This is a genomic window from Streptococcus sp. 1F3, from assembly GCF_054968985.1.
Map to the genome: position 1 here is coordinate 1 of NZ_JBUEQR010000052.1, position 57,671 is coordinate 57,671.

Genomic DNA, 57,671 nt, shown 5'->3' on the forward strand with positions numbered 1-57,671 from the left:
CTAGTTGATATTGTGAAAGGAAGTAAGGTTGTATCACGAATCAATAAAACGGTAGATGTTGTCAAGGGTTCTAGGGCAGTATCTAAGGCGAATAAAGCAATTGATTCTAGTAAAGCCTATCTCAAATCTGGATTTAACAAGCTCCTAGATACCCCTCTTTCATTCTCTCCGCAACTGGCAACAGCAGGTGGTTCTGCCATGAATAGGGGAGGAAGTACCCTACGAGAAATGGGGCAGAATGCCAAGAAAGGATTTGACAACTTTGTTCAAGCCTTTGCCAAGAATGGAGATGAAGTTGCACAAGGAACGGGGAAAGGAAGTAGTAGAACCTCGAAATCAGTTGGCAATATGAATGAATTTCTTGATTCAGATTTTGGTAGGGAAATAGGTGATAGTTTGCAGAAAACTAAAAAGAGGTATGATGGTCAGACTGTTTATAAAGTGACAGAAAATATTGGTGACTTGAAAAAAGGAGATCAGTTATACTTAGATGGATTACATAAAGACCATTTGGAAGTGTTTACTAAAAATGGAAAAATAAGAAATGTTTTAAATTTAGATGGTTCTGTGAATATTTCAAAAACTGAACAAGCATTGAAACAGGTTAGGAGGTTAAAATGAGCTTTGAGGAAATGTTACATCAAATAGATAAACTAATTATTATGTTAAATGAGAAAGAAGAGTTCTCTAAGGAGTGTATTCAAGATGTTGAAGCTTCGACTAAAGTCTTTATACCTAAACACATTGATTGGCTATCACAAGCCATATCTGATATGAATAATGTATTGGAGGGGGAGAATGATTCTGTTAATAGGGAAATTTTATCTAAAGTGATAGTAAGTATTCATAATTTAGCACTTGATTTTGAGGAACTGGAAGAACAACTATTAGATATTTCCGAGCAATTTGATAAGAATCGGAAATAATCTGTGGAATGATGCTAAGAAACTTTATCACAAGCTTGAGAGATTTATAGGGAATACGATTAATTCTGCTATTCATCTTGGAAAAACTGAATTAGTAACAACTAATAGAGAAGGAGGTAGTGTAATTGTACTTCCGTGGTGCTGTTGGCGATTGAGCTAGTTATCGAGGACTATGAAAACGCTCGAAATTATTTCTTCGTTTTCCGTCCTCTCTTTCCTAGCTCCCCGCCCACCTATGGAGCTATACTCCATAGGTGTTTTCCACATCACCACTATGCTTTTAAAAGTTGTCATATAAAAGCAAGATAAGGAATAAAACTGTTCTACTTACTTTATTCGTAAAAGTAAAATAAAAATACAGAAAGATAAATAAATTTTTTATTATATAGAACATATTTCGTAATATACTGATTATCTCGGTCAAGTAGAGACCATGACAGTATCCGACAAGGCAGGCAAGGAATTATCGAAACTCACCTACACCTATGACCTAGCAGGAAACAAGCTGACCAGCACAGAAGAAGTAGAGGGCAAGGAAGAAGAGACCCGCTTCACCTATGATGATAACAATCGCCTGATTAAGCTAGAGACCAAGGACGGAACGACCACCTATACCTATGATAAGAACGGCAACCGCATCTCATCAAAGAAGAATGATGACAAGCTAGACTACATCTACGACACCGAAAACCGCCTCCTTGCGGTCAAGGACAAGGAGGGGCTTCTGATGGCAGCCCTCTATGACGGGGATGACAATCGGGTCTTTACTGCTAGCCGTAAGAAAGGTAAACATACCTATCAGCTCTTCAAGCGTGAGGACAAGAAGAAATCGCCCTATACAGCACCAGCTGGTGAGGAGCCGAGCCTCTTCTGGTATGGCTTTAGCCAGAATGTCTTACAGGCATTGTCTACCCTACCGCAGACGGTGGGGACTATCTGGCATGAGCTCTTTGACGATGTGTCGACTGCCTACCACCAGAAAGTAGCGAAAGACCGGGCGACCAAGGAGGGGCTAGTGGTCAATCCACCAGATCTTGGAGATCTGCCGGGTGAGGGTCAAGTGACCTATGCGAGCGAGGTCAAAGAGGTTCTCATTCCTTACACCACACGAGAGGATCGCTTTAACTACTACGAAGAGCGTAACTAAGTTAATGACGTCAATCGCAAGCATACCGAGGTACTCCAGACCTATGACCGAGACTTAAAACCATACCTATGGACAGGGCAGAAGCTCTTATCTCAACCATGAGACGAGTGACCAGTATCACTACCTGACCAATCAGGCAGGAACCGTCACAGGCTTGACCAAGGACGGAGTAGCAGTTGCGTCCAGCCAGTACCAACTCTACGGAGCAAGCAAGTCTAGCACGGACGAGACCCCCCCTTTGCCTACAATGGGGCGCGATAGCCAAAGACTAGTTAGAGATAGTGAGGGTAGTATTTATTATACATGGAATCATTACGATAGTTTTATAAAGGTGGAGTAATATGAGTATTTTAAAGACAATGAGTATGCTTGAAAGAACGGAAATTATTCATAGTGTTCCGAATGAAGTTTGTATAATCACTCTAGATGGTAAATTACTACAAGAAAAGATTCATGCGATAAATTATATATGTAAATCTTTTCAAATTACGAGGAAAGTAACAAATTGGGCAGGTTTAAGGGATGCTCTTAGTGATTCTTATTGGATAAATAATGATGTTACCTATGTGTTTTTGACTAATCAGCAATTGATTTTTCATGATAATTTGAACCTAAGACAAATTTTACTGACAATCTTCTCGGATACTATTGAGTGGTGGAATGGCGATGTTGTAAAATATGTCGTTGGAGGGAAGAAGAAGTCTTTCAGTGTTTATTTAGTTGATTGAAAAAATTGCTCTCTATTTACTTTATTTGTAAGAGAGTATGATATCTATCCTACTGTTAAAGGGAAAACCCGTGGAGCAGAAAGAATTATTATCGGAGATGATGGTTCTGTCTGGTATACAGATAATCATATAAATCATTTATCAGAGTGAGGCAGGGAATACTATGAGTGAGCTACAAGACCTAATATCTATCTTTCGAAAGCAGAATATTTGCATAGAAGATGGGTTAACACAAAATGAAATTAAGGAGTTGGAAGAGCTATATCAGGTTAAGTTTTCAAAAGATTGGATAGATTTTTATAGTCAAATACTTCCTATAGGAGAAGGATTTTATAACTGGCGGGACAAAGGTGTTGAAAATGTTCAATTTATAAAAGAAATTTTTTTAAAACCTTATGAGGATATAGTGGCTTGTTATGAGGAGATTGAATGGAATGATATTTTGGGGGTAGAGCCACGAAGTTCGCAAGATAAGCGAATGAAAATTAGAACCCTTTTGGAAAAGGCACCTCGTTTAATCCCTATTTATGGGCACCGATACTTACCGATTATGGAAATTGCTGCACCTATCTTATCTATCCATGATATCGATATCATTTGCTATGGTGAGAACTTGTTTGATTATTTTTTCGTAGAATTTGGTTTAAAAAAATATAAAGCGATAAGTTTTGAACGAGTGGCATATGTTCCATTTTGGATGGACGAATTGTATTAAAAATTAATATTTTGACAGGATTTGCCAAAAGTTAAAATGACGCCAAGCTACTCAAGGGATGAACAATGCTTGGGAACAAGTCAAGGCGACAGGACAATCCGTCACCCGAGAAGCTCAGAATATTGAACGCAATTGGACAAAATCCTTAGAGGAAACCATTCGCCATGTCTGCGACCCGAAAGCCACTAAGGCAAAAGATACAGGGGTATCTCCTAAACCTGTCAGCTTTGGAGGGGGAGGAGTTGCCAGCTGGGATAGCACGAGTGGCACAAGTTCTCGTTATCAGTCGAATGCCTCTACCCATAAAGAATACGATGTGAATTCAAAAATTGCTGGCTTAGATCGTGATGCGGAGAGATTCGTCTATGGGAGTGATGGGAGTGTATATTATAGTGATAGACATTACCAAGGATTTGTAAAGGTGGAATAAGATGAACATATTTTGTCAAATAACAGAACAGGAAAAAAAAGTATTGATGCAACGGCTTCCTGTGAAATATATTTTTCTCATCGATGGAAGAAGGCTACAAACTAAATTAGATGCATTTAATATTCTGAGGTCACTTTTTGATATTCCTGATTTAATTTACGAAAATTGGGATGCCCTACGAGATCGCTTACAACGGGACTATTGTATTTGCTATGAAAAAGTATACCTATTTATTGAAAATACGGATGAATTATTGTTGTGTGATGAAGTAAGTAGACAGATTTTATTAGATATTCTAAAAGATACTGTTGAGTGGTGGGATGGCGATGTTGAAAAATATGTCGTTGGAGGGAGGAAGAAGTCTTTCAATGTTTATTTAGTTGATTGAAAAATTTTTCGTATCCCTTACATCACAGCCTAGGAGGTAGATTTGAAAACCCTGAAGATACTAATAGGAATTTTATCTATTCCTGTGATTGTTGTAGTAGGTTGGTATATGGTTACGTATACTAGCTTAAAGAACCCGATAGATGAGATGATTTATTCGGAAGTCACTCGCTTTAAAATCATTGACTTACCTCGTTATAGCCAAGTGGTAAATAGCGATACATCTTATGATTTACGAGATGATGGTAGTTTTACTTTTTTAGGCTATGCGTTGAATAATTTACAGCCGAATGAACATGTTAGCATCTACGTAGATAATCTAAAACAATTTGTGCTCTCCTATCAACTGTCGTTAAAGGATAATCAAATCCTATTTATTGAGAATGTTTATGAGGAAAGGAGAAAAATAAAACAGTATATATATATCTTGACTGAAGATGGAGAGAACAAGATAGATATGTCAAAAGAGTTTTTTCACATTCTTTCAGCAAATGGATTTGATAAAATATGGCTTAAAAATAAATCGGAGTTAGTCTTCCATGAGATATTATTACAACCTTGGTTTGAAAAAGGAAGTCGGCGCTATTCTTTTGAACATTTGGGTAATTTGAAGATAGAAGAATCAGATTTACTGAAATAGTTACAGATAGTTTTATTCCTTTCTGAGAAATAAGTTTTTTTATTATGTAGAACATATTCCGTAAGATGCTGATTTTAGAACCAAATCACTATCTAGAAGTTCCAGATTTTGGAACTTTTTTTCTCTGTCTACTTATTGGGTGGTTTGATATCGAAGATACATAAATGTTATCCTTTTATGTTAATTTCTCTGAGGTGGGAGAGGAGGCTAGATTATTTTGATACTCAATAAACATCAAAAGTAGACTAGCTTTCATAATTAAGAATTGTGAAAGCTTGGAAATGAGAGTAGCACCGCTCATTTCCTTATAATATAATCGAAGCCGAAGGTAGAACTGGCGTTCACCAAGGCAAGGTGACGAAGTATCCTTTTGATTTTTAAAGAGTATAAGTTTAACAAAAGAATTACTACCCCTTTATATAGAATTGATAATTTATTGTTAGACTGAAAGTGGGCAAATTCACAAATGGTTTATTTGAGGGATAGCGTTCAAATAAACCAAGCCTGCTACCATTAAATCGTTTATGAAAAAGAGGGGATAAAATGTTAAAAAGAACGTTTTTCATTACACTTGCCACCTTGGCATTAGCTGGCTGTAGCAATCAAGGATCTGTAGAAAAAAGTGTAGAGGATTTAAATCATCTTTCCCTTGAAGAGCTCGTAGTAAAAGCCAAAGAAGAAGGGGAAGTAAATTCATTAGGAATGCCGGATAGTTGGGCGAATTGGAAAGAAACATGGGCAGATATAAAGGAGCAGTATCAGATAGAACATAGTGATACAGATATGTCTTCGGCAGAGGAGTTAGCCAAATTTGAAAATGAGAAGAAAAATGCTTCTGGGGATATCGGAGATGTAGGGATAGCCTTTGGTTCCTTGGCTGTTGAGAGAGATTTGGTTCTAGGCTATAAAACCTCGTATTTTGATGATATTCCTGAATGGGCAAGGGATAAAGATGGCAAGTGGGTGATTGGCTATACTGGGACCATGGCATTCATGAGCGATAGGAAAACGGTCAAGGAGGCTCCGAAATCTTGGAAAGATATCAAGAATGGTGATTTTAAGGTCACCATCGGTGATGTTGAAAAAGCCAATCAGGCTCAGTTTGCTGTTTTAGCAGCAAGTTATGCCTTTGGTGGAGATGAAAAGAACCTACAGCCGGGGATTGACTTTTTTAAAAAATTGGCAGAGGAAGGACGTTTAGTCACCACCTCTCCAGATCTTGCTACCATTGAAAAGGGAGAGCATGAGGTCGTACTGATATGGGATTTTAATGCCTTAAATTATCGGGATCAAATTGATAGGAGTAGATTTGATGTCACGATACCAGAGGATAGATCAGTCATCAGTGGATATGCAACGATTATCAATAAACATGCTAAGAATCCGCACGCTGCAGCTTTAACTCGTGAGTTTATTCTATCTGATGAGGGACAGGATAACTTGGCAAAAGGCTATGCAAGACCGATTCGAGCGAATGCAAAGATTTCAGAAGAAGCAAAAGATAAACTCTTGCCGGATGTGATGTATAAAAATGCAACTCCTGTAAAAGATGCTGAGGCTTGGAATGAAACCTTAAAAGAATTACCCCAAAAATGGCAGGAAGAAATTTCTCCATTGATACAATAAGAGTGTTTGGATGGCGTATAGCACTTGGCGGTTTGTCAGGAGGGAGATTGTGAAAGAAAAGTCACTATTTATTGTCACAATTAGTATCTTATTTCTTTTTATAGCTACATTTTTAGTGTATCCGTTTTTCATCATGTTGCTGAATAGCTTTCAAACCAATGCACAAGATACCTTTAGCTTAGGAAATTATATGGAAATTTTTTCAAAATCAATCTATGTAACTTCCTTTTTAAATTCGATTATCATTTCAGTGGTATCTAGTTTGTTTGCACTTATTTTAGCTGCTGTTTCAGTCAATGTTATCAAATTAAAGTCAAAAAAGTTTCAGAAAAATCTATTAGTGATGGCAAATCTAACCAGCAACTTTGCAGGGATTCCTCTCGCTTTTGCTTTTATTATTTTACTCGGAAATACAGGTGTTCTTATCTTATTAGATGAGTTACTTGGTTGGCACTTATTTGAGCATTTCAATTTATATAGTCGGGATGGCTTGTCACTGATTTATATCTATTTTCAACTGCCCTTAGGCATTATGCTATTGTATCCTGCATTTGATCATTTAGATCAGCATTGGAAAGCAGCGGCAGCGATTTTAGGGGCTAGTGACTTTCAGTATTGGAGGTACATAGGTTTACCCATTATGTTCCCTAGCTTAGTTGGTGTGTTTACCATTATGTTTGCAAATGCAATGGGAGCCTATGCTTCAGTATATGCTTTAACAGGTAGCACCTATAATATCTTATCTGTCCGTATTGGGACAACCGTATCTGGAGATGTTATTGCGAGACCTGAAATTGCTTCAACCTTATCGATTGTTCTGGCCTTCATTTTATTCATCAATATGTTGACAGGTGAGTGGTTAACGACTAAAGTGAGGAGAAATGCGAAATGAAAAAATCCATCAAATCTCTTAGTTTACTCCTATCTTGTCTGTACTTGATCATTCCCTTGCTTGCGACTATCGTCTATTCCCTCTCTAGCAATTGGAGCCATAGTATCTTACCAGAAAGTCTGACCCTTAAATGGTATGGTACGTTATTTTTTAATGTTGATTTTCTTCAATCCATGCTCCATTCGATTCTGTTAGTTGGAGGCGTTGTAAGCATCGCAGTTTTTATCATGGTTCCTGCCATCTACGGCATTGTCCTTTTTTATCCAAAATTAGAGAGAGTGATAAAATGGTCCATCATCGGAAGTTATGCAATGCCTGGGGTTATTTTAAGTGTAGGATTGCTCAAAGCCTATTCAAATAGCCCTATTCCGATGCTTTTTGTTGTGGTCGGTGCCTATTTCACAAGCGTCTTGCCGTTTATGTATCAAGGTATTCGAAATAGTCTGAGAAATATAAACGTTATCCAATTAAACGAAGCAGCTGAAGTACTGGGAGCTAGTAAAATGATAGCATTTAAAAGCATCATTCTCCCGAGTATTATGCAGGGCGTCAAGGTTTCTGCCTTATTAAGCTTTTCTGTTCTATTTGGTGAGTTTGTTGTAATCAATATGCTACTAGGATCGAAATTTAAAACAGTACAAATCTTTTTGATGGAAAATATAAAGAAGAATGGTCATTTTTCAAGCGCCATTGTGGGCTGTTATTTCATTTTACTTGCAGTTGTTGCCTTAGCTGTTTTGAAAATGAAGTCTGGGCCTAAAGAGGAATAGTTGAATGAGTTATATACAGGTAAATCAATTAGTCAAAAAATTTAAGGATAAGGAAGTTTTAAAGTCCTTGAATTTAAAGGTTCAAGAAAGAAGCATAACGACCTTACTGGGACCAAGTGGTTGCGGTAAAAGTACCTTACTTCGTAGCATTGTCGGTCTTCATACGATTGACGGCGGTACGATTCTGATCGATGGCAAAAGGGTGGATCAATTACCGCCAAAGGAACGAAAAATCGGAATGGTATTTCAAAATTATGCCCTCTTTCCCAATATGACGGTTCAAGATAATATTCGTTTTGGACTAGATATGAAAAAAGTGGATAAAAACATAGCGAATGAATCCGTAAAAGAAATCATTCAGCTGGTTGGACTTGAGGGCAAAGAAACAGCCTACCCAAGGGAACTTTCGGGAGGTCAGCAGCAACGGGTAGCCCTAGCGCGGGCCTTGGTGACAAAGCCGAAAGTTCTTCTATTAGATGAACCACTGAGTGCCTTAGATGCCCAAATCAGAAAGAATATTCAAAAATTGCTAAGGCGCTTGCAGTATGAACTAGGCATCACCATGATTTTGGTCACCCATGACCAAGAAGAGGCAATGGCTTTAAGCGATTATATCTATATTTTAAAAGACGGCTGTATTGCTCAAGAAGGGGAGCCTAATGACATCTATAAACATCCTAAATCAGAGTTTATCGCAAAGTTCATTGGTAGCTATAATTTGCTTAATAGTGAGGCTTTTTATGAAATTTTTAAATCTCCGTTAAAGGATGCCTCCTTTGTAGCGATTCGACCGGAGATTTTCAGCCCTGAACCGCTGGAAAATGCCTTTCAAATTGAGGGGGAGATTAGGAATCGTTCCATGTTAGGGTCAATTGTGAGGTATGATATCCAAATAGGCAATCAAATGATTTATTTAGATCGCCTAAATCGCTCGTATCAGCAACTTGATGCAGAAAATAAGATTATTCTCTATGTCAAAGAAGAAGACATGGTGAAAATCTAGTCATGATGCAAACGGCGAAGTTCCTTACAAACCAAGGAATTTAAGAATAAAGGAGAATAGATGTTTAAAATTCTTCAATTAACCGACTTACATTTCGGGGAAATCGATAAAGAGTCTCATCAGAAAGATGAGGCAACAAAAATGCTGATCACTCGACTGGTTCAGGAGCATTCTCCCCATTTCATAGCAATTACAGGTGATGTTATTTGGAGTTTGGCTCCTAAAAGTATTTGTACATTTAGGGAGGTTCTGTCTTTTATAGATGCCTTTCAGATTCCATTTGCAGTAACATTTGGCAATCATGATGCAGAGGCTGATTTTGATCGAAATGTACTAAACGGTATCCTATTGGAGCAGCCTCATTTTAGCCAGCCTACATCATTCTTTAATAGCAATGGTCGTTTGAATTACTATCTTGAGTTTCAAGAAGGTGGGATTGCTCATCGATTATACTTTATGGACTCGGGAGATTATGATGTCCACCAGTTTGGTGACTATGATTTTATACAGCATGATCAAATAGAGTGGCTTGTTGAACATGAAAAGGGATTTGAAGGGGTCAGTCAGTTGTTTATCCATATTCCCATTCAGGAGTATAGCCAGGCAAAGCAATTAGGATGGGCAATCGGAAATCAAGATGAAGAAGTCAATCATTCGGGATTGAATACGGGTCTCTTTAGCCACATCTACCTTCATACAAACATCAAGGCAATCTATTGTGGCCACGACCATGACAATGACTTTTCAGCTGATTATTTTGGAATCAAACTCCACTATGGGCGTGTGACAGGCTTTAATACCTATGGTTCATTAGAAAGAGGCGCACGTCTGATTCTAATGGACAAAGAAAGGATTGAATCATTCATAGTGGAATAGACAGTAGGGTAGCTTCGTTTTAAAATAGCGTGGACGAATAAAGTAATACCTAGCAAAAACTATAAAAACAGACGCTTGGCATTTCCCTCTAAAATCCTATAGAAAACACTCCTGGTTCTAGTTTGTACTAGCGTTAACAGGAGTGTTTTTTACGATGAGGATTTGCAAGGTTTTAAAAGATAGGAAAAGGATGATTGTATTTTATTTTCCTATTTTTTATCTACCCTTTTCGCTTTATCTCTCCATGAGGAAAGTAGCTTCCTTCAGGCATATCATTAATGATAACATGGATCGCTTCTTTGGGGGCTTTAGTCGTGCGAGAGACGACTTCGGTCACTTCACGCGCAAGTCGGATTTTTTGTTCTTCGGTACGCCCTTCAAATAAATCAATTCGTACAAACGGCATAAGATTCTCCTTTTTCTTTGTTAGGACTAGTATAGCACATTGATCGCAAATAAAATAGCCGAACGGAAGCGTTTTTTTCCTTTTCTCTAGTACCGCATTTTCTGAATTTATGGTAGAATGGAATGAAATCAGTTTGATAGATTGGAAAGAAAAAGTGGCTCAATTTTATTTTAAATATGGCTCCATGAATTCTGGCAAGACCATTGAAATTTTAAAGGTGGCACACAATTATGAGGAGCAGGGCAAGAATGTCGTCATCATGACCTCTGCCCTTGATACACGTGCAGGTGTAGGAATTGTTGCAAGTCGTATTGGCATGCAGCGAGAAGCAGTTGCTATTACAGAAGAGATGAATGTCTACGATTATATTGCGAATTTAGCGTCAGAACCCTACTGTGTTCTGATTGATGAAGCCCAGTTTTTAACCAAGCAGCATGTCTATGATTTTGCCCGTGTGGTGGATGAACTGCATGTGCCAGTCATGGCGTTTGGTCTAAAAAATGATTTTCGCAATGAGCTATTTGAAGGCTCTAAGCACTTACTGCTACTAGCTGATAAATTGGACGAAATTAAGACCATCTGTCAATATTGCTCAAAAAAGGCTACCATGGTCTTGCGGATGGTGAATGGCGAACCGGTGTATGAGGGGGAGCAGATTCAAATCGGGGGAAATGAGACCTATGTCCCTGTGTGCCGTAGACACTATTTTAGACCAGAAAGATAGGAGGGATTCACTACCGTTACTGGTAGAGAATGTTTAGCTGATTTTATGACTGATAATGAGCATCATACTTTTCCTATCACTTGAAAGAATAAGTGACAATCTTGTTTGGTTTAGAAAAAGGTATGTTAGAAAGGAATGGAACACGCCCTAAAAGTTGCGGAAAAAAGATAGACTGCTGTACGTGTGGCACTCGCCATTAGTCTCCTATTTTTCTCTTGTTTTCTTTACGGGCTTTGTATCTTATTATGAATATTTATGATCAATTACAGGCGGTAGAAGACCGCTATGAAGAGCTTGGAGAATTGCTAAGCGACCCAGATGTGGTCAGCGATACCAAGCGTTTTATGGACCTATCAAAGGAAGAAGCAGCTACCCGTGACACGGTGACAGCTTATCGAGAGTATAAAAAAGTCCTTCAAACGATTGTAGACGCAGAAGAAATGATTAAGGACGCCTCTGGTGATGCGGACTTGGAAGAAATGGCAAAGGAAGAGCTTAAGGAAGCCAAGGCTGATAAGGAAAGGTATGAAGAAAAATTGAAGATTTTGCTTCTACCAAAGGATCCAAATGATGACAAAAATATCATCTTAGAGATTCGTGGAGCAGCTGGTGGAGATGAGGCGGCCCTCTTTGCAGGAGATTTGCTGACCATGTATCAGAAATTTGCAGAAAGTCAGGGCTGGCGTTTTGAAGTCATGGAAGCGTCTTACAATGGTGTTGGTGGTATCAAAGAGGTCGTTGCCATGGTATCTGGTCAATCCGTTTATTCTAAATTGAAGTATGAATCAGGTGCTCATCGGGTGCAACGTGTGCCTGTGACGGAGAGCCAAGGGCGGGTCCATACCTCAACGGCAACGGTTTTGATTATGCCAGAAATCGAGGAAGTCGAATATGATATTGACCCTAAAGACTTGCGGGTTGATATTTATCATGCTTCTGGTGCAGGTGGTCAGAACGTCAATAAGGTTGCAACTGCTGTACGGATTGTCCATCTGCCAACCAATATCAAGGTTGAGATGCAAGAAGAGCGAACCCAGCAAAAGAATCGGGACAAGGCAATGAAGGTTATTCGAGCGCGTGTAGCGGATCACTTTGCACAAATTGCTCAAGATGAGCAAGATGCAGAGCGTAAATCAACCATTGGTACAGGAGATCGCTCAGAACGGATTCGGACCTATAATTTCCCTCAAAACCGCGTAACGGACCACCGCATTGGCCTAACCTTACAAAAGCTAGATACGATTCTCTCTGGAAAAATGGATGAAGTCATCGATGCCTTGGTGCTCTATGATCAAACACAGAAATTAGAAGAGTTAAATAAATAATGAACTACGCGCAATTGTTTTCACACTACGAAAGCAGATTGGAGGAGCTGGGAGAAGAGCCTGAAAGCCTAACCTATGTCTTTCGGGAATTGAAAAACGTCAGTCTGACAGAATTTGTGTTGCTGTTAACCCAAGAAGTGGCAGCAGAAGATCAAGCCTTGTTAGCAGCTATCTTCCAACAGTTATCCCATCATTATCCAGCCCAATATATTGTCGGCAAGGTCACATTTCATGGTCTCGACTTGAAGGTAGACCCGCGTGTACTGATTCCCCGTCCGGAGACAGAGGAGTTGGTTCAGTTGATCGAAGCTGAAAATCCTACAGAGAATCTTTCGGTCCTAGACCTTGGTACAGGAAGTGGTGCGATTGCAATCAGCCTTGCCCATAGCAAGCCAAGTTGGCGCGTGACGGCTTCAGATATTTCAGCAGATGCCCTTGCGCTTGCAAAGGAAAATGCGCAAGACCAGCAGGTTCAGGTGCACTTTATCCAATCAGATGTCTGGCAGGAAGTCACAGGAAGATATGACATCATTGTTTCCAATCCTCCTTATATTGCTCGAGAAGATGAAGCTGAGGTCGGTTTAAATGTCCTTTACTCTGAACCTCATATCGCCTTATTTGCAGCAGAAAACGGGCTTGCCCTGTATCGCCAAATTGCGGCAGGAGCAGCAGAATTTCTAGCTGAAAAAGGAAAAATCTATCTTGAAATTGGCTATAAGCAAGGTGAAAGAGTTCGTGAACTCTTTCAAAATACTCCAGCCTTTTCAGAGAAGCGTATCCGTGTCTTAAAAGATCAATTTGGACAAGATAGAATGGTGGTGATTGATCATGGATAGGATTGTAGAGCGGTTAAAAAATGGTGGGGGAGTGGTTCTACCGACGGAGACTGTTTACGGTTTATTTGGACGAGCCTTAGATGAAAAAGCTGTCCAATATATCTATGAACTCAAGCAACGCCCGCTCGATAAGGCAATGAATCTGAATGTCGCAACTTTAGAGGATATGCTCGCCTTTTCAAAGGAGCAACCAGCTTGGCTAGACAAGCTCTTTCAGACCTTCTTGCCAGGTCCCTTAACCATTATTTTACAAGCAAATGAACAAGTCCCGCACTGGGTTAATTCTGGCATGAAAACCGTTGGCTTTCGTGTCCCTAGTCACCCGGTGACGCTCGACTTAATCCAAACATTTGGCCCTCTAATTGGACCATCTGCTAATCTCTCTGGGAGGACAAGTGGTGTCTTGTTTGACCAGATTATGCAGGACTTCCAAGGAGAGGTAATCGGGGTAAAAGACGATGACTTCCTAACCGGACGAGATTCAACGATTTTGGACTTGTCAGGGGAAAAAGCACGTATTTTACGCCAAGGCGCTATTACTCGCGAGGATCTTCTCGCCCGACTACCAGAACTCAAGTTTGAAGGAGAATATACATGATTTTTGATAAAGAAGATTACAAGGCTTATGATAAAGAAGTTTGGGATGCTATTTTCGCAGAAGAAAAGCGTCAGCAACACAATATTGAGTTGATTGCTTCAGAAAATGTCGTTTCAAAAGCGGTAATGGCAGCTCAAGGTTCGATTTTGACCAATAAATACGCAGAAGGCTATCCAAGTCGCCGTTATTATGGAGGAACCGAGTGTGTAGATGTCGTGGAAAGCCTAGCGATTGAACGGGCTAAAGAAATCTTTGGAGCTAAATTTGCCAATGTCCAACCGCATTCTGGTAGCCAAGCCAACTGTGCGGCTTACATGGCTTTGATTAAGCCGGGAGACACGGTCATGGGAATGGATTTAGCAGCTGGAGGACACCTCACCCATGGAGCAGCAGTCAGCTTTTCTGGTCAGACTTACAACTTTGTTGCTTATAATGTCGATAAGGAAACGGGCTTGCTAGACTATGATGCCCTTTTAGCTCAAGCCAAAGAAGTAGAGCCTAAGCTGATTGTTGCAGGAGCTTCTGCCTATTCACGGATCATTGATTTTGCAAAATTCCGGGAAATTGCGGACAGTGTCGGTGCTAAGTTGATGGTGGATATGGCGCATATCGCTGGACTTGTTGCCGCAGGCTTGCACCCCAATCCAGTCCCATACGCTCACATCACGACAACAACAACCCACAAAACCCTTCGGGGACCACGGGGTGGTCTTATTTTGACCAACGATGAAGACTTGGCAAAGAAAATCAATTCAGCGATTTTCCCTGGTATCCAAGGTGGTCCACTTGAGCATGTGATTGCTGCTAAAGCCGTTGCCTTTAAGGAAGTGTTGGACCCTGCATTTAAAGAATATGCTCAAAAGGTGATCGAAAATAGTAAAGCAATGGTGGATGTCTTCCTAGCCCATGATAAATTCCGTGTCATTACTGGTGGCACAGACAATCACCTCTTCCTTGTAGATGTCACTCAGGTAGTTGAAAATGGAAAAGTGGCTCAAAACCTCTTAGATGAAGTACACATTACCTTGAATAAAAACTCTATCCCATTTGAAACCTTGTCTCCATTTAAGACCAGCGGTATTCGCATTGGGTCTGCGGCGATCACAGCTCGTGGATTTGGTCCTGCTGAAGCCCGGAAGGTTGCCGAACTGACGATAAAAGCCTTGGAACATGCGGATAATGAAGCAGTTCTTGAAGAAGTGCGGCAGGAAGTTCGTGCTTTAACAGATGCTTTCCCCCTCTATGAGGCTTAATCTTCATGGATATTTATATTAAAGAAGCTGTTATTCATCAATTTAGTCCTGAAGATACAGAATTAGTTCTAGCGGATACTTTATTGACCATTACACCGAAGATTGAAGAGTATCTTCGTAAAAAGATTGAACGTTCCTATTCGGACGAGGCAAAAACGGGGCAATTAGGAGCTGAAAGCCCCTTTCTTGACCATCTGTCAGATGATTTACTATCCAGTTCAGTGGCTATTGCCCGCCTTTGGAAAGAAGAATTTTCTGTTTCTGAACATCTTAAAACCAATGATTTAGTCTTTATTCGCTTTGAAAAAAATGGCGTGGAACAATTTGCCTTTTTACGGATTTCCCTGCGGGAAAATCTGGTTCATGTCCATTCAGAAAGTGCCAGTCCCTTGAAACTCACGCAGAACAATCTTCCGAGTGCAGGAGCAGCGCCTGATGAAGCCTTGATTCTCAACTTACAAACCCATAAATACCATTTGATTGAAAAACGAATCAAGTACAATGGAGCTTTTTTGAATTATTTTTCAGACAATGTTTTACAAGATAGTCCAGCTACCTCTGCTAAGAAATCAATCAAGGCAGTTGAACAAACGGCTCAGAAAATTGCTGAACATTTCAATCAGGCAGATTTTCAGTTCCAATCAAAGGTCAAATCAGCTATTTTCAATCATTTGGAAGAAGACAATGAATTGTCACCTGAAAAATTGGCGAATCAATTATTTGATGATAATTTGACGGCACGTCTCAGTTTTGTAGATGAGCTAAAAGAGGTGATTCCAGAAAAGGTCAGCTTCGAAGAGATTGATAGTAGCCGACAATTAAAAAAATTTGAAAATCAAAAGTTATCTCTCTCAAATGGGATTGAATTGATTGTACCGACCACTATTTATGAAGATGCAGAATCTGTTGAATTTATCCAGAATGAGGACGGGACCTACTCCATTCTCATCAAGAATATAGAAGATATTAAGAGTAAGTAATATGAAAAAAGTAACAAGAACGATTGCCCTTGTCGTCCTTGTTTTTCTAGCTTATCAATTTTACAAGATCCACCAGGATATCAAGCAAGTGATGACTTATCAATCGATGGTGCAAGAAATCTTGGACGAAAATGACACCGAGGCTAATGAAGAATTGGTGCTAGCGATGATTTACACGGAAACGAAAGGGAAACAAGCTGATGTGATGCAGTCGAGTGAGTCTGCATCAGGATACGCTGATACGATTACAGACAGTAAAGAAAGTATTCGCCAAGGGGTAGAATATCTCAGTCAAAATCTCTCCTTGGCTGAAAAAGCCAATGTCGATGTCTGGACTGCTGTTCAGGCCTATAATTATGGTCCTGCCTATATTGATTATGTTACCCAGCACGGAGGGAAAAATACCATTGAGCTAGCGACGAATTATTCGAAAGAAGTCGTAGCACCTAGTCTTGGGAACACCACAGAAGAGACCTATACCTATTACCATCCCATTGCTCTCTTAAATGGTGGTAAACTCTATGTGAACGGTGGGAATATCTATTATTCTAGGCAGGTGCGCGTCAACGTTTATTTGATCCGCTTGATGAGCCTATTTGACTAAAAGAAAAAGAGTAAGGAAGCTATGTTTGTCTTTCCTTCTCTTTTTCTTTTGCTCAAAAAAATGGTATAATAATACCAAAGAAAAGGAGGTAAACATGGCACGATATGTACTGATTACCGGAGCAACAAGTGGTATAGGAAAAGCAATCGCCTACGCATTTGCAAAAAATCAAGATCATTTGATTATTACAGGACGAAGAGTAGAAAAACTGCGAGAAATTCAAACTGATTTAGCAAAAAGGTATGGTATTGATGTTTTCTCTTATCAAATGGATGTCATGCAGGCGGCAGAAGTGGCAACTGTTTGCCAGCAGATTTTAGACGATCTACCTCAGGTAGATATCTTGGTCAATAATGCCGGTCTAGCCCTGGGGCTTGAAAAATTTCATGAGTATGATGTAGATGATATGATGACGATGATTGACACCAACATAAAAGGGTGCCTGTATGTGACTCGTCAGATGTTGCCAACTATGGTCGCTAGAAATCAAGGGCATATTATTACGATTGGATCTACAGCAGGGATTTATGCCTATGCAGGAGCTGCAGTTTATGCTGCGACAAAATCAGCTGTCAAGGTCTTGGATGACGGGATCCGTATTGATACGATTGACAAACAAATCAAGGTGACAACGATTCAACCAGGGCTTGTTGAGACCGATTTTAGTCAGGTACGTTTCCATGGAGATAAGAATAGGGCGGCAAAGGTTTACCAAGGCATTGAAGCTTTACAGGCAGAAGATATTGCCGAGAGTGTCCTATTTGTTGCCAATCAACCTGCTCATGTACAGATTTCAGATATGACGATTATGGCGACCAAGCAAGCTACAGGATTTATGGTTCATAGAGAAGAGGAGGCTTGAGGAAAAAGAGGGCTATTCTATAGCGTTATACTCAATAAAAATCAAAAGTAGACTAGCTTTCACAATTCTGAATTGTGAAAGGTTGGAAATGAGAGTAGCACCGCTCATTTCCTTATAATCGAAGCCGAAGGTAGAACGAGCATTCACCAAGGCAAGTTGACCAAGTATCCTGTTGATTTTTAAAGAGTATTACTGACTAGAATAAGAAAAAGCTCTGCGTTTATAGAGCCTTTCTTATTCGTCCTGCTTTAGAGCCCCTGTTTCATAGAGTTGTGCAATCAGATTTTCCTGGGCATCTTGGGCAAATCCGAGTTCAGAGAGCAGGGCAACCATGGTGGCTTCAGAAATCCCCCTCTCTTTAGCAGAAGAAAGAGCTGTAAAGATACTTGAAATAACATAGTCAGCAATCTTACTGCTTTCTTCTACAGACATGGGTTCCTGATCAAGGGCTGAGAGTGTGCGATATTCCTTGTCGCGTTTTCCTGTTAGGTAGTCGACACTTACATGAAAGAAGATAGCTAAGTCTGTAATCTGCTCAAGACTTGGATCTAGTAAACCGCGTTCCCAACGTGAATAGGTTCCTTGTTTGATATTGAGCTCATTTGATAATTCCTGTTGTGTTAACTTGGCGCTCTTTCTTAGCTCCTTTAAGCGCTTGGGAAAGGGATTTTTACTCTTATCCATCTTCAACTCCATTTTTATTCATAATCGTATATTTTTGTTGACAAACAACATACGGATTGGTATAATATAAATATACTAATTGGTATACAATGTTATCCAAAGCTTGTAGGTTTATTTTACCATAAATCGGGCTAAATGCCTATGGGCAAATAAAGAGTTTGCTCAAAAGAATGTTGGCAAGAATATTGGAAACAGAAAAGGAGAGAGAAGATGGAATATAGCACTACCGAACCCCAGACATTGACGGATATTATCGGAAAATTGACAGAGTTAGAAATGGTTGGCTATATTATGTATTCGCCAAAATTAAAGAAAAGGATTCTCTTAACCAATGAAATGTATAATGAATTGGACAAGGAAGAGTTAGAACTCCACCAATCTCGTTATCAGGCTGTGATGCAAGCAACAGACTTAGTCAAAGAATTTCTGTCAGAAGAAAGAGCAGAATAGTCTGTCTGATTTTGGTAAAGTTGGCTAGACCTTGTCCCCAACAAGACCAAAGAGTAGCATGTAAGTATATTTTTGTAATTCCAATCGTTCCACTATTCAAAAATATGATATAGGGATAATAGAGTATCAAATGTGGATTAAATGCTACTTAACCTCCTACTTCTCAATACTTATAAAGTGAGAGATATTGTATTTTATTACTTCGCTCCCCCGTTTACGAGTTCCCAGAATCCATCATAGGATTACGGGAACTCGTTTTATGATAGGCTCCAATTTCGCCCAGCTTCTATACGTTTAGGAATCAGTTGATAGCTACAAAATAAGGAGCGAATGAAGTGAGTTTTTAAAGGTTATGGTTTAGGACAGGACTTATGTGGCTCAACATGCTATGTATACTTATTTTATTGGAATATCAAAGCCCTTAACTTTTTAGAAGTTAAGGGCTTGTTGACGTTTTTTGCTCGTTTTTTGATACCGAGGGTAAGCTATAACATATATCCTAGGCTCGGACTAAACGAATCCACTGGATTATCCTCGCTTTTTTGTTTCTAGGCTCGGGCTAAACGAATCCACTGGATTATCCTCGCTTTTTTGTTTCTAGGCTCGGGCTAAACGAATCCACTGGATTAGTTTACTCCCACTCAACAGTTGCGGGTGGTTTGCTGGTAATGTCATAGACGATACGGTTGACGTGGTCAACTTCGTTGACGATGCGGACTGAGATTTTTTGGAGAACTTCCCATGGGATTTTGGCAAAGTCTGCAGTCATACCATCGATAGAAGTAATGGCACGAATGGCAATGGTATAGTCGTAGGTCCGTCCATCTCCCATAACACCGACAGAACGGACACCGGTATTAACCGTAAAGTATTGCCAGATGTCTCGATCAAGACCTGCCTTAGCGATTTCTTCACGAAGAATAGCATCAGATTCACGAACAGTTTCTAATTTTTCCTCAGTGATTTCTCCCATCACACGAATAGCAAGACCTGGTCCTGGGAAGGGTTGGCGCCAGACAATTTCATCAGGCATGCCAAGCTCGGTCCCTAAAGCACGTACTTCGTCTTTATAGAGGGTATTGAGCGGTTCAATCAGCTTAAACTGCATATCTTCTGGTAGTCCGCCTACATTGTGGTGTGACTTAATGGTTTGGGCGGTATCGGTCCCAGATTCGATAACATCTGTATAGAGTGTTCCTTGGGCAAGAAATTCGACCCCAGTCAACTTGCTTGCTTCGTCGTCAAAAACATAGACAAATTCATTTCCGATAATTTTGCGTTTTTGCTCAGGATCCGATACCCCTGCCAATTTATCAAGGAAGCGTTTGGCAGCATCTGCCTTGACGATGTTCAAGCCAAATTTTCCACCCAACATGTCCATGACTTGTTCGGCTTCACCTTTACGAAGAAGACCATGGTCCACGAAGATACAGATGAGTTGGTCTCCGATTGCTTTTTGGAGCAGGACACCCACAACAGAGGAATCAACCCCTCCAGAAAGTCCGAGAAGAACCTTTTTATCACCAACTGTTTCACGGATTTTTGCAATTTGCATCTCGATAAAGTTATCCATTGACCAATCGCCTTTGGCACCACAAATATGGAGTGCAAAGTTGCGTAAAATATCATTTCCGTAAACAGAATGACGAACTTCTGGATGGAATTGGATACCGTAAATCTTCTTGTCAGGATTTTCAATCGCTGCATAAGGACAATCTGCTGAGGTTCCTGTACGGACAAAGTTGCTAGGAATTTCTGTTACGGCATCTCCATGGCTCATCAGTACAAGTTGCTCATCTGGTGTTCCTGCAAAGAGAGGAGAAGGAGTGTGGGAGAGTTCGGACTGCCCGTACTCACGATTTCCCGCATCACCGGCAGGCACCACTTTTCCACCTAACTTGTGGGTAATCAGCTGCATTCCATAGCAGATACCTAAAATTGGAATACCTAGTTCAAAAATTTCTGGGTCAATATCAAAGGATCCATCCTCATAAACAGAGTTAGGACCACCTGAGAGAACAATTCCGATAGGGTTGATATCACGGACTTCAGCGGCTGAAATCTTATGGCTCTTGAGTTCTGAAAATACCCCAATCTCACGAATACGGCGTGAAATAAGCTGATTGTACTGGCTACCATAGTCCAGAACAATGATTTTTTCGACGTCTTGGATTGTCATGTTAGTTCCTTTCTTTCATCTCAAAATATCAAATGACGTCTCTTATTTTATCATAAAAGCGAACAATTTGCAGTAAGAATGGTTAAAAAGATAGAAATTTGGTACAATAGAGAAATAAACAAAGAGGAGACGGTATGAAAGCTGCTTATATTGCCATTCATGATAAATTAAAAGAAGAAATTGACCGTGGAATTTGGAAAATTGGAGAACGCTTACCCAGCGAGCGGGACTTGGCAGATGAGTTTGGAGTATCGCGAATGACCCTGCGCCAAGGAATTACACTCTTGGTGGAAGAAGGGATTTTACAAAGAAAAGTTGGTTCAGGAACCTATGTAGCCAGTACCCGGGTACAAGAAAAAATGCGTGGAACCATGTCTTTTACCGATATTATTCAGCTTCAGGGTAAAACCCCGTCCAGTCAATTATTGTCCTATATCCGAACAAAGCCCAACGATAAAGAAATCAGTCAATTACATTTACAAGAGGGAGAGTATGTCGTGCGTATGGAACGTGTGCGTTTTGCAGATAAGGTTCCGGTCGTCTACGAAGTGGCAAGTATTCCGGAACGTTTGATCCATAATGTCAAAAAAAGCGATGTAACCAATCATTTTTTTAAAACCTTGACGGAAAATGGCTATCGTATCGGTAAAAGCCATCAAACCATTTACGCACGCTTAGCCAATGAGCGGGTAGCAAGGCACCTACAAATTGCGAAGAATCAGGCCATTTTAGCCCTGCGTCAGGTTTCTTACTTACAAGATGGGCAACCCTTTGAATATGTAAATAGTCAGTATGTCGGAGAACGGTTTGAGTTCTACTTGGAAAACAATTAGTTTGCATAATAAAAATTATGCAAACTAATCTTCGCTAACTAGATCTGAAACAATGGTAGGGACGGTATACACTAACCGGACAATCATCACGAAATCACAGTATTTTATGGGGTTCATTAAAACCACTTTTACAAAGAACCATAGCAGAGGACACATCTTTAGCTGCTCTCTGGTTTTTTTATGGTGATTTTCCATGCTTGCCTCTCTTTTACTCAGTGAATGATGATAGGTCAGTAGAACTTTATCCTGTGGCAAAAATTTGGTATAATAAAAGACATGGAAATTGAAAAAACAAATCGGATGAATGCCTTGTTCGAATTTTATGCGGCACTCTTGACCGATAAACAGATGAATTATATCGAACTTTACTATGCTGATGATTATAGCCTAGCTGAAATTGCTGAAGAATTTCAGGTCAGTCGTCAGGCAGTATATGACAATATCAAGCGGACGGAGAAGATTTTAGAAGATTACGAGAAGAAATTGCACATGTATTCGGACTATATTGTCCGTAGTCAAATCTTTGACCAAATCCTCGAACGCTACCCAGCAGATCACTTTTTGCAGGAACAAATCACTATTTTAACTAGTATTGACAATAGAGACTAAAAGGAGAATACCATGGCTTTTGAAAGTTTAACGGAACGTTTACAAACTGTCTTTAAAAATCTACGTCGCAAGGGGAAAATCAGCGAGAGCGACGTCCAAGAGGCAACCAAAGAAATCCGACTAGCCCTTCTTGAAGCAGACGTTGCACTTCCAGTTGTAAAGGACTTTATCAAGAAGGTTCGCGAGCGGGCTGTCGGTCATGAAGTGATTGAGACCTTGAATCCTGCCCAGCAAATTATCAAGATTGTCGATGAGGAATTGACAGCAATCTTGGGATCTGATACAGCAGAAATAATCAAATCACCAAAGATTCCGACCATTATTATGATGGTTGGTTTGCAAGGGGCGGGTAAAACGACCTTTGCAGGAAAATTAGCCAACAAGCTCAAAAAAGAAGAAGATGCTCGTCCTTTACTAATAGCAGCAGATATCTACCGTCCGGCGGCTATCGACCAGTTGAAAACCTTGGGACAAGGGATTGACGTCCCTGTCTTTGAGCTAGGAACGGGTGTCCCAGCAGTTGAGATTGTGAAACAAGGTCTTGAAGTGGCAAGACGAGACAAGCATGATTATGTCTTGATTGATACAGCAGGACGCTTACAAATTGATGAAGTGCTGATGCGGGAACTGCGTGATGTCAAGGCACTTGCTCAGCCTAATGAAGTCCTTCTTGTGGTTGATGCCATGATTGGACAGGAAGCCGCGAATGTCGCTCGTGAATTTAACGACCAGTTAGAAGTAACTGGGGTGATTTTGACCAAGATTGATGGGGATACCCGTGGAGGGGCAGCGCTCTCTGTTCGTCATATTACTGGTAAGCCGATCAAATTCACAGGGACAGGCGAAAAAATCACAGACATTGAAACCTTCCATCCAGATCGTATGTCTAGCCGTATCCTCGGTATGGGGGATATGCTGACCCTGATTGAAAAGGCTTCTCAAGAATACGATGAGAAAAAATCGCTTGAACTTGCAGAAAAAATGCGGGAAAATACCTTTGATTTCAACGATTTTATCGACCAGTTGGATCAAGTTCAAAATATGGGGCCGATGGAAGATTTGCTTAAAATGCTTCCGGGTATGGCAGGTAATCCTGCTCTGGCTAATTTGAAGATAGACGAGCGGGAAATCGCTCGAAAACGGGCTATTGTATCCTCAATGACACCTGCAGAGCGTGAAAATCCTGACCTATTGAGTCCAAGCCGGCGCCGGCGAATCGCTAGTGGTTCTGGAAATACCTTTATCGAAGTCAATAAATTCATCAAGGATTTTAATCAGGCCAAATCCATGATGCAAGGTGTCATGTCTGGTGATATGAACAAGATGATGAAGCAAATGGGAATAAACCCCAATAATCTTCCGAAAAATCTGCCCAATAACCTAGATCTTTCTGCCCTTGATAGTATGATGGTCCAAGGTGGAATGCCTGATTTATCTGGCCTAGGTGGCGCTGGTATGCCAGACATGAACCAGATGTTTGGCGGTGGATTGAAGGGGAAAATCGGAGAATTTGCGATGAAACAGTCCATGAAACGCATGGCAAATAAAATGAAGAAAGCGAAAAAGAAGAGAAAATAATTCTCTTCTTTTGATATAAATGATTATGAAAACACTCAAGAAAAAATGCCTCGAGCTATTCATCTACACGATGCTCCTTCTGCTAGCAGTGCTAGGCATTCGTTTTTTACTCTTTCCTGCATTGGGAACATTCCTTGAAACAGCCTCCCCCTGGTATCAGGAAAAGGTGGCAGTTTCAAAGCGAAATCAAGTTCAAGATGCCTTTTCTGGTGTATTGGGGTCTAGGGTAGATACGATTCCCAAGGATAGCCTTTCTGGTTGGTTCAGTAGCAAAGAGTACAAAGAAATTGATTTTTATATTCCAAAATTAAGCAATACGTCCACCCTATTTCGAGACGACCAATACCGTGATCTGCTAAAAGATACCCTAATTGCCTCTATTCATACCGAAAATATTGAAGATCAGACCGAGCACTTTAAATTGTTTTATAATGGAGCAACAATTGCCACTTGGTCAAATGGTCGTCAGGTATCTACTTTTCGGACCATTCCAGCAGAAGCAAGGAAAGAAGTAGAAGAAGACTTGCAGAAAACCTTAGCCGCTCAAAAAAAGATAAGGTTTCAGCGCTGGGATTTTCTCTTTGGAAAGGAAAGGGTTGAATTTAGCTATGATGCGATGGAGGAACGCATCTATCTAGAGGGGCATTTTCTCAGTCCAAAGGGCATGTTTGATAAGGAAAGCTACCAGCTAAAAGCTCGCTATCAGAAAATCAATGGCAAGTGGCAGTTAGAAACAGATAGCCTGGAGGTAGAAAAAGATGACTAAGCAGCAAAAAAGGTGGCTTTGTGTCGTTACCATCGTTTTTATGACTATCGGCATGGCTTTTACCAACTATACGAGGCATGTTGCTTTGCGGGAAGAATTGGATTTAAGGGGAACCTTTGAAAATGTTCCAGGGGTGGAGATTCGAACAACTCAAAGTAGTTTCTTTTCCAAGAAACCGTATCAGCGAATCATTATCCGCATTCCTTCCTTAGCTTCCGCAAATGATGATCTAAGTCGAAATACCCTTTTATCAAGGAAAAATGCTGATTTGGTCAATAAGGTGATTGATCGTGAACAGTTGGATAAGGGCTTTGCACTTTGGCTCAGCCGAATCTTTGATAAAGAAAAGGCATCCCGCTATACAGATGTTATCGAAATCTGGTACCGGGATGATAAGATTATCGAGGAACATTATTAGTGAAATCTTAAACAGTTTACGTAATATATATTACGTAAACTGTTTTTCTGATTAACAAAGCTATTGTTTTCATTCAAGTAAAATCATTGCTTTTTATATTTTTATTGACAAAATAAAGGAAAGCCCTTACAATGTAGATATTAATATAACAATTATATCTTCTAACATAAGGCTTTTTAAATAAAGATAGGGAGGAAAAAGAGCAAGGTCACTTGAAAAGTTTTGTGATTAGAAAAAGGGAGTTCATAATGAAAAAATTTTTCTTGCAAAAGAAATGCACCTATAGTCTACGTAAGGCTACTGTAGGAGTGTGTTCTGTTTTGATTGGCTTTAGTTTTTTCAGCGAACGGGCGAGCGCTCAAGAAACTGTTGAAACAGGAAACACCAGATCTGCTCAATCACTTGTAGAGACTAGGCCAGAATCCTTAACAGAAAATGCCCCTAGCTCAGAAACAGAAATAAATGAAGCTAGCGAAGTAGATCCGTCATCCATATCAGAAAATGTAGAACACATGGAAAAGCCATTAAAAGAGGATTTGAATCCTTCTACAGTTGAAGCTAAAGAGAGCGATAAGGCAGAGGAGCTGCCTAGTTCAGAAGCAAGCTCAAGGGAAGCAAGCGAGAGTGGTTTACAGGATGGATCTAAATTGGAAGTCGGTCAGACTCCTCCCCCATCTTCTAGTCTATCGACAGATTCTAGCCCTACAGCAAGCCAGCCGATAGCTTCAAATGCTACTAGTCTATCACCAACGGATTCTAAACCTCTTGTCAGAAAGCCTCGTGCAGCAGAAGCGAGCCAAGGAGCAGAAACTTCAACAACTTCTCCAGAAGTATGGCAAAAAGTCCATTATTACAATGAAAAAGATAAAAAAGTTCAGTTCGATAATGATTGGAAGTTTAGCCTAGGTGATCGGGTCGGTGCGTCAACTCCAACGTATGACGATTCGAGTTGGAAACTTCTCAATCTGCCCCATGATTTTAGCCTCAGTCAAGATTATACGACAACAGGCGAAGCAGAGAGCGGTTATAAGCCTGGGGGGATTGGCTGGTATCGGAAGTCCTTTTCAATTGGAGAAGAAGCAGCCAAAGGTCGGGTTAGTCTGGATTTTGATGGGGCTTACATGGAGACCGAGGTCTTTATCAATGGTCAATCTTTAGGAGTTCACCCTAACGGTTATACGTCTTTTAGTTTTGATCTGACTGACTATATCAAACCGCATCAAGAAAATGTACTAGCCGTTAAGGTTGTGAATAATCTACCTAGCTCTCGTTGGTACTCTGGAAGTGGGATTTATCGCTCTGTTCACTTGAATTTTGAACCGGCTATTCACTTGGCTCAATATGGTGTTGTTATGAAAACACCAGATTTAGCGACGACCTATGAGTCAGATAAGGGAAGCCAGGTTATAGTTGAAACGAAGGTTCTTAACCAAGGAACAGAAACTGGGGCGATTGCAGTTCAATCTAGTCTTTTTAAACGAAATAGTGATGGTAGTTTAGGGGAAAAAGTTGCGGAGTCTATCAAGTCCACTTTGACAGCAGTTGCAGCACAGCAAGAAGCTACGATAAGCAATCAATTCCGTATAATTCGACCAGACTTATGGTCTTTAGAAAACCCAAATCTTTATATTTTACGAACAGATATTTATAAAAATGATGAGAAAATTCAGTCTAGAGATCAAGAAGTTGGTTTTCGTTTCACTTCATTTGATAGCAATACTGGTTTTACATTAAATGGTAAAGCGATAAAGTTAAAAGGTGTTTCCATGCACCATGATCAAGGTTCCCTGGGTTCAGCAGCTTACTATGATGCAATTGAACGTCAATTTGATATCTTAAAAGGTATGGGGGCTAACGCTGTTCGGGTCACTCATAACCCGGCAGCTCGTGTCATGAAAGACATAGCCAATCGCAAGGGGATGCTCCTTATTGATGAAGCATTTGACACATGGCATTACGCTAAGAATGGAAATAGCAATGACTATGCAAAATGGTTTAATGTCAAAATTGGTGAGAATGTTAAGGGCTTGGCAAATGCTAAAGCAGATCAAACTTGGGCTGAGTACCATTTGAAGCAGATGGTTAAGAGTGGTATCAATGACCCATCTATTATCATGTGGTCAACTGGTAATGAGGTAATGGAAGGCTTCTCAGGAAATGTTTCCCATTATCCTCAAGTCATTACTCAGTTAATCAATTGGATAGCAGAAGTAGATGATTCTCGACCTGCCACTCTAGGAGATAATAAGTTAAAGGACAAGTGGCAAGAGTCCATCGGTATGGCAAACGCCCTTAGCCAACATGCTGGCCAGAAAGGAATTGTCGGTTATAACTATGCGGACGGTCGAAAGTATGATGAGGGGCATCGTGAACATCCAGAGTGGATTATCTATGGTTCGGAGACAGCTTCAGCAGTCAATAGTCGAGGTGTCTATAATATTAAAGGGAACACAAGACGCTCGGATAAACAACTGACTTCTTATGACCAAAGTGCTGTTGGTTGGGGACATGTAGCCAGCCAAGCTTGGTACGATGTCATTACACGTGACTTTGTAGCAGGGGAGTTTGTTTGGACTGGATTTGACTATTTAGGAGAGCCAACTCCTTGGAATGGGGTTGGATCAGGTTCTGTCGGAGCTTGGCCTGCGCCTAAGAGTTCTTATTTTGGGATCATTGATACAGCAGGATTTCCAAAAGATTCCTACTATTTCTACAGAAGCCAGTGGAATGATCGCGATACGACTCTCCACCTCCTTCCAGGAACCTGGCAAGAATCTGCTCTTGCAAAAGATGGGCAAAATCAAGTGGAAGTAGTAGTTTATTCCAATGCGGCCAAGGTCAAATTGCTTCATATTGATGAAAATGGTCAAGAGACTGATTTAGGTACAAAAGAATTTACCAAGCAACAGACAGCAGCAGGTCATAGTTACCAAATTTACACTGGTTCTGACAAGAAACCAAATGAACATCAAAACCTTTACTTAACCTGGAACGTTCCCTATCGTGCTGGAAAATTAAAGGCTATTGCCTATGATGCCAACAATCAAGAAATCGTCCATACAGTAGGAACCAAGGAAGTAACTGGCTTTTCTACCGCCCATCATTTGCTTGCCAAAACTGTCAAGAAACCAAGTACAGTGACAGATAAGTCTTTGGAATATATTGAGATTGATGTCTTAGATGCGGAAGGACGACCTGTTGTGACGGCTGATAATCGGGTTGCTATTACAGTAGAAGGACCTGCTCGATTAGTAGCCATGGATAATGGAAATGCAGTAGATCATCAGTCCTATCAAGAAAGCAATCGAAAAGCTCATGCCGGAAAAGTCTTGGCTATTATACAGATGACAGGCGAAAGTGGTGAGGTGCGCATCCTTGCTAGTTCTGAAGGGTTGGAATCAGCCCAGTTGAATTTTTCTGTTCAAGGAAGCACAGAAAAAGACAGCACTGTCTTAGATAGCTACCTAGCCTCTAAGACCATTTATCTGAAAAAAGGAAGCTCTTTACAACTCCCACAAACGGTGCGCTTGCGTTATCAAGATGGCAGTGAGGGTGAGAAAGCCTTGACCTTCAATCAAGAAGAAATTGCTGCTGCTCAAGCTAAGGGAGAGTCCTTTGTAGCCAAAGGAACGATGGCAGAAACGGGCTTACCTGTGGATATTTTGGTATCGGTGATTGATCGAGTAGCGGCAATTAAAAATATCAGTCTCGCTACAGAAAGAGGGCAAGTTCCAACCCTACCAGATACAGCACAAGCCTATTTAGCAGATGGTACTCTTTTGTCATCCCAATTTCCAATTAAGTGGGATTTACCAGCTAATGAAGCCTATCATAATGTTGGTATGCTTCAAGTAAATGGACAGGTTAATGTCCTGGGGGATCTGCTTCCTATTACAGCTAGTATTCGTGTAGCTGATAAAACGATTACAATTGGACAAAATGTAGCCCCCGTTGCTGTAAGTCTTAGCCAAAATATTCCAGAGAACCAGCAGTCAGATACACTTTCGGCCATCAATAATCGAGAACTATCTGTTTCTGCTAATCTTTCAGGAGGACCAAATCCAACCCTATGGTCTAACTATCAAGCAGCTCAATCTGGACAAAAGACTGCTACGTTGGCATTTACCTATGATACGGCTCAAAATATTAGTCAAATCAATGTTTATTATCATCAAGATAGTTGGTCCCTTCGTCTTCCTAAGTCCGTCCAATTTTCTTGGAGTAGGGGAGCAGGAGAGGAAGCACGAGCAGTTGCAGCAACTGAATTGGGCAGAGAAGAAGTGGATGGTTTGACCAAGGTGAGCTACCAATTGGCTCAGCCTGTTCCAGCAGTTGTTTTCCAGCTAACGGTTGAAAACTCTGATCAAGACTTAGGAAATCGCAAGCCTTCTGTTGGTATCGTAGAAGTTGAGCTATTAACAGCTCTTGAATCCTTTGAAAAGTCTAGCGACGCTCATTTGACAGAAATTAGGATTGACGATCGTGTGTTGACCGAAGATAGGATTGCTAATGAAATGTCTGTCTTAAAAGGAGATAGCATTACAGCTTCGAATAGAGATAGTAATGTAGCCGTGACCGTGTTACCTGTAGAAAATAATATTGTTAAAATCTTTACCCAGTCAGAAGATCAGACCAATCAAGAGGAGTATACCCTCTATCTAGTTCCTGAAAGTCCTTCTGAGGACTATGTTCCAATTGCAGAAACAACTATTACGGCAGGATCTACTCAACCTGGAGATGCTAATAAGATCGAAAATGTTCTCGATGTAGATAGTGATACTATCTGGCATTCGGCTTGGGCAGGGTCAGATTTGGCAAATCTATGGCTAACGGTTGATGCGGGTAAGACACGAAAACTCAATGGTTTAGCCTATGTTGCACGTGGGGATGCTAGTCCGAATGGTAAGGTTGTTGACTATGAGATTTATGCAAGCACAGATAAGCAAAATTGGAAATTGGTGAAAACCGGACGCTTCAATGAAGAGGGAGCTTGGCAAGAAGCAGCGTTTGAACCAGTAGAGGCGCGCTATCTTAAATTACAGGCAGTTCATACCCTAGGAGATGGGAATCGCAATAACCGCTTTATGTCGGCTGCGGAAATCCGAGTAAGAGAGTACAAGGAAGAACTCCCGCCTGAACAGCCAGAGCAACCAGTTCCTAGCCAACCAACTCAACCAGATACAACTGTGTCAGATGGAACAGTAGAGTTAGCGGATGCCTATACGGCAACCAACCCAGCTAGCCCATCAGCTGTTGAGCAGGCGCTTCAATCATCAGCCTATTTGGAGAAAGAATATACAATTTATCCAACTCCTCGTAAGGTTAGCTATGGGGATGGCCTAGTTAGATTAGATCAAACTGTTCATCTAGTCATTGGAGCAGGTGTTGATATCTATACTCGTAATCGCTTGAAAGAAGTGTTACAGACTAATCAGATCTCCTACACAACTAGCCCTACACCTCAAGAAAATACAACAAATATCTTCTTGGGTATTTACGGTCAAGATACTGCGGCAAGTCAACATCAAGCAACAGCAGGAATTACAGCAGATTTATATGACAAGATTGACGCCTACTCTCTGGTTGTAGGAAATGGAGCAGTGTCTATTGTAGGGAAGGATACAGATTCTGTCTTCTATGGTCTTACGACCTTGAAACATATGCTCAAAGATAGCCCAGAGCCTGTCTTACGTAATCTCAAAGTAGAAGACTATGCTGATATTAAAAATAGAGGCTTTATTGAGGGCTATTATGGAAATCCATGGAGCAACCAAGATCGGGCAGAGTTGATGAAGTATGGCGGTGATTTAAAATTGACCCAATACTTCTTTGCACCGAAAGATGACCCTTACCATAATAGTAGGTGGAGAGAGCTTTACCCAGAGGAAAAATTAGCAGAAATCCGAGAGCTAGCAAGGGTAGGAAATCAAAATAAGACTCGCTATGTTTGGACTATTCATCCGTTTATGCATGATCGGATGCGCTTTGATAACGATACCGTTTACCAAGAGGACTTGGGAGTTATCAAGATGAAGTTTAGTCAATTACTAGATGCAGGTGTTCGTGAGTTTGGTATCTTAGCAGATGATGCTCCAAACCCAGCAGGAGGTTTTGATAGTTACAATCGTTTGATGAATGATTTGACACATTGGCTAGAAGAAAAACAAGCACAATACAGTGGTCTGCGTAAGGAAATGATCTTTGTTCCGCATGAATACTGGGGCAATGGTCGTGAAGGAGAGCTGAAGTCTCTGAATAGCAATCTTCCAATGAGTAGTCATTTGACCTTGACAGGCGGTCGAATTTGGGGAGAAGTATCTAGCCAATTCTTAAATCAATATCGTACCAATATTACTGCAGATGGTGCTAATTACCGTCCGATTCAACTCTGGATTAACTGGCCTACAACTGATAACTCTAAACAACATCTTATCTTAGGCGGAGGCGAGAAATTCCTTCATCCAAATGTGGATCCTCGTTTGATAGCAGGGATTATGTTGAACCCGATGCAACAGTCAGAGCCATCCAAGATTGCTCTCTTCTCAGCTGCCCAGTACACATGGAATATTTGGAAGTCAGAAGAAGAAGCCAGAAAGGTGAATGAGCAAGCATTTAATTTTGTTGAAAATGCTACCTTTAAGGAGAGCAAGGCAGCCAATGCCTTTAGAGAGCTTGGTAAGCACATGGTGAATCAGAATATGGATGGCCGTGTTGTCAAATTGGAAGAATCAATTGATTTAGCTCCTAAACTGGCAGCCTTTCTGACCAAGTTGGAAAACAAGGAAGATCTGAGTGCGAATCGAGAAGAACTTCAGTTGGAGTTTCAGAAAATCAAAGAGGCGGCTCTTTACTATAAAGAGCACGGTTCAGAACGCATGCGAGAGCAGATTGTCTATTGGTTGGACAATACAATCGATCAGATGAATGCCCTGGAAAAACTATTAGAAGCAACCAAATATAGAGGTGGCGAACAGACAGCCAATCTATGGGAGAACTATAAGGCAGGGCTTGACCTCTATAAACAATCTCAAACCCATGAATTTTGGTATGTCAATGGCTATCAAAAGGCAGAATTAGGAGTTCAGCATATCCGTCCGTTTATCTTGGAACTATTGGAAACTCTATCGCAAGAAGTTGAAAAAGCCCTTGATCCAACGCAGGTTCAAACTCGCTTTATCACGAATCGAGAAGTCGATAGTAGAGATCTTGGAAAGATTACAGACGGGGATCTAGAAACGAATATTTTGAGTCGGACACCAAACAGTTTGGCTATTGGCGACTTTGTAGGTCTTGAATTTGATCGTGTGATTCCAATTCAATCTCTAGCCTTTGCTATGGGAACCTCAGCAAACCTAAACGATACTTTTGCTCAAGCAGAGCTTCAGTATCTCAACAAAGATAAGCAGTGGGTTCCGTTGAACAATCATACTTATCAAGGAAATGAGCCTATTTTGAGTTTGGAGAATCTGAATCTTGAAGCAAGAGCTGTCCGATTAGTTGCGACTGCTCCAAAGGGCAACACTTGGTTGGGCATTCGAGAAATTGCGATTAACCGTCCTCTTGAAAAAGCAAAACCAACAGATGCCTTAACAACTACAATCTCTACAAGCGATAGCCTCATTTACAAATATGGGACGAATCAAGCTATGGCACTTGATGGGAATCCAGCTACAGAGGCTATGTATGCAAATAGCAATGGAAGCGATACAACATCTAGCGGTGCTTGGATTCAACTGAATTTGGATAAGGTTCGACCAATTTCTCAAGTGACGATTGTACAAGGGGAAAATGATAAGATAGCCAGCGGAGTGGTAGAATATTCAGAAGATCTTATCAATTGGCAACTCTTGACCAGAGTTACTGGTGAGAGAACGATTCACCTACCAACCAATATCAATGCAAAAGCGATTCGGATTCGCAATGAGCAAGATATGAATGCTTGGTGGAGAATAGCAGAATTTAGCATTCAAACCAAAGAGGGAGTTGTTGATTATACCGATACATCTGTTGAGAGCCTCAAGAATACAAAAACATTTGCAGAAGAAGATAGCTATCAAATGAAATTGGAGGCAGGGGCTTCCTTAAATCCAAATGATTATATTGGTATCCGCTTGAAACGTCTACATGAACTAAGAGATATTCAAGTAGCAGGCCAGACAGAGTTGACCCTTCTTTATTCTCCTAATGGGGTAGAATGGTATAAAAAAGACGCTCTATCAGAGCAAGCTCTAGTCAGATATGTTCGCTTAGTAAATGAAAGTGATCAACCGAAAGAAATTGGAGCAGATACCTTAACCGTTCAGACCAGGGAAATAAAATCTCCAAGCCTATTGTTTACAAGTATGGGAATTAGTTCTCACTATGGTGCAAATGATGTACGGAATCTCAACAACTTAGGGGACTTGTTTGATGGTCACTTTGATCGTCACGTTGAGTTTGCAGATACACCTAGACAGAATGATACCATTGTAATTGATTTAGGGCAGGCGAGAAATATCCAAAAATTGAGGGCCTATATCCAAGATGGAACAGTGAACTATCTGAGAGATGGCAAGATTCAAGCCAGTGCAGATGGTCAAACATGGGTTGACCTAGTAACTGTTGGAGATGGAGTGACCAATAGCAATGCTGATGACTCTTTAACAGATGGCTGGGTACATGACGCCTCTAACCCTGGCAATCGTTACATTGAAGGAATTCTTTCCACTCCTATCAATGCTCAATATCTGCGAATTCTAGCGACAGCTCCTTATCCTCACCGCTTTGTCTCCTTTACGGAATTTGTCATCAATGATGGTGAATTTGTCAAAGAAGTAAATGACCCGACAGTCGTGACAAATGGAGCAGAAAGTCGTGATTCTTTAGCAACAAATCTTGTAGATGGCAAACTTCTGACCGCCTATAAAGCAAGCGACTCTGAGGGACAGCTTCTCTACCGTCTGTCTGAAAATACCCATCATAATCACATTACTCTCGTTTCAACAGCAAGTGAAACGAAGCCAGTTAGGGTATTTGCTTGGGGAACTGGAGAGACGAAACCGCATGCTCAAGCTGTGGAAGGTCAGTGGTTTGACTTAGGTAGTGTAACGAATAGCTTCACTACCCTAACCTTGCCAGCAGAAGCTAAACATCTTTTAGCAGTTTATCTGGCTTGGGAAGGAGGGATTCAGGAATTTTATGAGCTAAAGACCTATTATAAAGAGTTAGAACAGGTACCAACTCCTAAATTGACGAAAAAAATAGAGCCAGTGACGAAACCAGCGCTAAAAGAGTATCCGGTTGAAATATCTGTCAGAGAAGAGTTCAAGTCAATAGCATTTGAGACAATTCTCAAAACCAATAAACATCTTCCAAAGGGAAGCAGTCAGGTGATTCAGAATGGCAAGCAAGGACAAAGAAAGCTTAAAATTCAGCGCCTCACACTTGGAGATGAGATCACAGAGCAACTCCTATCGGATGTTGTTGTGAGCGAGCCACAAGCTCAGATTATCGAAGTGGGTGCCAAAGAAGTAGAAGCTAAAATCGTTAAAGTCCATACTAAAAAACCACAAGCTCCTAAGGATACCACCACCGTATTTGAAAAAGAGCAGAGCAAGCCACAGACGCCATCTCCGCTCCTTTCCAAGGAAGAAGAAATAGCGACACCACTTTCTAGAAAAGCAACAAGAAGCCTTCCTCAAACAGCTTCGCGGTTGCAACCACATCTAGCTTTAGCAGGCTTAGCATCCCTTCTCTTTGCTGGAGGATTAAACAGGGGAAGCCGGAAGAAAAAGGCTAAGAAATAGACTAAAAAGTAGAAGGCGTGGGTCTTATTTCAATCAAATAAAACGATTCGGCACAGTTGTTTCAAAGTTAGCAACTGTGCCGAATTTATATTTATTTCTAATACGAAAATAGACGCGGAAACACCATGTATATCGGAAATTGGAAATAAGGCAACGGAGTTTCCACAATCGTTGAAGTAATAAAAGTTAAACGAAATGAGTATAGTGTTGATTTTCAAAGAGTAGAAGCTTTTTCTAGCCTAAATGTATGACAGAAAAGAAACTTATTTTAGTTAGAACGAAGTAAAAAAATCGGTAAAAATGACTAAAATTTTTACTAAGGTCTTGACAAAAAGTAGATAAAATTATAAGATATATACAAAAAGAAATCGCTTTCATTTTTTGGTGGTTATTTATCTCTTTTAGGAAAGGAAAATCTTAGGATGATGAAATCTTTAAAATATTTAGCAGTTGCTTTCTTAGCAATCTTGCTTGTAGCATGTGGAGCTAAAGGTGGAGAGTCTGGCTCTGGAAAAACCTATAATGTAGGTGTGGCTATCTATAAATTCGACGATAACTTTATGACACTTTATCGTGAAGAATTAGAAGATTACTTTGGAAAGTTGAGTAAGGAAACAGGGAATAAGTATGTCCTTGATATTCAAGATGGAAAGCAAGATCAAGCAACTCAGACAGAGCAAATCAATAACTTTATCGCTCAAGGTAAAGATGTGATTTTAGCCAACCTTGTAGATCCAACAGCTGCTGGAAGCATTATCAACTCTGCTAAATCAGCTGATATTCCAGTGGTCTTAATTAATCGTGAGCCAGAGGTAGCAGAGCTTGAAATTTGGCCAGGAAAAACAAGCTATGTAGGAGCTGATGCAACTCAATCTGGAACATTCCAAGGGGAAATCATTGCGGCGACTGATTCCAAAGGAGATTTAAATGGTGACGGTGTCGTTAACTATATTACCCTATTTGGAGATCCAGCAAATGTTGATGCACAGCAGCGGACAGCTTATTCTGTAAAAGCACTTGACGACGCAGGCATTAAAAAAGCAGCTTTAGCAGAACCATATCTTGCAAATTGGGATACTGCTAAAGGTCAGGAAGTCACAGCTTCAGCCCTTGAACAGTTTGGTGACAAACTAGAGGTTGTATTTTCTAATAATGATGGAATGGCAGTAGGAGCTGTAACAGCTATCAAAGCAGCAAAACGGACAGTTGGAAAAGACATCTTAGTAGTTGGTGTTGATGCTATTCCAGATGCAATGGAACTTCTTGCTAAAGGTGAGTTGACAGGAACTGTCTTAAATGACCATTTTAACCAATCACACACAGCAGCCAATGTAGCTGTTAAGCTAATGAATGGTGAAGATGTAGAATCATACTACTGGGTTGACTATGTAAAAGTAACCAAGAAAGAGGATTCTACATTAAAGGAAACAGAACCAAGAACGGAAACAACAAAAGAAGCAAAAGAGCGGTATGCTAAACGTGACAAATAAGTAAGGCATTGATAGATAACCGATTTAGAAAATGATTTCTTCTGTTCCACAGCTTAGAACACTGAGGTGAGAGTCGTGTGGAACAGATTTTTTATATCGCAGAGAAAATAGGAGAGAGGAAAAATGAGTGATTACATTTTAGAGATGAAGCATATCACCAAGACTTTTCCAGGTGTAAAGGCTTTAGATGATGTAACCTTTCGTTTAAGACCAGGAACGGTTCACGCCCTAATGGGAGAAAATGGTGCAGGCAAGTCCACCCTGATGAAGTGTTTATTTGGTATTTACCATCGAGATAGCGGAACAGTTCTATTTGATGGTAAAGAAGTCGATTTTAAGGACTCAAAAGAAGCAATTGATGCAGGTGTTTCGATGATTCATCAAGAATTGCAACCCATTCGGATGATGACGATTGCAGAGAATGTTTTTCTAGGAAACTATCCCTTGGGAAAATTCAACTTGGTCAATCATAGTAAAATGAACGAAGATACAAAAGTTTTATTAGAGGAAGTTGGGCTCTTCATTGACCCTACAACCCTCTTGAATGATTTGACCGTTTCTCAAATGCAGTCAGTAGAAATTGCCAAAGCGATTTCCCACAATGCTAAAGTCGTCATCATGGATGAACCGACTTCCTCTCTGACTAGCTCAGAAGTGGAGAAACTATTTGAAATCATTGATCAGTTAAAGAAAAAAAACATCGGAATTATCTATATTTCCCACAAGATGGATGAAATCTTACGAATTTCCGATGACATCACTGTTATGCGAGACGGACAGTATATCGGTACTTGGCGAGCTGAAGAGATGACAACCGCTAAAATCATTCAGGCGATGGTGGGACGAGAGTTGACAAGTCTGTTTCCTGAAAAAACAAACCAAATTTCAGACCAAGTCGTCTTAGAATTAAGAAACCTAACCTCCCCCAATCCTCTATCCTTTAAAAACGCTAGTTTTACCCTTCGCAAGGGTGAAATATTAGGAATTGGTGGTTTGGTAGGAGCACAGCGTACCGAACTGATGGAGGCCCTTTATGGGATGCGGGTCATTGAACAAGGACATATTTTAGTCAATGGAAAAGAAGTAACGATTAGACGCCCAGCAGATGCTATAAAAAACAAAATTGCTCTAGTAACAGAGGATAGACGCTACAATGGTATTTTTGGGGTTTTATCCATTACAGACAATGCCTCTGTAGCTGCCTTGAAAGAGTATGTTGGGCGAATGGGTCTGTTGAATGAAAGGAAGATCAATCAAGTTGTTGAAGGGAACGTCAACCGTTTACGTGTTAAGACGCCCGACAACAAAACGAGAATTGAAAGTCTTTCAGGAGGAAACCAACAAAAGGTTATCCTGGCTCGATGGTTAGCAAATAACCCAGATATTTTGATATTAGATGAACCAACCCGTGGGATTGATGTTGGTGCTAAATATGAAATTTATCAGATTATCAATGATTTAGCAGCTGAAGGAAAATCCATTATCATGATTACATCAGAAATGTCTGAATTACTTGGAGTATCCGATCGAATTATGGTGATGTGTGAAGGACGTGTAGCTGGTTTCTTGGATAAGGAAGAAGCTACACAAGAGTCTGTGATGTTCTTAGCAACGAAATTTATGGGTTCTCATGAAGGAGGAGAGACAAGTGTTTAAACTAGAAAGTCAGAAATCAGAAAAAGCATTTAATTTAGGAGATTTTTTAACCAAAAACTCCATGTATATCGTTGTGGCAGCAATGATTTTATATACAGGTATTACACAGGATAATTTCTTCACCATCGGCAATGCTGCCAACATCATGGCTAATACCTCCGTTCGTTTTATCATTGCCCTAGGTGTATCGGGCTGCTTGATTATCCGCGGAACAGACCTATCAGCAGGACGGATCGTTGGTCTGACCGCGATTATTACCGCTACCCTTGTTCAGCAACCAGATTTCGCTGGAAAGTTCTTTCCTAATTTACCAGATTTACCGATCATTGTCCCTCTTTTAACGGCCTTGATAGTAGGGGCTGTGCTAGGTCTATTAAATGGTGCGATTATTTCTTTTTTAAACGTTCCGCCTTTTCTAGCGACCCTAGGTACTCAGATTATGACCTATGGTTTTGTCCTAATCTATTCTCAAAGTAAACCAATCGGAACCTTTAAAGCAGAGTTTGCTGCGTTTGGTCAAGGAAAATTATTTGGCTTCCTTCCTTATGTTACAATTGTTGCAGCCCTAGTCGGTGGAGCGATGTGGGTCTTATACAATAAGACACGCTACGGTAAATATATGTATGCTATTGGTGGAAATGAACATGCCGCCGAAGTATCTGGCGTTAATGTCCGTGTTTCAAAGATTAAGATTTTCCTATTAGCAGGGCTTCTTTATGGTTTGGCAGGTTTTCTTCTCTCTGCAAAGACAGGATCAGCAGGGGCTGGAGCTGGTATGGGGTATGAATTAGATGCTATTGCATCTGCCACAATCGGTGGTGTCTCAACAGCAGGAGGCCAAGGAACTGTTCCAGGTATTTTACTCGGTGTCTTTGTCTTTGAACTCCTAAAAGTCTGCCTTACCTACCTCGGAGTAACTCCTGATATGACCAACGTTATCCAAGGAATCGTCATCGTCGTAGCTGTTGCCCTTGATATTCGTAAAACAATGGTCAAACGCTAATTTTGATAGCGTTACAGACAAGCTAAGGAAACTATCTATCATCGAAAAATAAAATCAAACCATCTTACTGGCTTGTAGCTTGCACCAAGTCAATTGGGGGTGGTTTGACTTTTCTTTTTTGCCTGCTAAGTCTCTGTCTTACTTACCTCTGAGACATTAGGTATATAGTTGTTTAGTTTACTTTTAGTACTAGGCAACGAGTTGCAGGCTGCTTCAACAGTCTAAGGACTGTTGAAGGTTGGAAATCATACTGACGATAGTCAGTAACAATCGTAGAGTCCGGCAAAGCGAGTTCCCATCATCTAGAAGATGATGGGAAGTGGGAAATAAGGAAACGGAGTTTCCACAATCGTCGAAGTAATAAAAGTTAAACTAAATGAGTATAAAACATAGAACGAACAAGGAGATATTTTTTGTAGATTATTTCTCCTTACATCTTTCCGAAAAACTATAATTTTCTTGAAATATATATCTCCTTATGCTATACTAAAGAGAAGAAAATCTTGGAGAACTTTTTATGCGTCGTGAATTATTACTTGAAAAAATTGAACAACTAAAAGAGAAAATGCCTTGGTATGTTTTAGATTATTACCAATCTAAGCTCGCAGTCCCTTATAGTTTCACCACCTTATATGAATATTTGAAAGAATACCGTAGATTTTTTGAATGGCTAATAGAGACTGATTTGGTCTGTGTATCGCAGATTTCAGATATTTCCTTGGATACCTTGGAGCATTTGACCAAGAAAGATATGGAATCTTTCATCTTATACCTGCGAGAAAGACCCCTACTAAACGCCAATACCACTCAAAACGGGGTATCACAGACGACCATCAATCGAACCTTGTCTGCCCTCTCCAGCCTGTATAAATACTTGACTGAAGAAGTCGAAAATGAGCAAGGCGAGCCTTATTTTTATCGGAATGTTATGAAAAAGGTATCGACAAAGAAAAAAAAGGAAACCCTTGCTGCTAGGGCTGAAAACATCAAGCAAAAGCTGTTTTTGGGAGATGAAACAATGGAGTTCTTAGACTATGTAGATAGCCAATATCAGATGAAGCTATCCAAACGTGCCCTTTCCTCCTTTCAGAAAAACAAGGAGCGAGATTTAGCCATCCTAGCACTCCTACTCGCTTCGGGTGTCCGACTTTCAGAAGCTGTCAATCTCAACCTAGCTGATGTGAATCTAAAGATGATGATGATTGAAGTCACACGAAAGGGAGGCAAACGGGATTCGGTTAATGTGGCAGGTTTTGCCAAACCTTATTTAGAAAACTATCTCCTTATCCGTCAGCAACGCTACAAGGCTGATAAGACAGATATCGCCTTCTTCTTGTCAGAATATAGGGGACTGCCCAATCGTATGGATGCATCAAGCATTGAAAAAATGGTTGCCAAATATTCGGCTGATTTCAAGATTCGTGTGACTCCGCACAAATTGCGTCATACACTAGCGACCCGTCTCTACGATGCCACCAAATCGCAAGTTCTGGTTAGTCACCAACTGGGGCATGCCAATACGCAGGTGACGGATCTCTACACTCATATCGTTAATGATGAACAAAGAAATGCCTTAGATAAGCTCTAAATACTCGCTTTACAACAACTTCGTTATTGTTTGGGATACCACTAGGAGGGAAAATACCTTCTCATTCACTACTTATTTTGTGCCTATTGACTAATTCCTACTGTTTATTTTAAAACAAGGCATGGATGCTAACAGAAGCTATAAATAACCTGTCATTGAATAACTTAGAATAACTTATACTCTTTAAAAATCAAAAGGATGCTTCGTCAACTTGCTTTGGTGAACGCTAGTTCTACCTTCGGCTTCGATTATAATGAAATTAGCAGTGCTAATCTCATTTCCAACCTTTCGCAATTCTTAATTGTGAAAGCTAGTCTACTTTTGATTTTTATTGAGTATTACTCCAATGACAGGTTGTCTTTTTGAAAAAGAAAAGAAAACCGTCTAGCAAAGACGATTTTCTAACTAATATCTTGGACTACTTCTACTGCTTGTCTTAGAGGGGTCAGCTATTTTCTACTATTTCTATCGTCACCTGCTCAACAGCATAAGTGTGGAGTAAGAAACGAACACTTTCCTTGATAAATTGCCGTTTGGCAGTAGAGGTCACCGATAACGTAAGCGTTCCACAATGCTCAAATCCATCTAATGTCCAGACCTTAAATGCTACAATCTCCTCTACTCCCTCAATCATGACTAATGCTCCTTCAACTTCTTCAATATTTAGACCTTGAGGAGTTACCTCTAAAAGGATCCGTACATTATTCCAAGCTTTTGGCAAAGCCTTACTAAGTATGAAAATAGCGATGCCAAGCGATAAGAGGGGATCAAGAATGTACCAATCGGTAAATTGAAGGATAAGGGATACAAGGATAACGGCTAGCCAACCTAGGATATCTTCTAAAAAATGCAGGCTAAGAATCGACTCATTATGACTATGGCCGCCTCTAACAACACGGGAAGCCAGCAGGTTAATGACTACTGCTATAATTCCTAAAATCAGCATTCCATCTTGATTGACCGGTTGAGGATTGAAAAGATTTGGAATATTCTCGATAAGAATCAAGACTGAACCCACGATAAGGATCGTTGACGTGAGCATCGCTGCAAAAATATTCCATCGTTTATAGCCGAATGGATAATGACTATTCGTAGGCTTATTGGCATATTTTTGCATGATAGCAGAGCTACCGATGGCTAGTGCATCTCCTAAATCATGGACAGCATCTGCTAGAATCGCACTCGAATGAAAGAGTACACCAAAAATAAATTCAAGAATCGAAAAAGTAAGATTGAGAATAAAGGCGATGAAAGAGTTTTTACTTGATGACATATTTTTTTTGCTCCTTTTATTACTCATTCTATTATGCTCCAGATAGAACTTAAAAACCAGAAGCAATTCGCATGATTTGTTCTTTTCTGAACAAATTGCTGAAAATGTACGAAAGTAGTCCACATTAGATTTCTGATAAGACTAGCAAAAAGAAGCCTCAATTTTTTGAGACTTCTTTTTGAATTTTACAACAGGTTCGTCTTAATGTGTGATACTAAATTCAGTGCCATATGAACGCCGATTGGAACCTTGATTGATTTGGTGTAATTGTAAGCTAAGCCGAGAACGATACCAGGGATGCCATAGTAGCAATATGCAGTCCAATCTGCTGATGGGTGTGCCCAGATAAAAAGGAGGCTTGATACAATCATACCTATGAATGGTTTATCAGCAAAAACATATTTTAATAATAAGCCCCTAAAGAGTACCTCTTCAAATATGGGTCCTGAGACAATCGCGATGATAAACTCAATAAAAAATGTGGTTATCCGATCTTCAAAAGGTAAAGAACCTAATGGAGGGACTGGCACCGTCCTCTCTAAAAGATAGTCGCTCATGGAAATCAATAAAAAAGCTACTATACCAACAATAATCAGTGTACGCAATCCCTTTTGAAGTGTTTTATCAGACAGATCAAACTGGCGTTTCTTCATTACATACAATAACAGCAAAAGGGTGGATCCATCAATAACTGTCATGATGAAATCACTAATATAGGGAATCCCAAGCTGTTCAATTAGGGAGCAATGGGGGAGATAGCGCATCAATAAAAAATTGAGAGCATAAAAGCCAACAAATAAGCCAATTGCTTCGATTGCTTTCTTTTGACTACTGCTCCCCCAAGAAAAAGTTGACTGATTCATCATTATCCTCCTAATATCAATATAGTCTGTCTACAATTCCCTCTTTAGTGACATCAAACTGGCATGGGAAATCAATAAATTCAAACCTTTTTGTAAAGCGCTTACTTTAATTAAAATTCTATCTTTCAAGTCTTAAGTATATCTTAAAATGTAACGATTGGGTGTAGCATTTATCTATTTTTTCTGTGCTTTATGTAATTTGTTGTCCTATTGCCTCATCGCCTTTGATAGCTTTAACGAGTGACAGTTGCACTTCCTCTAAGGATACTGATTTTCCAGTTTCAACTTGGAAATACAAAAGCCCCTCATAAAATGATGAGAGGCAAATGATTTATGGTTCATTATGGTAGGATAAACCATCTGTGATGTTTTTCTTCCCTATTCTCCCATCACTTCTTTCATCTTGTCTTGATGGACCAGAGGATAGGCGGATAAAAATTCAGAGAGACGTTTGAGGATTGCTAGGATATAGCCTGGTTGATCGTTTTCTACTTGAAGAACCAACAGGGGCTCATGGAGGCTCATTCTCAACAAGAACCAACCCTCTCCATAGGGAGCAGTCACATCAAAGCGGACTCCTTCTTCATTTTCAGGATTGAACTGGAAGCCTTCAATGGCTTGATGGCGTAAGTCCGCAATGACTTGCTCACCAAGTGCTCGGTAGTCTTCTGCTTCTAATTTGAAGCGGACTTCCTGGGTTTCGACAGGTTGTTTCAACTGGGAAATTAAGCCATCCAAGCTCCTTCCTTCCATCTGCAAACGTGGCAACAACATGAGGATTTTGGCAGCGACGTAGGTGCCATCATCAAGAAAGTAATTTTCTTTAAAGGCCGCATGCCCAGAGGTTTCAATAGCTAGTTGGCAATCAATTCCTGCCTCATTGGTCGCAATCGCCTTATTGATGACGTTGCGATACCCTGAAATATAGCGAATTTGCTTCCCACCCAACTCTTCAATGAAGCGCTTTAGGTGCTCAGATGTCGGAGAATTGGTCACAATACTGGTTTCGGGGTGTTCGTGCAAAATGATTTGACTGAGAACAGCAATCAAGTTATTCCGGTTTAAAATCTCACCTGATTTGGTAACCAAGGCGGCACGGTCAACATCAGTATCAAAGATAATTCCTAAATCTGCCCCATGCTCTAAGACTGCTGCTTGAATGCTAGCCATCGCTTCTTTATTATCTGGGTTTGGAATGTGATTTGGGAAAGTTCCGTCTGGGTCTAGGAATTGTGATCCCCTTGTATCAGCACCTAAGACTTCTAGAACCTTCTCTGCAAAGAATCCTCCTGCTCCATTTCCAGCATCAACAATGATGTGTAAGCCGTCAAGCGGTGTTTTCTTGCCTTGGTTTGCTTGGCGAATCTTTTCAACCAAATCTGCGGCATAAGGTGTCAGTAAGTCTGCCCTTTGAACCTTTCCGCCGTCTTTTTCCGCCAAATCTTGGTCATTTTCTAGAATGAAAGCAATGTCCTCATGCTCTGCTCCCCCTTTTTGGCTAAAAATCTTAATTCCATTGAAATAATAAGGGAGATGACTAGCTGTCACCATAACACCAGCGTGACAGGAAAAATTCTCATATTGGGTACTCATAAAGAGGGCTGGCGTTGTAGCTAGACCAAAATCAAGGACCTGTACTCCTAGGCGAACAGCTTCTGCTGTAAAAGCTTCAACCAAACTAGGACCGCTAATCCGGCTATCTCGACCAATCCCAATGGTGAGATTCCCTGCTTGATAGATCTTCTCCAGACGGTCATCTTGACAGAGCCAGCGAACCAGACCATGTACAATTTTGGAAATAGCTTCGGGTGTTATATTAACTGTGAATTCGTCGGTTGCAATCGCAATTCCACGAATATCCGAACCATTTTGCAAAACATGATGTGACATAACTTCCTCCTTTATCTACTCCTAGTATATCATCTTTTTAACCGTTTTCAAGTATACAAGTAATTACTATTAGTACTTTTTTCGGTCACTGTTTCTGCTCTTCTAGTAGTTGGGAAGCAACTAGCAACTGGAGATCTGGATAGAAAGAAGATAGTTGTATGACGCTCCTTCCTCTTGCATTTGCTAGGAGAATTTATTTACATAACAAAAATTATGTAAATAAATTCTCCTCCAAGAGGACTTCCCTCAATAAGCCTGTCGCCCTATGAGTATCCTTATTTCTCCCGCCAGATACGAACCTGGGTTCCATGATCAATCTGGCTCCTAATTTCAATAGCCAAGCCTAATTGTGTCAAGATCCGCTTCGTCAGGTAGAGACCAAAACCACTAGCTTTCTGGTGCTCACGACCATTGTAGCCTGTAAAGCCTTCTTCAAATAAACGCGGAATATCCTCTGGTAAAATCCCAATTCCCTGATCTGAAATAGTGAGTCCATCTTCCAGATGAATGGCTAGAGTCGAGCCATCATGACTGTATTTCATGGCATTGTCTATTACTTGTGAACAGGCGAAGGTTAGCCATTTGCGGTCACTTTTAAGCTGCCAGCTTCCTACTACTTCTACAGTCATCTCTTTTTGAAGAAATTGACTACGATATTTTTTGACCAAAGAAACGACAATATCCTTTACCTCAATCCTTTCAAAGCGAAAATCACTTGCCTGATGAGACAACTTCATATAATTTAAGAGATTGTCCATGTAGTTATCAAGGCGGAGGAGCTGGTGATTGACTTCTGTCTGGCTGAGCTGATTGGTCTGGCTCATGAGGGAGAGGGCTGCTAAGGGAACTTTCATCTGGTGGGACCAGATTTTCACGAGTGACTCCAGCTCAGTTTCACGTGACTTATAGGCTAGAATTTTTTCCTTGGTTGCGACTTTTTCTTGAGCTAGTAACTTTAGATAGGCGAGGTCTGATGGGAGCTGAAAAGCTCTCAGATTATCCTCATAGCAATCGCTCTCCAGCATCTTTTGCTTGCGGTGGAAGAGGATAAAAAGCCCAATTGTCCAAATGAGTAAGAGACTACTTGTAAAAAAGAGGCTTTGGAAGATAAAATCAAGGGGAAGTTGATAGAGGGCAAACATCCCTAATAAGCTCAGACTGATGAGGAGGTAAAGCAGATACCAGCCTCGATATTCTTTGAAAAATAGTAGAATCATTGGACAATATACCCCACTCCCCGAACGGTATGAATCCGTTCAAAACCTAACTCGTGAACTTTCTTACGCAGACGGGTCATATTGACATTCAAGGTATTTTGATCAATAAATTCTTCATTTTCCCAAAGTTGTTCCAGCAATTTTTCCTTGGTCACTACCTGGCCCTGATCTTGCATCAAAGTAGTCAAGATTTTAGTTTCTGTAGGCGATAGTTGAATGGAGTCACTACCATAGCTAAAACGTCCATCTACAGCTAGTTGATAGCCATCTAGAGCCAATTGGGGAACCTGGGTAAATTGTTGGACACGACGCAAAAAAGCTGCAATTTTCGCATCTAAAAGGGCTAGGGAAAATGGTTTTGCAATAAAATCATCTCCACCCATGTTCATCGCCATAACAGCATTCATCTCATCGCCACTACTGGAAATAAAAATAATCGGCATGGTCATGCTTTTACGAATCTCGGTCGTCCAATAAAAACCATTAAAATAGGGCAAACGAATATCCATCAGTACGACATCTGGCTGCCACTCTGCTACTTCTTGGCTAACTGCCCGAAAATTACGGACACTTGCGACTTGATAGGTTTGACTGAGGTGATTCATCAGTAACTGAACAATCGTCTCGTCATCTTCTACGATGTAAATTTTTTCTTTTTTCATATTCTTATTGTATCAAAAAAGGGGCTTCTAAAGCCACCTTTTATAGTTGTTTAGTTTACTTTTAGTACTAGGCAACGAGCTGCAGGCTGTACTGGAGTACGGCAAAGCGAGCAAACGAAGTTTCCACAATCGTCGAAGTAATAAAAGTTAAACTAAATGAGTATATAATGCTTTTGTTTAACGAATAAATGGATAGGTACGAAACAAATAGCAGGGGAATTGATCCTAAAAGGATCTTTTTGCCGTAATGGTATGATTGGTGACCGTATTCCTAAGGGGCTTTGTATCGTCTTATCTTTCAATGATCCGATAGTAGGTTCTACTTGTCCATTTATAGATAGCAAAATAAATCAGACAGATAATGGCAATAGTAATCCCACTGACGGTATAAATCATGGTGTGGGAAGCCACCCCAAATATGAGCAACATTTGTTTGAGCATGACAAGGGAGGCAAGGAAGTGGAGAATCGCCATAGCCAGGGGCATAAAAAAGACAAGTAAGGTCTGAGAATTGATGGTCTTTTTGACAGCAAGCTGGCTCATTCCAACTTCTTGGAGAATTTTATAGGATTTCTTATCTTCGTTTCCTTCCGAATACTGCTTGTAGTAAATAATCAAAGCAGCCCCCAGTAAGAAACTAACACCAAGCAAGAAACCTGTAAAGAGAAAACCACCAAAGATACCTAGCATTAGATTTCTAAAGTTTGTCTTTTGCATAATCGTACCAATTCCATCACCATTTTGATTGACTAAGCCAATGACATCTCCCTCTTCTTGACCAAGGCTCCTTGCCTCTTCCTCCCTTAAGTCAAGAAAGGCACGATAGGTGAAAGATAGGTCATTTTCATTGGGGGAATGAGCTTCCAGTACCTCTTTAAATTCTTGAAGAATATCATCATTGCTCACTACAATCAAAAGAGGGTTATAGGTATTTGCAATGTCAGGAAAAGAGACGTTTTCCATATTTGAAACATTTTCAAAGACCTTCTCTTCTAGGAACAACTCTTTTAGTTTTGAACGGCTATTTGCTTTAAAAAAAGCAATTTGGTTTTCCTTTAATTCTGGCAAGGTATTTCCTAAATTCCTAAAATCATCTTGTGTGATGAAGTAAGCCATATAAAATTGGGCAACTTGCAACTGTTGGGGATTTTCTTTTGGGATATGAAGGGTCTCACTATTGTCGTATTCTATCGCATTTACCAGTGTGAGATAGCTCAATTGATTTTCCTTTTGACTGGGATACTGAGCCAATATACTGTCTTGTAAATAAGCATCTCCTTGTGCCCTATCTTGGACAAACAATTCAATCGAACTTTGTCTAGGGTAGGATTTGTCTACTAGATCCACCGTATTAAAATAAAGGGAGCTAGTCGTTGCAATGGTCACAAAGGCCATAACAGCAAGAAGGGTGATATTGGCAAGACCTGTCGCATGTTGCTTCATTCGGAAAATCATCTGCGATGTTGAAATAAAATGTTCAGGGCTATAAAAATACTTCTTCTGCTTGCGACGGAGTTTTAAATACCAAGCTATGAAACTGATATAAAAGAGATAGGTTCCTCCAATGACGAATAAAACAGCAATGAAGAAACGATAGAGAACGACAATCGCACTAATCTGACTAGAGGAAAGAGAAAGATAATAGCCAATCCCAAGACAGATAAGACCTAGCAGGGCTAGAAGCGTATTGCCTTTTGGCTCTTTTTCACCTTCTTCCTTATTTCTAAATAGGATAAGGGGGGAGGAAAAACCGACCTTATGAATGGCTAATAGCTCCAAGAGGAAGAAAATGCCTGCAAAAATCAAGATATTGAAGATAAAAGCTGTAAATGAAATCTCAAAATGCAGATTGGTTCCCTTGACCAAGTTAATAAAAATAAGGTACATAAGATTGGAGAAGGCGGCACTCAATATACTACCAAGAATCACAATCAAGCCAAACATCATCATCAATTCGATCGTTGCTAGCAGGGCTAGTTGCTTCTTATTCATGCCTAGCATGTTGTAAAGACCAAACTCTCGTGCCCGTTGCTTCATCAAAAAATTGAAACTATAGACTTCCATAATAATGGAGAAGATTGTGAGGACAATAGTTCCTAAGCCAAGTGATACAGCCCCTGTCCCCATCTTTTGAGCCATTGGACTGAGGACAAGGAGTAAGGTTGAGCAGTTTAGGACAAAGAGTACCAAACTAGCTAGAATAAAAGGGGCAAAGGTCTGGAGGGATTTTCGGATATTTCCACAAGCTAATTTAAGGTAGAACATACATTATTCACCTCCTAGAAGCGCAGACATGCTGAGTGAAATTTCTTTAGCAAAATCAGCACTAGACTTGTTCGCCTTATAGAGTTGATGGAAAATACGGCCGTCCTTAATGAAAAGTACACGACTGGCATGACTGGCAGCATTGGCTGAGTGGGTCACCATGAGAATGGTCTGTCCTCCTGCATTGATGTCCTCAAAAAGATTCAACAAGTCTTCTGAATTACGGTAATCAAGAGCTGCAGTCGGCTCATCGGCTAGGATTAATTGGGGCTTGGTAATCAAACTACGAGCGATAGCGACCCGCTGCTTCTGTCCTCCAGAAAGTTCAAATGGTCGTTTATTGAGCAACTCCGTAATCCGCAACTGGGGAGCAAGCAACTTCAAACGCTCTTCCATTTCACTGTAGGAACGGCGGGCTAAAACCAGGGGAAGAAAAATATTATCACGAATGGATAGGCTATCGAGCAAATTGAAATCTTGGAAAACAAAGCCTAGATTTCGCAAACGAAAATCAGCTAGCTGGCTATCCTTGATCGTGGTAATATCATGTTGATTGAGAATGACACTCCCATTGCTCGGCTTATCAAGAGTAGCTAGGATATTAAGAAGGGTTGTTTTTCCTGAGCCACTTTCTCCCATAATCGCGATAAATTCCCCCTTTTCAACCTTGAAGTCCACATCTTGCAAGGCACGAGTTTCTTCTTTTGAAAAACGGGTACGGTATACTTTTTCTAAATGATTGATTTCTAAAAACATAAAAACTCCTCTTGTCTGTTGTTCATCTTCCTAAAGAACTTATACTCAATAAAAATCAAAAGTAGACTAGCTTTCACAATTAAGAATTGTGAAAGGTTGGAAATGAGAGTAGCACCGCTCATTTCCTTATAATCGAAGCCGAAGGTAGAGCTAGCGTTCATCAAGGCAAGTTGACGAAGGATCCTTTTGATTTTTAAAGAGTATTAGCCATGCAGGAAGTAGTTGAGCATAGCTGTATCTTGGTAGAGGGCTGCAACATACTGGGCCTTTTCCAATAAAATGACTGTATCTTCTCTGTCCTTTGGTTTTACTTGCTTTTTAAATACCTTATTCCACATGGGCGATTCCTCGTTTCGTATGATTGATGATATTAGTATACCTCAAGAAGAACTACCCTAACCTTACAGGTTTGTCCTCTAATCTTACAATCTTGTAAGCCTAACGCTCCCTCTCCTTCATCTTACTTGTTGCTTCCTAAAGGAGAAGCTATTCACATAGTCTTTAAAAATCGCTTCAAACTTTGTCAGTGTCTGCCTGCCGTATGCATTGAGCATCAAAAAAGCTTTTTCCAATTTGACTTGGTAAACGGAAATATCCTTTAAAAGCTCACTTCGCTTGCTACTGACTTGATAGAGTGTTTTATTCATAAAGGCTAAAGCACTATATTATACCACAAAAAACTCGCCTGCTGAGAGCGAGACGAGACTTTTATCATAGTGTTTGACTGATATAGGCAATCATATCATCTAGTTCTTTGCGACTATCTGCTGTAAGAGCATAGAGGGTATCCCCTTGTAGGGCTGCGAAAGCATGTGGCATTCGTCTTTCCATTTTTAATTGGCTAGCATAATGGTTACGCACTTCTTCTTTACTATGTGCATACTGGGTAGTATCCCTGCGCGTGATTGCAAGGCAGTACTGTGGTTCAAAAGTGCGTTCTGCTACTTCTTCTCCTACAACGATGCTCGCATAATCGCGATACAAGTCAATCGAATGGGCAAAGTTATAGATGTCTACCGTAAAGCCTCCCGCAGGACGATTGTTATATTCAATCGCGATGTAATCATCTCCTTCACGGAAAAATTCAATGTGGAAGAAACGCTCTTTCATTCCAAATGCCTTGACCACCGCTCGACCATAAGACTGAAGTTTGGGATCAATGCTTTTTAAAATATAGTAGGCATTGTCTTTCTGGCTTTCTAATAGCTCAAGAGGTGTATGATGATAATCAAGGGTCGTCTCAAAAACGATATTACCTTGTGCATCCACCAAGCCATCGTAGGTGCAAATTTCCTTAGAGCTGACAAACTTTTCAAAGAAATAAACCACCTCTCGGTCCCACTGCTCTACAAACTGTTCTACATCTGCTGGACTAGTTAATTTGTAAGTTGCAGCAGCTCCCACTCCATTATCGGGTTTGGCAATCATTGGTAGACCAATCTTTTTTACAGCCTTAGCGATATCTTTTTCAGTCTTGATAACCTGACCTGGAACAACTGGTACACCTGCTGCTGCGAAATATTTTTTCATTTTTGACTTGAATTTTGTCTTGCGCAGATGCTTTGGCTTGGCACCAAAGATATGGAACTGTTCACGAAGAAGGGCATCATTTTCCAGCCAGTATTCATTGTGGGATTCAATTCGATCAATCGGACCGTGCTTATAAAACAGAAAAGCAACGGCACGCTTGACTTCGTCAATATCTTCTAGATTTTCAACACGGAAGTATTCTGTCAGAGCCTCCTGCAAATCTGATCCCAGTTGTTCATAAGGTTCTTGCCCAATCCCTAGAACATTGATTCCTTTCTTAGCTAATTCAAGTGTAAATGGTTGAAAGTTTTCAGGATAATAAGGCGAAATAACAATGAAATTCATAAATATCCCCCTTCTATAAATCGAGAGTTCGTAAGAAATATGGCATCTGCTTTCTCCACCAGACCCAATCATGAGCTACATCACTTCCCCACTCATCAAACCAGGCGGGAATCTGTTTCTCAGCAAAAGCAGCTTTTAGATTGTAAAAACTTGGTAAGCCATCTTGTTCCCAATCTCCAAGCCCAGAGCAAATGATGATATCTGATTGGCGGTAACGATCGATAAACCAAGCATCATTTTGGTTCCAGATGTAATCTGCTGGGGAGTTTTGATAGACCGTATCATCATGGCCGTAGTCTTGATTGCGGTTAAAGAAGCGAGCATCATAAATTCCAGAAAGAGCAATCACCTTATTAAAGACATCTGGATGTTGCAAAAAGAAATTCAGTGCGTGGTAAGCTCCCATAGAGCATCCTGTTGTCATCATCGGATCAAACCAATCTGTCTTATGCTTAATAAAAGGAATAGCCTCTTCAATCACATAACGCTCATAGGCTCGGTGGGCTTCAGCACGGTCATGTATGGATTTCCAATCTGCTAGCCAACTTTCCTTATCAATGCTCGTAAGCGTGAAAAATTGAACTTTGCCAGCCTCTATTGAGCTTTTACAAGCCTCAATCATACCAAAATCAGCATATTCCGTGTAAGAACCACCTGATGACGCAAAGACGACGACTGGAATACCAGCATGTCCATAGCGATTGAGGTTCATTTCCCTACCCAAATTTCCTGACCAATGACTTAAAAATTCTACGTGCATATTCTACTATCTCCTTACCATTTTTCACTTAAAAAACGTAAACAATCTGGCAGAAATTTTGCCCAAGCTTCCTCATTATGAACAGCTCCTGAAATGATTTCCAGTGCCAGATTATCCAACTCTACTCCTCCTGCAATCAACTGGCGATAATAAGAAAGTGAAGAGTGGATATAGGCCTGCTTGATATTTCCAGCCATCAAGGTCTTATCCGTATCATCTGCTTCTTCTGTTCCTACATAGATGTAGACCCGTTGGTTCTGATCTAGTTCACGGCGTTCTATATAACGATCAAATGCCTCTTGGTGTAGCCAATTAGCCGATGAAAAGACACCCAAACAACCAATTTGATCTTGATAAGCCAAGCCCATAAACTGAGTGATATTGCCACCTAAAGAAGAGCCAATCATCGCGGTATGAGCCTTATCAGCCTTGGTACGGTACTCACTGTCAATAAAAGGCTTAACCACTTCCATGACAAATTCAGCATATTCTGTCCCCTTGCCACCAAATTGAACGCCAGGAATATTGACTTCCTTATATTTCCAAGCGGAATATTCATTCATCCGCTGAAAGCCGTCATTGTCAATGGCTACAACAATCATCTTGGCAATATCAGGATTGCGCTTAATAGCTGGGATAATTTTCCAAGAATGCCCACTAAAGGATTCCTTACTGTAGAGGACATTTTGCCCATCGTGAAAATAGACAACAGGATAGGTTTGATGGAGGTCTGTTTCGTAATTTTTAGGCAGTAATACCCGCACCCGTCGCTTATCCTTAGTATAAGGAACCTCCAATTCATGGGTTCTCATATCAAGATAAAAATAAAAGGTATTCATACTGTTCTCATTTCCATTTCAGTTAAGAGTTAGTATACCATATTTTTAAATGAAATACTAAGAAAAGTTAGTTATTTCTTGGAAAAATTCGGGAAAAACGAACAAAAGGAGCGGTTGCTGTCTTTCTAGAAGCGCGTCCTCATACAAATGCTCCAGTACAGCCTGTAGCTCGTCTCCTAGTACTAAAGACTATAAAGCTAGACTAAATGTCACTAGCGGAATATTTCAAAAAAGATAGGCCCAACCTATCTTTTAATCCAATTCTTCCATGCACTGATTTAGAGCTGTCAAGGCGCGTGCGGCTATTTTTTCATAGCGTTCTTTTTTATCACGGATACGTGGGCCCTCCAGCTCTTTGATAATACCGAAGTTGACATTCATTGGCTGGAAATGCTTGCTATCAGCATGCGTGATATAGTGAGGTAAACTTCCGATTGCAGTTGTCTCAGGGAAGATGATTTCTTCTTCTTCCTTGAACAAACGAGCCGCATTGATACCTGCTACCAGACCAGAAGCCGCAGATTCTACATACCCCTCGACCCCTGTCATCTGACCAGCAAAAAAGAGTTGCGGATTTTTCTTAGAACGGAAGGTTTCAGTCAGCAGATTCGGTGAATCCATATAGGAATTGCGGTGCATCACACCATAGCGGACAAATTCGGCGTTCTCCAATCCCGGAATCATTTGAAAGACACGTTTTTGCTCTCCCCATTTAAGATGGGTTTGGAAGCCTACAATATTGTAGAGGCTACCTGCTGCATTATCTCTACGCAATTGGACAACTGCATAAGGGGTCTTATAGTCCCCATCACGGGTACCTGTATAGTTTTCTGGGTATTCCAGTCCAACTGGTTTCATGGGACCATAAAGCATGGTCTTCACACCGCGTTTTGCCATCACCTCAATTGGCATACAGCCTTCAAAATATTTTTCTTTTTCAAAGGAATTAAGAGGTGCTTCTTCGGCATGTACCAAGGCATCATGAAAGGCTAAAAATTCTTCCTTGGTCATTGGTGCATTAAGATAGGCTGCTTCTCCCTTATCATAGCGGGATTTTAGATAGACCTTACTCATATCAATGGTATTGACATCCACAATCGGCGCTGCGGCATCATAAAAATAAAAGCCAGAGCCACCGTTTAGGGCATGGATTTTTTCTGCTAAGGCATCACTTGTCAGAGGACCAGTCGCAATGACGGTAATCCCTGTTGTCGGTAACTCCCTTATCTCCTTACGAATAACCTCAATGAGGGGGTGCTGATGGAGTTCTTCTGTTACCATCTGAGAAAATCCCTCACGATCAACAGCCAAAGCACCTCCAGCAGGAACACGCGTACTCTCTCCTGCTCTCATAATAAGAGAGTCCAAGCGACGCATTTCTTCCTTGAGAAGCCCTACAGCATTGGTCAAGCTATCACCTCTAAGAGAATTTGAACAGACCAATTCTGCAAAATGATCCGTCTTATGTTGCGGTGTCGCTTTCACCCCACGCATTTCGTACAATTTAACGGGAATCCCTCGTTTAGCAATCTGATAAGCAGCTTCAGAGCCAGCCAAACCAGCTCCAATTACATTAATATAGGATTGAGACACTTCACTAATACCTCTTCGGGAGCAAATCTCCCACAAATCTTTCTATTATTTTATCGTTTTTTAATATCATTTTATATGGAACTCGGGCTAAAATCTCAGAAAAAAGATAAGAGTCTGGGACAAAAGTCTAACCTCAACTATAAAAAACGAACAAAACTGGTTTTCGGACACTCAACATTCTTGTTTGTTCGCTTTTTGTATTTCATTTATCAATTTGAAGATTTGATGATAAAGAATTTCAAAAATCAAAATCTTTTTGTCCCAGCCTCCCTATGTTTCAATCGCTTTTTTAACGCCCTCGTATTTTAATTGAACATCCCCTAGACCCTGTGCGAAACGATAGGCAGCTGTTTTGGCTTTAGCTAGCACCAACAGTCTCGGAATAGACTACCCGATAACACAACCGAAGTTTGTATCTTATGTATAAAATCCCTTTAAAGATAGGCTGAAAACCTCCACTGGAGCTTTTCACTCGTCAACTTTCCTATTTTGCTAGAGCCGTTGCGAACCTTGTTCACTTACGGATATGGATGCCTTTGGTACGCTTTGAGTTTTTTACGGGCTTGGTATCTTATAAATGACGAGCAATAGCTTGAGCCTGCTTACGTCCTTCTTGGGTCAAGGACCAGTCTGTCCACGAACCAACCAACCATACAATTGATCTGGTGTTGAGCTTGGAGCTGTTGCACAGGAATAATAGATTTCATACAGTTGTGCCCTTCTGTCATAACAGGCATATCCATGCGGCAATCAAAACACTTAGGATACTAAAGAGAGAGCCGATGAGATAATATTCTGCAAAAGCAGGATTTTCTGATATTTTATTGTAACGAGCAATTGATTTGGCGGTAAAGACAAGACCGATTGAAGCAAACTGATGAAAAATGATACAAATACTCATGACCACCCGTTCCAAAAGACCAATCATAGCTCCTGCACCAGGAATCGTGTCCATTTTTTGATGGGCTTGAGGCTGGTATTTTTGAAAGAATAGTTTGAAGGCAATATTGGTCGGCTTGGTAATCAATAAAAGAAATAAAACAACCGGCAATAGCTCTCCTCCTACCACATCTGGTAGAGCTATTGCCTTTACCAATGGAGTAAGTGCTAGGATAATTGATACGTGCAAGGCTTGATCGATGAGAAAAAGCATTAATATATCCCATTTAAACCACTTGGCAATATAAGGCTTTCCAATATCAATCATGGCATGGCTGAAGAACAGCAACAATGTCACTCCCCAAATAGATGGAAGAAATAGAGTTACAACCATCAGTGGCAGTGCTACTCCAATGAGATGAAAGCCTAAATAGAGCCACTCCCTGTCCTTTCTGTCAGCCACTTTTTGACTTTGTAAATGAAAATCTGATAAAAAATGGCAGATGAGCAATAGCGTTAAGATAGGTTGGTGTAGTAGATATTGTGAAAGACCGGTAGTTGACATACTTACTCCTTTCCTGCATGCTTGAGCATCTTCAATGCACAGTTTCGGGTTCGTAAATAAACCTTGATATTGCTGGTTTTCAGGCGCTTTGATAAGGCGCTACTTGTCGCTAAACCTAATCCTTTTGCAAGTGCTTGTTGGTCAAAGGATTCATGATAAATATTATTTTCTAATAGCTTCTCTAGAATCAACTCCTGACTAGCACGCCAGCCAGCTTTAATGGCCTCACTACTAGCAATTAAGGTGTTGACAACCTCTACAGTGGAGCTATCCTCAAAATGAACGGCAATCTGTGTATTGCCATAGTCGTTTTTTTGGTGAATAGCCTGAAGGGCTTTTCTGGCATACCAATAAGCTGGACCATCAGCACCAATACTTTGTTCAGGATTGATATCTGTCAGAATCGCCCCTAAACCAAGACCAAAGCGTATTGGGTATGGCTTCATAGTCATATTGATAGAATCAATTATTTGAAATAAAGGAGCATCTAAGGTCAGTAAGGCTTGAAACTCATCTCCTAGTGTGATAGACATTTTAGAAACCAGCACCTCACTATACTTAGCATTTAACTGATCTAAACAGGATTCTAACCTTTTTTGAACCTGGTAACGATCGGTGATTTTTTTTGAATCAATCATATCTCCGATTAAAGCAAAATAATTCATAGCCTACCTCTCATAAGCCTATTATAACAGATTGGGGCAAAAAAGTCTGTTATAACGGAAATTATTCAAAAAGTCCGCTATAGCAGACTTTTGAAACAAAGTTCAGTATAACGGAAATCTTACGCTAGTGATTAGAAAGAATCTAATGTTTATCGTGATGAATGGAAAGCACTTGGTAACACTAGGCACCAATCTCACGCATTGGAAAGATAAGTAGGAAGCGACCGAACTGTAGTCTAGATTTGAATTGTCCTATTTAATCTTTTCTTCTTCATAATCACCATTTGGACAAATCACCTGCTTGCCTCCACCTCTTACTTTCTTTTCAACCAGATAGTGCTGACATTTTGGACAGTCACGGCCAATTGGTTTCTCCCAGGAAGTGAACTCACACTCCGGATAGCGGTCACAACCGTAAAAAATGCGATTGCGCTTACTCTTGCGTTCAATGACCTGACCCTTACGACATTTTGGACAAGTCACACCAATTTCTTTAGTAATCTGCTTGGTGTTGCGACAATCAGGAAAATTGCTACAAGCATAGAATTTACCGAAGCGTCCCAACTTAATCACCATTTCATGACCACAGACCTCACAATCAAATCCAGCTGGTTCATCCTTGATTTGAATTTTTTCAATTTCAGTCTCAGCCTTGGCTAATTCAACCTTAAATGGCTGATAAAAATGATCAATAATATTCTGCCATTGCGCCTTTCCGACTTCTACATCATCTAGTTTCTGCTCCATTTCAGCGGTAAAAGTCACATTGACGATATCTGGAAAGAATTCAACAATCAATTTA

General features: G+C 40.4%; 53 protein-coding genes (1 of these 53 running past the window's edge). 33 read left to right on the top strand and 20 right to left on the bottom strand.

All coding sequences use genetic code 11. From position 1 onward, the window contains the following. The 3 genes from ACVPON_RS04830 to ACVPON_RS04840 all read left to right on the top strand — a co-directional run. The coding region (locus ACVPON_RS04830; RefSeq protein ID WP_462876699.1) for a hypothetical protein at window positions 1-621 on the top strand (621 nt) is incomplete at its 5' end. Then, window positions 618-926 carry a hypothetical protein gene (locus ACVPON_RS04835; RefSeq protein WP_462876701.1) on the top strand — a complete coding sequence of 103 codons (309 nt, stop codon included), beginning with the start codon at window positions 618-620 and terminating at the stop codon, window positions 924-926. The genes ACVPON_RS04830 and ACVPON_RS04835, both read left to right, overlap by 4 nt. 433 nt (window positions 927-1,359) lie before the next feature. Beyond that, window positions 1,360-2,073 carry an RHS repeat domain-containing protein gene (locus tag ACVPON_RS04840; RefSeq protein ID WP_462876702.1) on the top strand — a complete coding sequence of 238 codons (714 nt, stop codon included), beginning with the start codon at window positions 1,360-1,362 and terminating at the stop codon, window positions 2,071-2,073. 10 nt (window positions 2,074-2,083) lie between these two features. Here the strand turns inward: ACVPON_RS04840 and ACVPON_RS04845 are convergent, their stop codons facing one another. Next, window positions 2,084-2,269 (bottom strand): hypothetical protein, encoded by a 186-nt coding sequence (locus tag ACVPON_RS04845; protein ID WP_462876704.1) that lies wholly within the window; start codon window positions 2,267-2,269, stop codon window positions 2,084-2,086. A gap of 145 nt (window positions 2,270-2,414) precedes the next feature. On the opposite strand from ACVPON_RS04845, the gene ACVPON_RS04850 reads away from it, so the two are divergent. The 11 genes from ACVPON_RS04850 (at window position 2,415) to ACVPON_RS04900 (ending at window position 10,140) form a co-directional block, all read left to right on the top strand. After that, a complete protein-coding gene (locus tag ACVPON_RS04850) occupies window positions 2,415-2,801 on the top strand; it encodes a barstar family protein (RefSeq protein ID WP_462876706.1) in 387 nt (128 codons plus the stop codon). Between the two features lie 42 nt (window positions 2,802-2,843). Continuing rightward, window positions 2,844-2,951, top strand: a complete 108-nt coding sequence (locus ACVPON_RS04855; protein WP_462876810.1) for a hypothetical protein — start codon at window positions 2,844-2,846, stop codon at window positions 2,949-2,951. Window positions 2,952-2,964: 13 nt separating this feature from the next. Further along, window positions 2,965-3,516 (top strand): hypothetical protein, encoded by a 552-nt coding sequence (locus tag ACVPON_RS04860; protein WP_462876708.1) that lies wholly within the window; start codon window positions 2,965-2,967, stop codon window positions 3,514-3,516. Window positions 3,517-3,574: 58 nt separating this feature from the next. Then, window positions 3,575-3,946, top strand: a complete 372-nt coding sequence (locus ACVPON_RS04865) for a ribonuclease domain-containing protein (RefSeq protein WP_462876710.1) — start codon at window positions 3,575-3,577, stop codon at window positions 3,944-3,946. Window position 3,947: 1 nt separating this feature from the next. Next, window positions 3,948-4,334 (top strand): barstar family protein, encoded by a 387-nt coding sequence (locus ACVPON_RS04870; protein WP_462876712.1) that lies wholly within the window; start codon window positions 3,948-3,950, stop codon window positions 4,332-4,334. Between the two features lie 42 nt (window positions 4,335-4,376). Further along, a complete protein-coding gene (locus ACVPON_RS04875) occupies window positions 4,377-4,973 on the top strand; it encodes a TipC family immunity protein (protein ID WP_462876714.1) in 597 nt (198 codons plus the stop codon). A gap of 543 nt (window positions 4,974-5,516) precedes the next feature. Beyond that, entirely contained in the window at window positions 5,517-6,599 is a 1,083-nt protein-coding gene (locus tag ACVPON_RS04880; RefSeq protein ID WP_462876716.1) for an ABC transporter substrate-binding protein, read from the top strand. A gap of 49 nt (window positions 6,600-6,648) precedes the next feature. Further along, entirely contained in the window at window positions 6,649-7,491 is an 843-nt protein-coding gene (locus ACVPON_RS04885; RefSeq protein WP_462876718.1) for an ABC transporter permease, read from the top strand. Beyond that, window positions 7,488-8,261 carry an ABC transporter permease gene (locus tag ACVPON_RS04890; protein WP_462876720.1) on the top strand — a complete coding sequence of 258 codons (774 nt, stop codon included), beginning with the start codon at window positions 7,488-7,490 and terminating at the stop codon, window positions 8,259-8,261. Before ACVPON_RS04885 ends, ACVPON_RS04890 begins: the two co-directional genes overlap by 4 nt. 4 nt (window positions 8,262-8,265) lie before the next feature. Next, window positions 8,266-9,264, top strand: a complete 999-nt coding sequence (locus ACVPON_RS04895; RefSeq protein ID WP_462876722.1) for an ABC transporter ATP-binding protein — start codon at window positions 8,266-8,268, stop codon at window positions 9,262-9,264. A gap of 60 nt (window positions 9,265-9,324) precedes the next feature. Beyond that, complete coding sequence (locus ACVPON_RS04900; protein WP_462876724.1) at window positions 9,325-10,140, top strand: metallophosphoesterase family protein; 816 nt, start codon at window positions 9,325-9,327, stop codon at window positions 10,138-10,140. A 220-nt stretch (window positions 10,141-10,360) separates the two neighbouring features. Here the strand turns inward: ACVPON_RS04900 and ACVPON_RS04905 are convergent, their stop codons facing one another. After that, complete coding sequence (locus ACVPON_RS04905; RefSeq protein ID WP_462876726.1) at window positions 10,361-10,546, bottom strand: 4-oxalocrotonate tautomerase; 186 nt, start codon at window positions 10,544-10,546, stop codon at window positions 10,361-10,363. A gap of 154 nt (window positions 10,547-10,700) precedes the next feature. Between ACVPON_RS04905 and ACVPON_RS04910 the strand changes: the two genes are divergently transcribed. From ACVPON_RS04910 to ACVPON_RS04945, 8 genes are all read left to right on the top strand, one after another. Continuing rightward, the gene (locus tag ACVPON_RS04910) at window positions 10,701-11,270 is read left to right on the top strand and encodes a thymidine kinase (RefSeq protein WP_462876812.1); all 570 of its coding nucleotides are present in this window, start codon (window positions 10,701-10,703) and stop codon (window positions 11,268-11,270) included. Window positions 11,271-11,515: 245 nt separating this feature from the next. Beyond that, complete coding sequence (gene prfA, locus ACVPON_RS04915) at window positions 11,516-12,595, top strand: peptide chain release factor 1 (RefSeq protein WP_462876727.1); 1,080 nt, start codon at window positions 11,516-11,518, stop codon at window positions 12,593-12,595. After that, window positions 12,595-13,431, top strand: coding sequence for a peptide chain release factor N(5)-glutamine methyltransferase (prmC, locus tag ACVPON_RS04920; RefSeq protein ID WP_462876729.1), 837 nt, complete (start codon window positions 12,595-12,597; stop codon window positions 13,429-13,431). The genes prfA and prmC overlap by 1 nt, the downstream gene beginning before the upstream one ends. Then, entirely contained in the window at window positions 13,424-14,029 is a 606-nt protein-coding gene (locus ACVPON_RS04925; RefSeq protein ID WP_462876731.1) for an L-threonylcarbamoyladenylate synthase, read from the top strand. The genes prmC and ACVPON_RS04925 overlap by 8 nt, the downstream gene beginning before the upstream one ends. After that, entirely contained in the window at window positions 14,026-15,282 is a 1,257-nt protein-coding gene (glyA, locus tag ACVPON_RS04930) for a serine hydroxymethyltransferase (RefSeq protein ID WP_462876733.1), read from the top strand. The genes ACVPON_RS04925 and glyA overlap by 4 nt, the downstream gene beginning before the upstream one ends. 5 nt (window positions 15,283-15,287) lie before the next feature. Next, window positions 15,288-16,262, top strand: a complete 975-nt coding sequence (locus ACVPON_RS04935; protein ID WP_462876735.1) for a nucleoid-associated protein — start codon at window positions 15,288-15,290, stop codon at window positions 16,260-16,262. A 1-nt stretch (window position 16,263) separates the two neighbouring features. After that, complete coding sequence (locus ACVPON_RS04940; RefSeq protein ID WP_462876737.1) at window positions 16,264-16,866, top strand: lysozyme family protein; 603 nt, start codon at window positions 16,264-16,266, stop codon at window positions 16,864-16,866. A gap of 94 nt (window positions 16,867-16,960) precedes the next feature. Further along, window positions 16,961-17,728: an SDR family NAD(P)-dependent oxidoreductase gene (locus ACVPON_RS04945; protein WP_462876739.1), complete on the top strand. Its 768-nt coding sequence runs from the start codon at window positions 16,961-16,963 to the stop codon at window positions 17,726-17,728. Window positions 17,729-17,962: 234 nt separating this feature from the next. Here ACVPON_RS04945 and ACVPON_RS04950 read toward each other — a convergent pair whose 3' ends face one another. Further along, window positions 17,963-18,412 carry a helix-turn-helix domain-containing protein gene (locus ACVPON_RS04950; protein ID WP_462876741.1) on the bottom strand — a complete coding sequence of 150 codons (450 nt, stop codon included), beginning with the start codon at window positions 18,410-18,412 and terminating at the stop codon, window positions 17,963-17,965. A gap of 210 nt (window positions 18,413-18,622) precedes the next feature. Here ACVPON_RS04950 and ACVPON_RS04955 point away from each other — a divergent pair, with 210 nt between their 5' ends. Further along, window positions 18,623-18,862 carry a hypothetical protein gene (locus tag ACVPON_RS04955; protein ID WP_462876743.1) on the top strand — a complete coding sequence of 80 codons (240 nt, stop codon included), beginning with the start codon at window positions 18,623-18,625 and terminating at the stop codon, window positions 18,860-18,862. A gap of 631 nt (window positions 18,863-19,493) precedes the next feature. Here the strand turns inward: ACVPON_RS04955 and guaA are convergent. Then, on the bottom strand, window positions 19,494-21,041 hold the full coding sequence (gene guaA / locus ACVPON_RS04960; protein WP_462876745.1) for a glutamine-hydrolyzing GMP synthase: 1,548 nt from the start codon (window positions 21,039-21,041) through the stop codon (window positions 19,494-19,496). A gap of 134 nt (window positions 21,042-21,175) precedes the next feature. On the opposite strand from guaA, the gene ACVPON_RS04965 reads away from it, so the two are divergent. The 10 genes from ACVPON_RS04965 to xerS all read left to right on the top strand — a co-directional run bounded on the left by ACVPON_RS04965 (window position 21,176) and on the right by xerS (window position 40,767). Beyond that, a complete protein-coding gene (locus tag ACVPON_RS04965) occupies window positions 21,176-21,874 on the top strand; it encodes a GntR family transcriptional regulator (protein WP_462876747.1) in 699 nt (232 codons plus the stop codon). Between the two features lie 276 nt (window positions 21,875-22,150). Then, a complete protein-coding gene (locus ACVPON_RS04970) occupies window positions 22,151-22,483 on the top strand; it encodes a putative DNA-binding protein (RefSeq protein WP_462876749.1) in 333 nt (110 codons plus the stop codon). 12 nt (window positions 22,484-22,495) lie between these two features. Beyond that, window positions 22,496-24,061: a signal recognition particle protein gene (gene ffh / locus ACVPON_RS04975; RefSeq protein WP_462876751.1), complete on the top strand. Its 1,566-nt coding sequence runs from the start codon at window positions 22,496-22,498 to the stop codon at window positions 24,059-24,061. Between the two features lie 25 nt (window positions 24,062-24,086). Beyond that, entirely contained in the window at window positions 24,087-24,827 is a 741-nt protein-coding gene (locus ACVPON_RS04980; RefSeq protein ID WP_462876753.1) for a hypothetical protein, read from the top strand. Continuing rightward, window positions 24,820-25,245 carry a hypothetical protein gene (locus tag ACVPON_RS04985; protein WP_462876755.1) on the top strand — a complete coding sequence of 142 codons (426 nt, stop codon included), beginning with the start codon at window positions 24,820-24,822 and terminating at the stop codon, window positions 25,243-25,245. Before ACVPON_RS04980 ends, ACVPON_RS04985 begins: the two co-directional genes overlap by 8 nt. A gap of 248 nt (window positions 25,246-25,493) precedes the next feature. After that, the gene (locus ACVPON_RS04990) at window positions 25,494-35,030 is read left to right on the top strand and encodes a beta-N-acetylglucosaminidase domain-containing protein (RefSeq protein ID WP_462876757.1); all 9,537 of its coding nucleotides are present in this window, start codon (window positions 25,494-25,496) and stop codon (window positions 35,028-35,030) included. A gap of 422 nt (window positions 35,031-35,452) precedes the next feature. Then, complete coding sequence (locus ACVPON_RS04995) at window positions 35,453-36,520, top strand: galactose ABC transporter substrate-binding protein (protein ID WP_462876759.1); 1,068 nt, start codon at window positions 35,453-35,455, stop codon at window positions 36,518-36,520. A gap of 123 nt (window positions 36,521-36,643) precedes the next feature. Continuing rightward, window positions 36,644-38,176: a sugar ABC transporter ATP-binding protein gene (locus tag ACVPON_RS05000; RefSeq protein WP_462876761.1), complete on the top strand. Its 1,533-nt coding sequence runs from the start codon at window positions 36,644-36,646 to the stop codon at window positions 38,174-38,176. Then, complete coding sequence (locus tag ACVPON_RS05005; RefSeq protein ID WP_462876764.1) at window positions 38,169-39,179, top strand: ABC transporter permease subunit; 1,011 nt, start codon at window positions 38,169-38,171, stop codon at window positions 39,177-39,179. The genes ACVPON_RS05000 and ACVPON_RS05005 overlap by 8 nt, the downstream gene beginning before the upstream one ends. 517 nt (window positions 39,180-39,696) lie before the next feature. After that, entirely contained in the window at window positions 39,697-40,767 is a 1,071-nt protein-coding gene (xerS, locus tag ACVPON_RS05010; RefSeq protein ID WP_462876766.1) for a tyrosine recombinase XerS, read from the top strand. 445 nt (window positions 40,768-41,212) lie between these two features. On the opposite strand, the gene ACVPON_RS05015 is transcribed toward xerS, so the two are convergent. The 16 genes from ACVPON_RS05015 to topA form a co-directional block, all read right to left on the bottom strand. Further along, window positions 41,213-42,040 (bottom strand): cation diffusion facilitator family transporter, encoded by an 828-nt coding sequence (locus ACVPON_RS05015; protein WP_462876768.1) that lies wholly within the window; start codon window positions 42,038-42,040, stop codon window positions 41,213-41,215. A gap of 185 nt (window positions 42,041-42,225) precedes the next feature. Next, complete coding sequence (locus ACVPON_RS05020) at window positions 42,226-42,903, bottom strand: CPBP family intramembrane glutamic endopeptidase (protein ID WP_462876770.1); 678 nt, start codon at window positions 42,901-42,903, stop codon at window positions 42,226-42,228. 378 nt (window positions 42,904-43,281) lie between these two features. Next, the gene (locus ACVPON_RS05025; protein ID WP_462876771.1) at window positions 43,282-44,793 is read right to left on the bottom strand and encodes a phosphohexomutase domain-containing protein; all 1,512 of its coding nucleotides are present in this window, start codon (window positions 44,791-44,793) and stop codon (window positions 43,282-43,284) included. A 275-nt stretch (window positions 44,794-45,068) separates the two neighbouring features. Next, window positions 45,069-46,010 carry a sensor histidine kinase gene (locus ACVPON_RS05030; protein ID WP_462876773.1) on the bottom strand — a complete coding sequence of 314 codons (942 nt, stop codon included), beginning with the start codon at window positions 46,008-46,010 and terminating at the stop codon, window positions 45,069-45,071. After that, a complete protein-coding gene (locus tag ACVPON_RS05035; RefSeq protein WP_462876775.1) occupies window positions 46,007-46,672 on the bottom strand; it encodes a response regulator transcription factor in 666 nt (221 codons plus the stop codon). Before ACVPON_RS05035 ends, ACVPON_RS05030 begins: the two co-directional genes overlap by 4 nt. Before the next feature lie 291 nt (window positions 46,673-46,963). Next, window positions 46,964-48,937, bottom strand: coding sequence for an FtsX-like permease family protein (locus ACVPON_RS05040; RefSeq protein ID WP_462876777.1), 1,974 nt, complete (start codon window positions 48,935-48,937; stop codon window positions 46,964-46,966). Between the two features lie 3 nt (window positions 48,938-48,940). Continuing rightward, on the bottom strand, window positions 48,941-49,693 hold the full coding sequence (locus ACVPON_RS05045) for an ABC transporter ATP-binding protein (protein ID WP_462876779.1): 753 nt from the start codon (window positions 49,691-49,693) through the stop codon (window positions 48,941-48,943). A 203-nt stretch (window positions 49,694-49,896) separates the two neighbouring features. Then, on the bottom strand, window positions 49,897-50,031 hold the full coding sequence (locus ACVPON_RS05050; protein WP_462876781.1) for a hypothetical protein: 135 nt from the start codon (window positions 50,029-50,031) through the stop codon (window positions 49,897-49,899). Between the two features lie 117 nt (window positions 50,032-50,148). Continuing rightward, window positions 50,149-50,340 carry a hypothetical protein gene (locus ACVPON_RS05055; protein ID WP_462876783.1) on the bottom strand — a complete coding sequence of 64 codons (192 nt, stop codon included), beginning with the start codon at window positions 50,338-50,340 and terminating at the stop codon, window positions 50,149-50,151. 64 nt (window positions 50,341-50,404) lie between these two features. Next, a complete protein-coding gene (locus ACVPON_RS05060) occupies window positions 50,405-51,568 on the bottom strand; it encodes an ATP-grasp domain-containing protein (RefSeq protein WP_462876784.1) in 1,164 nt (387 codons plus the stop codon). Between the two features lie 13 nt (window positions 51,569-51,581). After that, window positions 51,582-52,328, bottom strand: a complete 747-nt coding sequence (locus ACVPON_RS05065; protein ID WP_462876786.1) for an esterase family protein — start codon at window positions 52,326-52,328, stop codon at window positions 51,582-51,584. 14 nt (window positions 52,329-52,342) lie between these two features. Continuing rightward, window positions 52,343-53,167: an alpha/beta hydrolase gene (locus ACVPON_RS05070; protein WP_462876788.1), complete on the bottom strand. Its 825-nt coding sequence runs from the start codon at window positions 53,165-53,167 to the stop codon at window positions 52,343-52,345. Between the two features lie 252 nt (window positions 53,168-53,419). Beyond that, window positions 53,420-54,760, bottom strand: coding sequence for a methylenetetrahydrofolate--tRNA-(uracil(54)-C(5))-methyltransferase (FADH(2)-oxidizing) TrmFO (trmFO, locus tag ACVPON_RS05075; RefSeq protein WP_462876790.1), 1,341 nt, complete (start codon window positions 54,758-54,760; stop codon window positions 53,420-53,422). 724 nt (window positions 54,761-55,484) lie between these two features. Then, entirely contained in the window at window positions 55,485-56,204 is a 720-nt protein-coding gene (locus ACVPON_RS05080) for a DUF3307 domain-containing protein (RefSeq protein ID WP_462876792.1), read from the bottom strand. A 2-nt stretch (window positions 56,205-56,206) separates the two neighbouring features. Next, window positions 56,207-56,869 carry a SatD family protein gene (locus ACVPON_RS05085; protein WP_462876794.1) on the bottom strand — a complete coding sequence of 221 codons (663 nt, stop codon included), beginning with the start codon at window positions 56,867-56,869 and terminating at the stop codon, window positions 56,207-56,209. Between the two features lie 252 nt (window positions 56,870-57,121). Next, window positions 57,122-57,671, bottom strand: partial view of a type I DNA topoisomerase gene (gene topA, locus ACVPON_RS05090; protein WP_462876796.1) — the 3' portion only. The gene runs 1,535 nt beyond the window's last position; the window shows 550 of its 2,085 coding nt (coding positions 1,536-2,085); the start codon falls outside the window, past its right edge — the gene reads right to left on this strand; it ends in the stop codon at window positions 57,122-57,124.

What these genes read in the sequence shown, in the direction of transcription:
- ACVPON_RS05035 (WP_462876775.1), bottom strand. Translation starts at nt 46,672, where the DNA reads ATGAAAAAAGAAAAAATTTACATCGTAGAAGATGACGAGACGATTGTT.
- ACVPON_RS05045 (WP_462876779.1), bottom strand. Translation starts at nt 49,693, where the DNA reads ATGTTTTTAGAAATCAATCATTTAGAAAAAGTATACCGTACCCGTTTT.
- guaA (WP_462876745.1), bottom strand. Translation starts at nt 21,041, where the DNA reads ATGACAATCCAAGACGTCGAAAAAATCATTGTTCTGGACTATGGTAGC.
- xerS (WP_462876766.1), top strand. Translation starts at nt 39,697, where the DNA reads ATGCGTCGTGAATTATTACTTGAAAAAATTGAACAACTAAAAGAGAAA.
- ACVPON_RS05060 (WP_462876784.1), bottom strand. Translation starts at nt 51,568, where the DNA reads ATGAATTTCATTGTTATTTCGCCTTATTATCCTGAAAACTTTCAACCA.
- ACVPON_RS05030 (WP_462876773.1), bottom strand. Translation starts at nt 46,010, where the DNA reads ATGATTCTACTATTTTTCAAAGAATATCGAGGCTGGTATCTGCTTTAC.
- ACVPON_RS04950 (WP_462876741.1), bottom strand. Translation starts at nt 18,412, where the DNA reads ATGGATAAGAGTAAAAATCCCTTTCCCAAGCGCTTAAAGGAGCTAAGA.
- prfA (WP_462876727.1), top strand. Translation starts at nt 11,516, where the DNA reads ATGAATATTTATGATCAATTACAGGCGGTAGAAGACCGCTATGAAGAG.
- ACVPON_RS04895 (WP_462876722.1), top strand. Translation starts at nt 8,266, where the DNA reads ATGAGTTATATACAGGTAAATCAATTAGTCAAAAAATTTAAGGATAAG.
- ACVPON_RS04880 (WP_462876716.1), top strand. Translation starts at nt 5,517, where the DNA reads ATGTTAAAAAGAACGTTTTTCATTACACTTGCCACCTTGGCATTAGCT.
- ACVPON_RS05080 (WP_462876792.1), bottom strand. Translation starts at nt 56,204, where the DNA reads ATGTCAACTACCGGTCTTTCACAATATCTACTACACCAACCTATCTTA.
- ACVPON_RS04955 (WP_462876743.1), top strand. Translation starts at nt 18,623, where the DNA reads ATGGAATATAGCACTACCGAACCCCAGACATTGACGGATATTATCGGA.
- ACVPON_RS05065 (WP_462876786.1), bottom strand. Translation starts at nt 52,328, where the DNA reads ATGCACGTAGAATTTTTAAGTCATTGGTCAGGAAATTTGGGTAGGGAA.
- ACVPON_RS04995 (WP_462876759.1), top strand. Translation starts at nt 35,453, where the DNA reads ATGATGAAATCTTTAAAATATTTAGCAGTTGCTTTCTTAGCAATCTTG.
- ACVPON_RS04980 (WP_462876753.1), top strand. Translation starts at nt 24,087, where the DNA reads ATGAAAACACTCAAGAAAAAATGCCTCGAGCTATTCATCTACACGATG.
- prmC (WP_462876729.1), top strand. Translation starts at nt 12,595, where the DNA reads ATGAACTACGCGCAATTGTTTTCACACTACGAAAGCAGATTGGAGGAG.
- ACVPON_RS04850 (WP_462876706.1), top strand. Translation starts at nt 2,415, where the DNA reads ATGAGTATTTTAAAGACAATGAGTATGCTTGAAAGAACGGAAATTATT.
- ACVPON_RS04985 (WP_462876755.1), top strand. Translation starts at nt 24,820, where the DNA reads ATGACTAAGCAGCAAAAAAGGTGGCTTTGTGTCGTTACCATCGTTTTT.
- ACVPON_RS05085 (WP_462876794.1), bottom strand. Translation starts at nt 56,869, where the DNA reads ATGAATTATTTTGCTTTAATCGGAGATATGATTGATTCAAAAAAAATC.
- ACVPON_RS04925 (WP_462876731.1), top strand. Translation starts at nt 13,424, where the DNA reads ATGGATAGGATTGTAGAGCGGTTAAAAAATGGTGGGGGAGTGGTTCTA.
- ACVPON_RS04860 (WP_462876708.1), top strand. Translation starts at nt 2,965, where the DNA reads ATGAGTGAGCTACAAGACCTAATATCTATCTTTCGAAAGCAGAATATT.
- ACVPON_RS05040 (WP_462876777.1), bottom strand. Translation starts at nt 48,937, where the DNA reads ATGTTCTACCTTAAATTAGCTTGTGGAAATATCCGAAAATCCCTCCAG.
- ACVPON_RS04865 (WP_462876710.1), top strand. Translation starts at nt 3,575, where the DNA reads ATGAACAATGCTTGGGAACAAGTCAAGGCGACAGGACAATCCGTCACC.
- ACVPON_RS04940 (WP_462876737.1), top strand. Translation starts at nt 16,264, where the DNA reads ATGAAAAAAGTAACAAGAACGATTGCCCTTGTCGTCCTTGTTTTTCTA.
- ACVPON_RS04900 (WP_462876724.1), top strand. Translation starts at nt 9,325, where the DNA reads ATGTTTAAAATTCTTCAATTAACCGACTTACATTTCGGGGAAATCGAT.
- ffh (WP_462876751.1), top strand. Translation starts at nt 22,496, where the DNA reads ATGGCTTTTGAAAGTTTAACGGAACGTTTACAAACTGTCTTTAAAAAT.
- ACVPON_RS04935 (WP_462876735.1), top strand. Translation starts at nt 15,288, where the DNA reads ATGGATATTTATATTAAAGAAGCTGTTATTCATCAATTTAGTCCTGAA.
- ACVPON_RS05020 (WP_462876770.1), bottom strand. Translation starts at nt 42,903, where the DNA reads ATGAATCAGTCAACTTTTTCTTGGGGGAGCAGTAGTCAAAAGAAAGCA.
- ACVPON_RS05055 (WP_462876783.1), bottom strand. Translation starts at nt 50,340, where the DNA reads ATGAATAAAACACTCTATCAAGTCAGTAGCAAGCGAAGTGAGCTTTTA.
- ACVPON_RS04890 (WP_462876720.1), top strand. Translation starts at nt 7,488, where the DNA reads ATGAAAAAATCCATCAAATCTCTTAGTTTACTCCTATCTTGTCTGTAC.
- ACVPON_RS04965 (WP_462876747.1), top strand. Translation starts at nt 21,176, where the DNA reads ATGAAAGCTGCTTATATTGCCATTCATGATAAATTAAAAGAAGAAATT.
- ACVPON_RS04905 (WP_462876726.1), bottom strand. Translation starts at nt 10,546, where the DNA reads ATGCCGTTTGTACGAATTGATTTATTTGAAGGGCGTACCGAAGAACAA.
- ACVPON_RS05015 (WP_462876768.1), bottom strand. Translation starts at nt 42,040, where the DNA reads ATGTCATCAAGTAAAAACTCTTTCATCGCCTTTATTCTCAATCTTACT.
- ACVPON_RS04840 (WP_462876702.1), top strand. Translation starts at nt 1,360, where the DNA reads ATGACAGTATCCGACAAGGCAGGCAAGGAATTATCGAAACTCACCTAC.
- ACVPON_RS05050 (WP_462876781.1), bottom strand. Translation starts at nt 50,031, where the DNA reads ATGTGGAATAAGGTATTTAAAAAGCAAGTAAAACCAAAGGACAGAGAA.
- ACVPON_RS05070 (WP_462876788.1), bottom strand. Translation starts at nt 53,167, where the DNA reads ATGAATACCTTTTATTTTTATCTTGATATGAGAACCCATGAATTGGAG.
- ACVPON_RS04945 (WP_462876739.1), top strand. Translation starts at nt 16,961, where the DNA reads ATGGCACGATATGTACTGATTACCGGAGCAACAAGTGGTATAGGAAAA.
- ACVPON_RS04870 (WP_462876712.1), top strand. Translation starts at nt 3,948, where the DNA reads ATGAACATATTTTGTCAAATAACAGAACAGGAAAAAAAAGTATTGATG.
- ACVPON_RS04835 (WP_462876701.1), top strand. Translation starts at nt 618, where the DNA reads ATGAGCTTTGAGGAAATGTTACATCAAATAGATAAACTAATTATTATG.
- ACVPON_RS04970 (WP_462876749.1), top strand. Translation starts at nt 22,151, where the DNA reads ATGGAAATTGAAAAAACAAATCGGATGAATGCCTTGTTCGAATTTTAT.
- ACVPON_RS04990 (WP_462876757.1), top strand. Translation starts at nt 25,494, where the DNA reads ATGAAAAAATTTTTCTTGCAAAAGAAATGCACCTATAGTCTACGTAAG.
- ACVPON_RS05025 (WP_462876771.1), bottom strand. Translation starts at nt 44,793, where the DNA reads ATGTCACATCATGTTTTGCAAAATGGTTCGGATATTCGTGGAATTGCG.
- ACVPON_RS05000 (WP_462876761.1), top strand. Translation starts at nt 36,644, where the DNA reads ATGAGTGATTACATTTTAGAGATGAAGCATATCACCAAGACTTTTCCA.
- glyA (WP_462876733.1), top strand. Translation starts at nt 14,026, where the DNA reads ATGATTTTTGATAAAGAAGATTACAAGGCTTATGATAAAGAAGTTTGG.